Genomic DNA, 42872 nt, shown 5'->3' with positions numbered 1-42872 from the left:
AGGCCGTCGCCACCCAGCGGCGGCTGGTCGCCAACGCCTTCGCGGAGACCCGACCACCGCGGTGGTCGGGTCGATCGGCGGCGGTACTCCTCCACCAGCGGCGCGCGGCCGACTCCTCGCGGCCGGACCCTGCCCGGTGGCACCGTCGCCCGGTCACTTCCGGACGGGTGAATGCGCCGCTCCGGGTGGCCGGCCCCACGGCCGTCACCTAGCGTCCACCAGAGAACCCTGGCGCACGCTGGAGGCCGTTGTGGACCGACACCTGGTGACGCGGATCGGCGCGGGCGTCGTGTGCGCGGCCCTGATCGCGGGCTGCACGCCCGTCGACACCGCGAGCAGCGGCACCGCGCGGACGACCGGCGTCGAGGCGTCCACGGCGGCGAGCTCGCTGGAACAGGGCTACGAGCGGGTCGTGCGGGACACCCTGCCCTCCGTCGTGCAGATCAACACCGAGAGCGGCCTGGGCTCGGGCGTGCTCTACGACGACAAGGGCCACATCGTCACCAACGCGCACGTCGTCGGCACCGAGACCCGGTTCCAGGTGTCCTTCGCCCACGACAGCACGCCGCGCGCGGCGACCCTGGTCGCCACCCACCCGCCGGAGGACCTGGCGGTGATCAAGGTCGACGGGTCGCTGCCGTCCTCGCCGGCGAAGTTCGGCGATTCCGGGGAACTGCGGGTCGGGCAACTGGTGCTCGCGATGGGCAGCCCGCTCGGCCTGTCCAGCAGCGTGTCCAACGGCATCGTCTCGGCCCTGGGCCGCACCGTCGCCGAGCCCGCCGGCACCGCCTCGCCCGGCACGACCATCGCGGACATGATCCAGACCTCGGCCGCCATCAACCCGGGCAACAGCGGCGGCGCGCTGGTGGACATGTCCGGCTCCATCATCGGCATCCCGACCCTCGCCGCCACCGACCAGCGACTGGGCGGCGCGGCACCCGGCATCGGGTTCGCGATCTCGGTCAACACCGTCAAGCGCATCGCCGACCAGATCGTCCGCGACGGCAAGGTCACCGAGTCCGGCCGCGCCGCGCTGGGCATCACCGGCCGCACCGTCATTGACCGCGACCGCGAGAACGTCGGCGTCGGCGTGGTCACGGTGATCGCGGGCGGGGCCGCGCAACAGGCGGGTCTGCGCGCCGGTGACGTGATCACGAAGCTGGGCAGCGCCGACACCCCGACCATGGCCGACCTCAACCGGGCACTGGCGGACCGCAAGCCGGGCGACCGGGCGTCCGTGACGGTGTTGCGCGGCAACGACACCACCAAGGTCGACGTCACCCTGGGCGAGCTGTAGCAACTCCACTCTGTAGCAACTCCACTGCGGACGGACCAGTCGGCCGCGTCGGACACCGGCCGCGCCGAAAACCACATCGCGTCGGACCGGGTGCGTCACCGCCCACCGGGCCGGCACCAGCCGCGCCGGTCATCCGATGACCGGTCGGGAAAGGACTGCCCGATGATCCGGAGCAAGCACCTGTCGGAGGTGATCAGGCTCGCGCTCGCCCTGGCGGTGGGCATGACGGTGGCCGGTGGGGTCGCGGGCCTGGCCGAGCCCGGCGTCACGGTCACCAGGACGGCGGAGCCGCCCAACCTCGGCAGGGCGAAGATCGCGGTGAAGGAGTACTACGGCGGGCACCTGGTCGAGGGGAAGAACCAGCACTCGGACGACAGCCAGTGGGCCCGTGACGTCCAGGAGAAGGCGCACGAGGCGCGGCAGGCGCTCGACGAGGTGGGACCGGCGGCCAAACCGGCGATCGTGCTGGACATCGACGACACCGCCGAGGTCACCTACGGGTGGCAGGCCGACAGCGACTTCGCATTCGACCACCGCGAGCACCACGAGGCGATCAAGGCCAAGGTCTTCAAGCCGGTCCTGCCCGTCCGCGAACTCGCGTGGCAGGCCCGGAGCAAGGGCATCAAGGTCTACTTCGTCACCGGGCGGCGCGAGGACGTGCGCCAGGCGACCGTGGACCACCTGGCCGAGGAGGGCTACCCGGAACCCGCCGGGGTGTTCCTCAAGCCCGCACGGCCCGAGACGGCACCGCCTTACCTGCACTGCAAGGACCGGTGCCCGACGGCGGTCTTCAAGAGCCTCACCCGCAAGCACATCGTCGAGGACATCGGCGACACCATCGTCGTCAACATCGGCGACCAGGACAGCGATTTCGCGGGCGAGCACTCGCCGCGCAACGTGAAGTTGCCCAACCCGATGTACTACCTGCCCTGACCGCGACACCACGCCCCGGCGAACGCCCGGGAAGACGTGCCGTCCGGACCTCACGGGGGTCCACAGGACCGCGTACCGGAAAACTTCGGCGGTCAAGGAAAACGTCGAGGGGGCCAGGAGCGTCGCGGATGCGTCCATCAGCCGTTGACCTCACGTGCCACCGCGAGCTGCTGAACCTTGTGCCGCTGCTCGCGGTCCAGCTCCGCGCCGTGCCGCGAGATGAGGACGTCTTGCACGGCGCGCTCGACCCCGACCCACGTCCTGACCCACTGGGCCTGTTCCTTGCACCGCACGTCCTGGGTGGCGACGGCGATCTCGTGCGCGGACGGCCGGCCCGCGCTGAACGCGGGGTCGGCGATGGGGACGTCCGGGTTGTCGTAGTCGAAACCCGCCCGCGCCATGCAGCGCGACCACACCCCGGCGGCCTCGGTCACCGGCGGGGTGGCGCGGGTGACCTGGTGGCTGCGACGGCTCAGCGCGAAGCTGGTCTGCTCCTGGCCGGGTTGCCCGTCGGCCGCGAGTGCCCGGTCCGCTTCGCCCGCGCACCCGCCGGCCGGCACGGCGCGTCCGCCGACATCGCCCTTGCGGGTACCGGTGATCACGGAGACGACGTCCGGCGACGGCTGGTGCGCGGTCGCCTCCGCGCCGGTGGCGCGCGGGGCGAACACCGCCGGGTCGCGGTAGCCGTACGCGGCGGCTTCGGCCGCGTCGACCAGACCGTGCCGCCTCGATCGGGAGGCGTCCCGCACGGGGTCGACCACGGGGAAGGCGAAGGTGATCCCGTGATCGGCGAGGCACCGCTCGATCAGCCTGTTGCGCGCCGCGATGACCTCCAACTCCTCGACCGGTGTCAGCAGCGTCCGGTTGAGCGGCAGGTCGAGGCCGTGCACCGTCGACAGGTCGGCGGGCACCCTCGCGAGCGCCGCTCCGAGGTCGGCCGCGTCCAAGCCGCCCGCGTCGAGGCCGGACGTGGTGCGGTCGGAGGTGCCCTGGTCGGACGTGGGGACGGGTGCGGTCGAGCAGCCGACCAGCGCGATCACCGCCACGGCTGCGGCGAGGGCACCCGTGGCGAAGTCGACCACGCGGCGCGGTAGGCGGTCGGATGTGACCACGGCCAAACCTCCGATTCACCGTCGGGGCCACGCCGGGCCGGGCGTGACCCCGATCATTCCGACTAGAACTGGTCGCGGTTGGCGCAGTCCTTGTAGACGCCGCTGCTGTTCGGCCAGTTGAAACTCGCGTTCTCGTTCTTCATGGTCGCGTTCAAGTTGGCCTTGCCGTATGCGCCGAACGATTGCTTGGCGACACTGCCGTTGCAACCGCTGTTGTAATACACCGTCGCCAGTTCATTCCAGTTGTTGACGACCGAGGCGGCGTTGTTCTTGACCGGGACGCCGAGGCCGTTGCCGTTGGTGCCTCGTTTGTTGAACTTCTCGTTGTCGAGGTTGCCGTCCGACTCCAGGTAGTCCGCACGGGCACCCTGGAAATTGCTGTTGAAGTAGAAGCACAGGTAGAGTTCCGGACAGCCTTCGATCACTGCCGCCGATGCCGCCGGCGCGGCGAGGACGCTTCCCGTGATCGTGATGAGGGTCGCCGTGAGTCCGATCAGTACTCGTTTCGCGCGCATGAAGTCTCCTCGTTCGTCGCCGGCGTCGGCGCGTGGATCGGGACGGGACCTGCCCCGGACAACCACCATCATGTCGGGCCGTATCCTCTTGGTGTCCTCATGCCGTCATCACGCCGTCCTCCTCGATTTTCGGCACCACCGAGCAAGGGTTGTCGACCCCGATGATTCATTGGGGAAATGCGCCGCAATGGCGCTTGCGCTGCCCTGTGCGCGTCCGTTGTCTGCGCAAGGGTATTCACGGCGAAGTGGTGTCCGGCGTCGTGATGAGCCGGGTGCTGCGGGTGCTTCGGTCTGTCGAGCCGGTACGCAAGGGGCAACACACCGCCGAGCGACCACCCTCTGCCGCTTCACCGGGTCGGACGCCGGAGGAACCCGGCCGACCCGTGTGCCCCGGGGGAGCACCGACCGGCCGCTCCCCGTCAGACCGGGCCGCCGCCGGCCGCCAAAGGCCGCACTGCCCAGGAGCAACACAGGTCGTGCAGGATCTTCCGACTCCGTCCGACCTCGGCGGTCCACTGCCGGGGGATGGCCGCTGCCACCGCGTCGGCCGCGCGGGGTCGTGGGTCGGGCACGGGCACCGGCCGTGCGGCGTCGCGCGGTGCGGTGCGGTCGTCGGACGGGCCGTCGCGCAGGACCGTCAAGTACGCCTGCTGCGTCTCGGGAGACGGGTCGACACCCAGTTCGTCGGCCAACCTCTCGCGCAACACCGCGAACAGCGCCAGCGCATCCGCCTTCCGGCCACGCCGGTCCAACGCCAGCATCAGGTAGGCGTGGACCCATTCCCGCAACGGGTTCTCGACCGCGCACGCCGACAACTCGTCGACGACGTCCCAGAAGTGGCCCAGCGTGAGCTGCCACTGCGCGCACAGCTCGACCGCGTCCAGCCGCTGGTCGTCGAGCAACGCGGCGCGCGCGACGAGTGCCGGGGAACCCATCGCGTCCAGCGCCGGCCCCCGCCACAGGGACAGCGCCGCTTTCACCGCGTCCACGGCGTCGGTGAGCCGGCCACCGGCGGCCAGTGCCCGCGCGGCGTCCACCCCCTGCCGGAAGCGCAGCCAGTCGACCTGCTCGTCCGCGACGGCGAGCCGGTAACCGGGCCCGTCGGTGGTGATGGACCCACTGCCGCCCAACCGTTCGCGCAGGGCCGAGACGCAGTTCTGCACCTGCTTCCCGGCTGTCGCCGGCGGGCGTTCCGCCCACACCGCGTCCACCAGCCGGGAGATCGGCACGACGGTGCGCGGTGCCAGCACCAGTGCCGAGAGCACCCGTCGGTGCCGCGGGCTGTCCACCGCGATCCGTTCCGCTCCGGACCACACCTCGAACGTTCCGAGCACGCGGAAATCCATCCCCACCCCCTGTGCGTACCAGGCGCTCCCCAACGCCGCAGCCAGTCTATCCGGGCCCTGAACTGCTCAAACGGTATTTCACCCGAAGGAGGAGAGCGGTGGGGGAGAGGACGCGGTGATCAGCTCCCGGTCTGGGCCGGTCAGTGCCGCGTCCTCGGGTCGTGGGTGGGGTCGGGGTACATGGCCGGGCAGCCGTGCGCGATGGCTTCGGGGCGCAGTTCGTAGTGCCAGGGTTCGTTGCGGTAGATCTGGCACAGCCCGTACTCGGCACCGCGTTCCGACAGCCACGCCCTGGCCTCGGCGGGCCCGATGTCGACGGCCTTCCCCGCGACGTGGGCGGACCTGTCCGCCGTGGCGACCCACCGCGCGGCTTCCGCCGCCGAGCCGTGGTCGGAGACGGCCTGGCGCAGCAGCCGGTCCTGGTACGCCGGGGAGCGCCACCCGCTGTTGACGAAGAACTCGACGCCGTCGTCGGCCGCCGCCGTCGCCGCGTCGCGCAGGGCCCGCAGCAGGTCGGGGTCGAGGTTGGCGACGCCGGGGTGCTCGTCGTCGAACACGGTCACGCCCCGGGGGAGCGCACCGCCGAGCGCACCCCCGAGGGGGTCGACGAGTGAGGCCGCGAGGACGGGCGAGCGGGTGCGACGGGCTGTGCGTACCGGTTCGCTGGAAGGCATACCCCCAGCCAAGGCGGCGCGGTGTTGCCGTCGCGCATGCGGTTTTCGATATGTCGACGATAGGTGCCGGCCGGTAACATCGAGCGCATGCGCGTGCTGGTCGTCGAGGACGAACCCTATATGGCAGAGGCCATCCGCGATGGGTTGCGCCTGGAAGCCATCGCCGCCGACATCGCCGGCGACGGGAACACCGCTCTGGAACTGCTGGGCGTCAACACCTACGACATCGCCGTGCTCGACCGCGACATCCCCGGGCCCTCCGGTGACGAGGTCGCCGAGAGCATCATCGCCTCCGGCAGCGGTATGCCGATCCTGATGCTCACCGCGGCGGATCGGCTGGACGACAAGGCTTCCGGGTTCGAGCTCGGTGCCGACGACTACCTCACCAAGCCGTTCGAACTGCGCGAGCTCGTGCTCCGGCTCCGCGCGCTCGACCGCCGACGCGCGCACCGCCGGCCGCCCGTGCGGAAGATCGCCGGCCTGCGGCTGGACCCGTTCCGGCGCGAGGTCTACCGGGACGACCGGTACGTCGCGCTCACCCGGAAGCAGTTCGCGGTGCTCGAAGTCCTCGTGGCCGCCGAAGGCGGGGTGATCAGCGCCGAGGAGCTGCTGGAGCGGGCGTGGGACGAGAACGCGGACCCGTTCACCAACGCCGTCCGCATCACGGTCTCGGCCCTGCGCAAGCGGCTCGGCGAACCGTGGTTGATCGCCACGGTGCCCGGCGTCGGCTACCGCATCGACACCCCGCCGGACACCGGCCCGGACCGTGGGTAGAGCGCCCGGGGTGAGCGTCCGCCTCAAGCTCACCCTCAGCTACGCCGGGTTCCTCATGGTCGCGGGGGCCCTGCTGCTCGCGGCGGTGTGGGTGTTCCTGCTGCGCTACGTGCCGGAGGAGATCAACATCCGGGGGGTGTCGATCCCCGACCGCTCCGAACTCCAGCGCACGTTCGCGCCGAAGGCGACCGCGGCGATGGTGTTCCTGCTGGGGTTCGGCCTCGTCGGGGGGTGGGTCCTGGCCGGCAGCATGCTGGCACCCCTGACGCGCATCACCAACGCCACGCGCCTGGCCGCGAACGGGTCGCTCTCCCACCGGATCCAGTTGGAGGGCCTCAACGACGAGTTCCGCGAACTCGCCGACGCGTTCGACACCATGCTGGCCCGGCTCGAAGCGCAGGTGGCCGAGCAGCAGAGGTTCGCGGCCAACGCCTCGCACGAGCTGCGCACCCCGCTGGCGATCACGCAAACGCTCCTCGACGTGGCGCGCAACGACCCGAGGTCGGGCACCAGCGAACTCGTCGAGCGCCTCCACTACGTCAACACCCGGGCGATCGACCTCACCGAGGCGCTGCTCCTGCTCAGCCGAGCCGACCAGCGGTCCTTCACCCGGGAGCACGTCGACCTGTCCCTGGCCGTGGAGGAAGCCGCGGAGACGCTCCTCCCGCTCGCCGAGGAACGCGGCCTCGCCATCGAGACCTCCGGCGACGTCACGCCCGCCCTCGGCTCCCACGCCCTCCTGCGGCAGATGACCACGAACCTCGTGCACAACGCGATCGTCCACAACCTGCCCGAGCGGGGGACCGTGCGGGTCACGACGGACGTGGACGCCGGTTCGGCGGTGCTCACCGTCGAGAACACCGGCGAGAAGCTCTCCCCGCACCTGGTCTCCACGCTCGTCGAGCCGTTCCAGCGCGGCAGCAGGCGCATCCGGACGGGCCACGCGGGGGTCGGGCTCGGCCTGGCGATCGTCAAGAGCATCGTCCAGGCGCACGACGGGACCCTCACCCTCGCCCCCGGCACCGCCGGCGGTCTCCGCGTCACCGTGCGGCTGCCCGTCGCGCCACCGGACGCCCCGGCCGAGGACCAGCCCGACTACCCGACGGGGAAGTCGAAGTAGGTGTCCGGGAAGGGTTCGTCGATCAGGGTGTAGTGCCACCACTCGCACTCGTACGGGCGGAAACCGCAGTCCTCCATGATGGTCCGGAGGTGGTGCCGGTTCCGCGCCTCGGCCCGGCTGACCCCCGTCGCCCCGTGGTGCGAGACCGGGTCCATCAAGTCGTGGTCACCGCCCATGGCGGCGAGTTCGCCGGTGGCCAGGTGGTAGAGCGTCAGGTCGACGGTGCTGCCCCGGCTGTGGCCCGACCTGGCGGCCACGTACCCCTTCTCGAACATCTCGGCGCGGTCGATGTTCGGGTAGTGCCGGAGCTTCGTCCGGCCGTCCTCCGGCTGGACCGACCAGCGCAGGAAGCGGTCGACGGCGCGCTGCGGGCGGTAGCCGTCCCACACCAGCAGGCCGAAGCCCCGGGACGCGGCCTTCTCGCGCGCTTCGCCCAGGGCGGCGCACAGGGCCCTGGTGCCGACGATCCGGTTCGCCGGGTACCCGTCCACCGGTGTGCCGGTGAAGTTGTCCCAGGTGGCGTACTTGGCGTCCCAGCGGATGCCGGGCGCGAACTCGTCCAGGAAGGCGAAGTCGTCTCTCACCGGCGACCGGTCCCGGTTGACGTCGACGCCACCAGCCGGTCGATCACGTCGGTGAGCGGCAACCCGGCGGCGGCCATCATCCTGGGGTAGCGGCTGTAGGAGGTCAGGCCCGGCAGGGTGTTGACCTCGTTGAGCACGACGTTCCCGTCTTCGGTGAGGAACATGTCCACCCGCGACAGGCCTCGGCACCCCAGCGCGCGGTAGACGGCCTTGGCCGTGTCCTGGACGAGCGCGCGCGTCCGCGCCGGGAGGTCCGCCGGAACGATCGCCGTCGAGTTCTCGGACCCGCTCTCGGGCGCGTCCTCCTGGTGGATCTTGAAGAAGCCGTGGGACAGCGCGATGCGGTCCACCTCGCCGGTGGTCGACTCCTCGCCGTCGCCCAGGACGGCGCACCCGACCTCGCTGCCGACCACCGCCCGCTCGACGACCACCTTCGAGTCGTACTGCCGGGCGAGGTCCACCGCACTCGGCAGTTCCTCCCGGCGGGACACCTTGCTGACGCCGAAGGACGACCCGGAACGGGCCGGCTTCACGAAGACGGGGTAGGTCAGCCGGTCGGCCTCGACGGACTCGCCCGCCCCGATCACCCGGAAGTCCGGCGTGGCGATCCCGGCGCTGCGCGCGACGAGGTAGGTCAGCGATTTGTCCATGCACAGGACCGAGGTCTGGACGTCGCAGCCCACGTAGGGGATGCCGGAGAGCTCCAGCAACCCCTGCACCGCGCCGTCCTCGCCGAGCTCGCCGTGCAGCACGGGCAGCACGAGGTCCAGGCCGATCGTCTCGTAGCGCCCCTGGTCCAGGACGAGCAGCCCGCGCGCCCGCCGGTCCGGCGACAGGACCACCGGACGGCGGTCGTCGTCCTCCCAGCCCTCGCCGGGGCCGTCGCAGAGCTGCCAGGCACCGCTCCGGGTGATCCCGACGTAGAACGGTTCGTACTTCGCGGTGTCGAGGCTCTTCGCGACCTCGCGCGCGGATTTGACGGAGACGGGGTGCTCCTCGGAGCAGCCGCCGAACAGGACCGCGATCTTCAGCCTAGCCACGGTGGTTCCCGCTTTCGAATGTCAGGCAGTTGATGAGGGAGTTCTCGACGGTGTCGCTCAAGGCGTGGTCGGTGTAGTAGGCCGTGTGCGGGCTGATGAGCACGTTCGGCAACTCCTGGAGTCGCACCAGAGACGTGCTCCCGACCGGCTCGTCCCGGCGGTCGGTGTAGAAGATCCCGTCCTCTCCTTCGAGGACGTCCAGCGCCGCACCGCCCAACCGGCCGTCGGACAGCGCCGAGACGAGGGCCTCGGTGTCGAGCAGTGCGCCGCGTCCGGTGTTGATCACGTACGCGCCGTGCTTCATCCGCCCGATGCGTCGTCGGTCCAGGAGGTGGAACGTGGCCGCGTCGAGCGGCGTGTGCAGCGTGACGACGTCGCTCTTCCGGAGCAGGTCGTCGAGGGGGACATAGTCGGCGGCGGTGGTCGGCCGGCTGTCGCAGGCCAGGACCCGGCAGCCGAAGCCCCGGAGCCGCTCCACGACCGCCGTGCCGATGCGCCCGGTCCCGACGACGCCGACGGTCAGGTCGCGCAGTTCCCTGCCGCGTGCCTCGGGCAGCCGGTAGTCGTGGACGTCGGCCCGGCGGAGGGTGGACTTCGCACCCCGCACCGCCATCAGCATCAACATCAGCGTGTAGTCCGCGACGCTGTCGGGGGAGTACGCGACGTTCTCCACCGAGAGGCCGAGGCTCTCCGCGTAGGGCACGTCGATGTGGTTGTAGCCGATGCTCCTCGTGGAGACGTAGTCCACGCCGGCCCGGCGGAGCGCGCGCAGTGCCGCATTCGTGACCGGGGTCTTGTGGCCCACGCTGACACAGCGGTTCCCGGAGGCCAGCCCGACCGTGGCTTCGGCGGCTGCCGCCCCGGTGATCGTGGGCGTCACGCCGAAGCGCGGGGCCATCTCCCGGAACAGGGCGGCCTCGTCCGGCGCGCACCCGTAGATCGTGATTCCGATGTCGCGGGCCGGTCGTGGGGGTCGGTCGGAGGACATGCGCCCAGTCAAGGCGGCGCGGTGTTGCCGGTGCGTATGAGGTTTTCGATATGCCGACGATATGGCCGGCCGACCCGGGGTCCGACCGTCCTGCCGGGCGGCACTCGCCTAAGGGCCGGTCTCACGTGGTGGTGATGCTGTCATGCTGTTGTGTTGTGGTTGATCGGTTCGCGGTGCGTCCGCAGGGTGGTGGGACGGCTCCGGTGGATGATCGTGCGGTGTTCACGGCGATCGTGTCCGTGCTGACCAGCGGGTGTCGGTGGCGGGACCTGCCGCCGTCGTTCGGGGTGTCCGCGCCCACCGCGCACCGCCGGTTCACGCAGTGGACCGAGGCCGCCCTGTGGCGAAGGCCGCACCAGGCGGTGCTCGACCGGCTCGGGCCCAGGGCGTGGTGGACTGGTCGCGGGCGATTCTGGACAGTGCGTCGGTGCGGGCGAAAAAGGGGGCTCCCTGACCGGGCCGAGCCCGGTCGGCCGGGGTGAACCCGGCTCGCCACCCTCGCCGCAATACTGATCTGCTTCACACAACTCGCCAAAACAACCACGTGAGACCGGCTCCGGAACGTCAGGGGATCGTCCGGGGCCGGACATGCCCGTGGGGCGGGTCGTCGCCGACCCGCCCCACGGAATCAGGTCCCGCTCAGCGCCGGGGGTGCAACCCGGCGTGCAGGCCCTTGATCAGCTCACCTCGTGAGGTGTCGCCGTCGAGCGACCAGATCATCGCGCCGCCGAGCTTGCGGTCACGGATGAACTGGCCCTTCCGCTTGAGCTCGGTCGGGTCGTCGTAGGTCCAGAACGTGGTGCCGTCGAACAGCCAGGCGTGGCCGGCCTTGTCGTCGCGGTAGAGCTTGTACTTCCCGCCGGCCAGCAGGGACTTGAGCGTGCGGTAGTCGTCGAAGCCCGCTTCGTAGGTGGCCGGGGCGGGGCCGGTGGACTGCTGGAACAGCCCGTTGTTCTGGTTGGTGACGCCGGTCCAGCCGCGACCGAAGAAGGGCACGCCGAGGGTGATCTTGTCGCGTGGCGCACCGCGCTGGATGTGCGCGTCGACGACGATCTCACCGCTGTCCTTGGGCGTGGTCGGGTCGCCTTCGGGCACGCGGAGGGCCGACTGCTGGTTGCTGGTCTTCTCCCACGCGCCGTGGTAGTCGTAGCCCTGCACGGTGGCGAAGGTCAGCAGCTTGTAGACCTCGGCGAGCTCGTAGCCCCGGTCCATCGCCTCGCGGTTGGCGGGCAGGAACGCGGTGAGGTCGTAGGTCCGGCGGTCCCGGGAACCCTGCTTGGAAAGCTGCTTGCGGTACTCGCGCAGGAGCTCGGTGAAGTTCTGCTTGTCCTCGGGGCGCACGATGTTGCCGACGTTGCCCTCGGTGGACGGCCACTCCCAGTCCAGGTCGATGCCGTCGAAGACGCCCTTGCCCGCGCCGGCGGGCGCTCCCGGCAGGTTGCCCTTGAGCCACAGGTCGATGCAGGACTTCACGTGCGCCGCGCGCGACTGCGGGGTGAGCGCGGCGTTGGAGAAGTACGTCGAGCCGATCCAGCCGCCAAGGGAGATGTAGACGCGCAGCTTGGGGAACTTCTGCTTGAGCTGCTTGATCTGGTTGAGGTTGCCCGCCAGCGCCTGGCCGGGCTTGTCGGCCTTGCCGTTGACGGCCTGGTCGGCCGGGAACCGCTTCTGGTAGTCGGCCACCGGGTCGGAGCTGATGCAGCTCCCCTGCTCGTCGAGCAGTCCGAAGGCGTAGTTGAGGTGGGTGAGCTTGGCCGCGGTGCCGTTCTCGACCACGTAGCGGAGCGGGATGTTGCGGTCGGCGGCGCTCCACTGGGTGTAGTACCCGACGGTGCGCACGGAGCTGCGCTGGTGGTGGTCGTGGTCGTGGGCCTGGGCCGGGGACGCGACGGCCGTCAACCCGATCGACAGGGCACCGGCCACGAAGGCGGCACTCCACCTCTTCATCGACATGCTTCTCCTCGTACTGACAGCTGCGACGACTGGTATAGACCACGCTAGATCGAGGTCTAGACCACAGCTACGTCCGGATGGCCCAACGTGACCGGGCGGGCACGCCGCTCGTCACCCTCGGGACGCCCGGTGCCTGGCCAGCCAGCGCGTGGAGTGCGCGGCCGTGGGCAGGCGTCCGCCGTGGTAGCGCACCCCGCCGAGCAGGAGACGCCGGACGAGGGCGATCCACGCGCACACCCCGCGCTCTGCGATCCACAACGGGGCGAACGCGGCGGTGGTGGCGGGGTAGACGCTGGTCCCGCGCTGCCGACGTCGGCCCCACTCGGCCAGCGCGATCCCGGCCACGGCGAGCACCCCCGTCACCCGGGCGGTCCGGTGCCGCAGGACCGCCCAGCCCACGGTGGGCAGCACGAGGAGCTCGACGCAGTACCGCGCCGGCTGGGCCAGGCTGTCGTAGGCCTGGCGCACGCGCTGCGACCGGAAGTGGCGGGCCGTCGGGGGATTGCGGCGGACGAACAGGTCCGGGACGTTCGCCACCCGACCGCCCGCGACCCGCACGGTGCGCATCAACTCCAGGTTTTCGAACAGCACGTCGTCGCGGTAGCCGCCCATCCCCAGGAACACCGCGCGCCGGATTCCGTACGTGCCCGGGTAGTCGCCGGAGAACGCCCGGTTCAGCAAGGTCCGCGCGGTGTCCCACCGGGCGTGCCACGGCCAAGCGCTGAAGTAGTTCTGCGGCACCACGAGATCCGCACCGTCGAGCACCTCGCCGACGCGCCGCAGCGCGGTGTCGTCGTAGCGCACGTCGTCGTCGGCGATGATCACCTTCTCGTGCGCGGCGGCGTGGATTCCCGCGCACACCCCGGCCACCTTCCCGTTGTGGGGACCGGGTGTCGGCGTCACCCGGAGGTGGGTGAGCCACCCCGACCACTCCTGTGCGTGACGTTCGAACAGGGCTGCCGGCGAACCGTCCGCGACGACCACCTCGCATCGGCTCGCGAGCCACCGCAGGTAGCCGGTGAACTCGTCGAGATCACGATCGTCACTCCAGCGCAGCGGAACCACGCAGGACACCTCTGTCCCGACGCTCATCTCTGGTGTCACAGCGCAGGGATGCCCACCGCGCCGTGATTCATCCCTCGGAGTCGACGTCGCCGGCGCGCCTGAGGTGGTCGGACCGGTGATCGCCGGAGCGGGCGAGGAGTGCGCCGCCGACCAGCAACGCGACACCCAGGAGCAGGAAGGCCAGGTCGTAGTGGAGCTCGTGCGGTCCGTGCCGGACGTGGTGCACGCCCAGCACCAGGTGGTTGACCAGGCCCTCCACCAGGTTGAACGTCCCCCATCCCGCCGCCATGCCGCCCCACAGCCGCCGCCCGGTCAACCGGGGAGCGCGGTTGAGCAGCACGATGCCCGCGATCACCAGCAGCAGGCACAGCAGGTGGAACAGGCCATCGCCCACCATGTTGACGTGCAAGTTGTGCTCGTCGGTCGGCGGGTACCAGCCGGAGAGCATGTGGTGCCAGCCGAGGATCTGGTGGATGACGATGCCGTCGATGAACCCGCCGACACCGAGTCCGAGCACCAACGCCGCCGTGGGCAGTCTCATGAGGCAGTGGTAACCCTGGTCGAGGTGCCCAAACCGATGACGCCGATCGAGGGGTGACTACCTCCCGTGCGCGGCGGAACCCGGATGTCACCCGGCTGGTTCCTGTCGGCGGGCCCTTGTTTGGGGTCCTCCGTCCGGGGCAACACCTGCCGTGGCGGTCGGGGGCTCGGTGCCCCCGGACGGCCCTGCTGAGGAGGAACCTTGACGAGCGACTTCGAGACCCCGGACCCGCCGCACGACACCGGGTCACCGGACCCCGTCGAGACCGATCCGGCCGCGTTGAGCAGCGCGGAGGACCTGGACGAGGACCGCCTCAAGCTCGACCCGCTGGAAGCCGGGATGGACCCGCCCGAGCGGTGGACGGCGGCCGACAAGTACGGCATGACGGCGTACGAGCAGGCCCACCCGCGTCCGCTGGACGACCGGTTGGCGGAAGAGCAACCCGATGTCCGGCCCGTCGCCGCCGGGGAACCCGGTGCGGGGGACCTGTCCCGCGACGACGTGGTCAGCCTCGATGCTCCGGACGCCTACGACGAGGAGGTCCACCGCGAGGCCGCTGAACGCGGGCAGCTCGCGGACGAGCCGGGCGGTTCGGTGGCGGAGGCGATGCGCACACCGGACGCCGTGGACGAGAACTGAGCGCGGGGCCCGGACCCACCGTCCGGGCCCCGCTCTCGGCGGTGTGCGCAGTCGTCCGCTGTCAGTCGTGACCGCGCTTCAGGTTTTCGGCTCGCCCGCGACCGGCGGGGTGTCCTCCGCCAGTTCGAGGTACTGATCGACCTCTTGAGGAGTGGGGTCGATGCCCACCTCTTCGGCGAACTCCTCGGGATCGTCGACGCCTTCCGGATCGGGTCCGTCGTCTCGGCCGCTCATGTGCTCGCCTCCGTTCGTCGTGCGGTGAAGGGGTCGGTCACGGGGAGTTTCCCGGCCGCGCGGGGATCACCCGCCGGAATCCCGCCCGGCGTTCTTCGCGGCGTCGTACGCCAGGTGCAGGAAATCCGATCCCGCGACGACCGCCAGGGTGGTAGCGACCAGGCGGGTTGCCCGGGGTGCCAGCACGAGTCCGGCGGTGAAGGCCGTGGCCAACCAGACACCGGAGCAGAAGGGGCAGGTCAGCAGCTCGCCGACGGCGTGTTGGTGGTTTCCCGAGGACGGCACGGATTCGGCCACCTCGCCCTCGCCGGCGGACCCCTCGAACCGGGTGAACGGTGCCCGCAACGGGCTGGCCACCGCGCTCTTGTTCAGCAGCCTGCCCGCTTTGTGCGCGGCCACCGACACCAGGAACGTGTCGTTCCACGAGAACCGCTCCGGCACCCGGGCACCCCGCGTCGTGCCCACCGCCACCGCCGCCCCGACGAGTCCGGCGTACGCGCTCATCGCGCGGAGGTAGCCGCCCAGCGGTCGAGGCTCGCCCTGCGAGTAGTCCGATTTGATGCGGGCGAGAACTCCTGCCATCGACATGCGCTGTGAGTAACCTGCTGGCCCGGCTCCAAACACGAGTCCGCCGGCGATCTGGTTCGCGGACGGGGGACACGACGCCCGCCCGCCGGACGTGGGGACTATTCGCGTCGGTGAGGGGTTGTCGGCCTGACCGCCCGGGGTGCCCGCTCACGCCTGACTCAACCAATTGTGGCGTTATGGGCCGAGCGAGGTGTTCTTCGGTCCTGTCCGGGTACATCGCCCACCGAGAGCGAGAACAACTACGGAGGGAGCAGCGGTGACTGACTTCCGAAGCCAGTCCGCTGGGTCGGACAGCACGGTGGGAACGGTCGCTTCCACAGCGTCACAGGAGGGCAGCGCCGTCGCCCACCACGCGAAGGACGCGGCGGCGGACGTCGCTTCCACCGCGAAGGAGCAGACCAGGCACGTCGCCCGGGAGACGAAGCACCAGGTCGGCCAGGTCGTCGGGGACGTGCGCGAGCGCGTGGCCCGCGAGGCCGACGAGCAGGCACGACGCGTGTCCCAGGGGATCGGCAAGATCGCCGACGAGCTGTCCTCGATGGCCGAGCACTCCTCCGACGACTCGCCGGCGGGCAACGCGCTGCGCCAGGTCGCGGACACCGGCCGGCAGGCCGCGCGGTTCCTCGACGAGCGCGGCGCGAGCGGCCTCCTGGAGACCACCCAGGACTTCGCCCGGCGCAAGCCCGGTGCCTTCCTGATCGGTGCCGTCGTCGCGGGGTTCCTGGTCGGACGCGTGGTGAAGAGCGCGAACAGCTCTTCGGACGCGCGGCAGGACCAGGGCGGACGGCCGGACGCGCCACGGCACGCCGAACCGGGCACCCAGAGCGCGCGGCCGGCCGTCGTGCCCGAGCCGCCGGCGTACGACGCGCCACCGCCGCCGGTCGGTGCGGTGCCCGGAGCGCCCGGTGCCGTGGTGCCGCCCGTCGGTTACCCGACCGACGGCCCCCACGCGCCCCAGGCCCCGCGACACGGGACGCCGGGTGGGGGTGCCGCGCATGTCCAGCCCTGACCCGGGCTTCCCGCGCGCGGCGGTGCCGCCGGCCGAGCAGGACGCGTCGTCGCTCGGTGACCTGGTCGGCGAGCTCGCCACCGACCTGTCGCGGTTGATGCGGCAGGAGCTGGAACTGGCCAAGGCCGAGATCCGCGAGGAGGCGACCAAGGCCGGCAAGGCCGCCGGGATGCTCGGAGCGGCGGGGTTCGCCGGGTACATGACGGCGGTCCTGCTCAGCTTCGCCCTGGCGTTCGGCTTGGCCCACCTGGTGGGCCTGGGGTGGGCGACGCTGATCGTCGCCGTCCTCTGGGGCATCGCGGGCGCGGCGCTGTTCAGCGCGGGCCGCTCCCGGCTCAAGTCCGTTTCCCCCAAGCCGGAACGCACCATCGACACCCTGAAGGAGGACGTGGAATGGGCACGTCACCCGACGAAATAAGGCGGGAGATCGACCAGACCCGCGCGGAACTCGTGGCCGACACGAACCGGATCGTGGACCGCACGAGCCCGAAGCGCATCGCCCAGCGGCGCACCGAGAACGTGCGCCGAGGACTGACCGCCATCAGGGAGAAGGTGATGGGCACCGTGCAGCAGCCGACGTACCGCGCCCCCGCCGGCGGGCAGCAGCCCGCGAACGGCGCGTTGCAGGCCGTGCAGGACAAGGCGCACAGCGCGGCCGAGGCCGTGTCGGACACGGCCGACCAGGCGACGCGGGCGGTGCGCGAGGCCCCCGAACAGGCGATGCGCCAGGCCCAGGGCAACCCGCTCGCCGCCGGCCTGGTCGCCTTCGGGGCGGGGCTGCTCGCCGCGTCGCTGCTGCCCGCGACCCGCGTCGAGCAGGACGCGGTGCGCGAGGTCGGCGATCGGGCCGCGGAGTACCTGGAGCCGGTCAAGGAAGCCGTCGCCGAGTCCGGTCAACGGCTCAAGGACGAGGTCGGGGAGTCCGTGCAGGGGGCCGTCCAGGAGGTCAAGCAGACGGCGGGCGAGGCTGCCCAGGCCACCGCCGAGCACGCCAAGGGCGCGTCCTCCGACGTGGCCGACCACGCTCGCGGGTCGGGCCAGACGATCGCTCGCGACGCACGCGGCTGATGTCACCGGTGCGGGGACGGGCCACGGCTCGTCCCCGCACCGGTGCCGTGGCTCGCGAAGACCGTTGTGGACGGTGCGGCGGCTGCGGTCGGTCCGCCTACGGTGCCGCCGTCGACCACGTGCGGTGCCGGTCGTCGTCCGACGACCGGGGCGGAAACCAGGGCACGGCGCGAGGTTCCACCCGGACCGTCGTGGCCAGGCCGTCCAGCGCCTGTTCGGCCCACCGCTCCACGCGGTGGCGGGGCATCCCGGCCGGGCCGGTGAGGTCGACGGTGACGGCGCTGCGGTCCACGGCGACGCGCAGCACCCGCAGCCGCCCGGAGTAGGCGGGCGTCAGCTCGCCGCCCCACTCGACCCGCAGGTCTTCCCAGTCGATCAGGACCACCCGCTCGACCCCCTCGTCCAGGTCGGTCCACAGCCGGACCAGGTTCGGCCCGTACCGCTCCACCTCCACCCCGGGGGGCAGCCACGACGACAGGTGCTCCAGGTCGGTCACCACGTCGAAGACGGCGTCCGCGCCGGCGGGCACGGTCCGGGTCACGGTCGCCACCTCCGCACCGGTCACGTGACCCTCGCCGATGCGCGCAGGCAGCCGAGCCGGTGGTGCGCCAGGCGGTGCAGCATCTCGCCGAGGGCCTCGGGCACGACTTGGCCGTGGAGGTCGAGGCGGGCGTGCAGCACGGTCGTGGTCACGACCTTGCGCGACAACGTGCCGCCGAACTCGGCGGCGAGGCGGACGGCGACCTCTGTGCAGAGCAGGTCCCCGGTGAAGTCCTCAGGGCGCATGTTCCCCCCAGCTTTTTCTGCGGAATCCGTCCATCATCGGTGAAACGCCAGGTAGCGGACCTGACGAGTGGCTGACGATCGTTCAGCCCCCGTCGGTCGGGACGACGGTGGGCGGCGTCGTGGCCGTGCCGGTCGTGGCAGTCGTGGTCGTGGAACCGGACGACGACGGGTCGGGGCGCTGGGTCAACGTGGGCGTGGCGGCCGTGCTCACCGACGAGGTGACCAGCGGGACGGGTTCGTCCTGCGCCGTGACCCCGCACCCGGTGAGCACGGCCGCCAGCACCGCGACCACGATCGCCCTCACCCGTCCGCCTCCGGGATCTCCACGACGAACCGCGCCCCGCCACCGGGCCGGGGTTCGGTCCACACCGAACCGTGGTGGCGCTGGACGTGCTGGACGACCAGGGACAGACCGAGGCCGCTGCCGGTGTCCCCACCCCGGCTGCCGGCGCGCATCCCCCGGTCGAACCGGTCGAAGATCCGTTCCCGCAACTCCTCGGGCACGCCCGGCCCGGCGTCGTCGACCTCCAGCCGGACCACGCCGGCACGGTGCAGCACCGCGACCCGCACCGCGCCGCCCGCGTGGCGTTCGGCGTTGTCGAGGAGGTTGACCACCACCCGGTCCAGCCGACGCCGCTCGCCCAGCACGTGCACCTCGGACAGGTCCGCGTCCAGTTCGAACGGGCGGTGGGGCCGCGCGGCGACGACGTTGCGCACCAGGGCCGCGACGTCGATCGGTTCCAGCGCCAGGTCTTCGGGCCGCTGGTCGGAGCGGGAGATCTCCAGCAGGTCGACCACCATCCGGGCGAACCGGTCCACCTCGGAGGTCAGCAGCTCCAGCGCCTTGCCCGCCGTCCCCGGCACCTCCGCGCGCCGCCGCCGCAGCACCGCCGCCGCGTTGACCATGGTGGTCAGCGGCGACCGCAGCTCGTGGCTGACGTCGCCCGCGAAGCGCGCGTCCTTGATCGCCCGCTGCTCCAGCGCCTCGGCGGTGGAGTTGAACGTCACGGCCAGCGGCGTCAGGTCCGGGTCGGTCTGCGCCGGGAGCCGGGCGCGCAGGTCGCCGCCCGCGATCCGGGACGCGGCGCGCGTCAACTCGATCAGCGGTCGCAGCGCCCGCCGGCTCGCCCACGACCCGAGCGCGACGCCGAGCAGGCTGGCGATGATCGTGCCCGCCACGAGCAGCGCGCTCAGGAACCGGAACGTGCGGTCGAGCTGCGCGAGCGGGGCGAGCTCCACGTACGCGCCGTTGGCCGACGGGATCGGCAGGGTGACGGCGAGCACGGGGACGCCGTCCACCACGAGCCGCTGCGCCGCCGGGGTGTGCTGCCTGCCCAGCTCGATCAGCCGGCGCGGCACGACGTCGGTGTTGATCTGCCGGCCGCTGGTCAGGACCTCGCCGGGCCGGTACAGCAGGATGGTGGAGTCCGGGCCGGTGGTCAGACCGGTCAGCAGCTCGGTGAGCCCCTCGGAGCCGTTGCGCAGCGACCGGTCGACCAGGCGGGCGTTGACCTCCGCCTGGCGGATGGCGCTCTGCTCGCGCTGCCGCAGCATGTAGCCCGACGCGAGGTTCCACACCCCGACCGCGAGCGTGCTGGTGACCAGCAGCGAGACCATGCCCAGGGCGGCGGCGACCCGCCAGCGCATGGACAGGCGGGGCACCCGCGCGCGGGTCATCGGTCCGGGTCGATCCGGTACCCCGCGCCCCGGACGGTGAGCACCAGCGTCGGGTCGTCCGGGTCGGGTTCGACCTTGCGGCGCAACCGGCGGATGTGCACGTCCAACAACCGCGTGTCCCCGAAGTAGTCGTAGCCCCACACCCGTTGCAGGAGCTGTTCGCGCGTGACGATCCGACCCGCCGCCGTCACCAGTTCCACCAGCAGCCGGAATTCGGTGCGGGTCAGGTGCACCTCGACCCCCGCGCGCTGCACGGTGCCCACGTCCGGGCGGACCTCCACGTCGCCGAACCGCAGCACCTCGTCCTGCCGCCCGCCGCCGCGCCGCCGCAGCAGCGCCCGGATGCGCGCCGCCAGCTCACCCGCCACCAGCGGTTTGGTCACGTAGTCGTCCGCGCCCGCCTCCAGCCCGGCGATCACGTCGGCGGTGTCGGTGCGGGCGGTCACGATGATGATCGGCAGGTCTCCGCGCGCCCGCAGGGTCCGGCACACCTCCAGCCCGTCCACGCCGGGCAGCATGAGGTCCAGCAGCACCACGTCGAAGGACCCGTGGTCGAGCACGCGCAACGCGTCCTCCCCGGAGACCGCGTCCGAAACGGCGAACCCCTCGTCGCCCAGCGCCAGCCCGAGCGCCTGCCTGATGTGCTCGTCGTCCTCGACGAGAAGTACCGAGTAGTCCATCTCGTGACGATCCTCACCCGCGGCCGGAGACGTTTTCCACCACCTTGCCCTGCCCCGACGCGATCGCAAGCCGATCGCAAGGTCGATCCGCGTGGTTTTCCGCCACAGTGGACCCGCGCGCCCCAGGCTCCCCGGGCGTACGACCCGTGCGCCGACCCAGGCGCTGCCGACGCACGTCGGCCACCCCGCTCCGTCACGAAAGTCGATGCGCCCCGCTGTGACCGCCATTCCCGGTGACCACGACCCGAACACGCTCCTGCTGATCTGTGACAACTGCGGCCGGGCGTTCCGCTGCGAGCACCAACCGAGAGCCTGGGAGGCCCTGTGGGTGCGCGCGCTCGGCGTGGGGTGGCGGGGACGCGACCGCCGAGTGGGCCCGCACAGTTGCTCCCTCTGCGTCGCGTGAGCCGCCGGCCGGACGCGGTCGGCGGGTGTGGTCGGCGGGTGTGGTCGCCGAAAACCGCAAGGTGTTCTTCAGGTTCACCGGCGAGCGGGGTGGGATGCTGCGGTGGCTGTCCCGATGATCCGCTCGAACCCGGCGGAACGCCGTGCTGCCCCGGTTCCCCCGGTTCGGACGAAAGGGAGGTCCGCGGTGGCCACCGGCGACAACACCGTCGTGCTGGTGATGCGCGAGCCCGACTCGCCGGCGGCGGACGAGGTGGTGGCGTGGCTGGCCGAGCAGCTCGACGGGTGGTCGGACCACGAGGTCGTGCGGGTCGGTGTGGTGGTGGACGAACTCGTCGACAACGCGCGCCGGTACGGCGAACCGCCCTACGTCCTGCAACTCGTGTGGGACGACGCCTGGTCGACCCTCGTGGTCATCGTCTGCGACCGCCCGACCGCGCCGCCCGGCCCGTGGCTGCCGCGCGCGGGCCTGGTCCTGGTCGAGGCGCTGACCCTGGGGTGGGGTGTGGAATCCGATGCCGACCACACGGTGGTGTGGGCGCACTTGCGGTTCGACGACTGGTGACCGCCGTGCGGACGTCTGACGACCCGCCGCGACCGGACCGGGTCCCCGCGCGTGGCGCGGGCCGGCTCGGCACCGGCCTCCTGACGGCGGGACTCTGCGTGATGATCGTCGCAACCTCCTACGGCGTCGCGGTCCGCCCGGCGGGTGCCGGGACCTCGGGGGCGAGCGCCCGCGCCGGGCTGATGCTGCTGCGCGGTGTGGCGGTCGAGCTGTCGGCGGGCGCGGTGCGCCGGCTCGGTGGCGACGCGGTGCGCCGGCTCGGTGGAGACGCGGTGCGCCGGCTCGGTGGCGACGCCGTGGGCAGGCTGGCGGTGTTCGGCGAGTTCGGCGCGGAGGACGACCTGGTCGCGGTCCGCAGCGACCACGCGCGCGCGGTCGAACTGCGCTGGGACCGCGAGTGCGACGGCGTGGTCGAGGCGGTGGACCGGCTGCCCGTGGTCGCCGGTGCGGTTCCCGGCCAGAGCGGGGAACGCCTCGCCTACCACCTCGCGCTCACGGGCTTCACCGCGCGGAGCGGCCGGGAGTGGACGGTCCCGCTGGTGTTCGAGTTCCGGGACGCGGGCACGGTGCGGGTCGACGCCCCGGTCCGCATCCGGACGGCCCCCGACGTCCCGGCGTGCCCGTACGCGGGATGACCGGTCGCCGGTCGGCGCGGGAATCCCTCGGTGGTCCACAGTGGACACCTCGTGGTTCCCCGGGCCGGTCCGCCGGGCGCGATCGTGGGCGGTTTTCGCCGGAAATGCTCTCCGGGTTTTGCGGGCGCGCTCTGGCGGCAATTGTCGAAGTGGCCTCGAAATAATCTCCCATTGTCTACACGACCAGGTGGCGCACGGTATTCCGCAGGATTTCGGGCGCATACTCGGCGGGTGAGCCGGTCCGGTCTGATCGACTTTGCCCCTGATCCTTCCGCTTTTCGGGATTGTCGGCGATCGTTTTCTTCGTGACAGGAGTCCTCTCATGGTCATCCGCCATTTCGCCGCAGCGCTGTTCGCGGTCGGTGCCGTCGCCGCGCTGGTCGTGGTGCCGGCCGGGGCCGCCGCGCCGGGGCCGGGCCACGTGGTCGCGAGCCCGGCGGTCGCCCGTCCGGCACCGGCGGTCGTGCCCCCGGCCGGGTGCACGACGGCCATCGCTGCCGCCGTCGACAGCGCCAACTCGGCCACCGCCGCCGCTGCCAAGGTCACCGATTCCGCCGCTGCGGCTGCCGCCGCCAAGGCGTTCGAGGAAGGCGTGACGTCCGGTACGGCCGCCTCGATCAACGCCGCCGCGGCGAACCTGGCCGCGTTCGGTGCTGCTGCCGCCACCGCCGCAGCGGCCAGTGCCGCCGCCTACGCCACGTCCGCCGGCGCGACCATCGCCGTGCTCGCCGCCTGCGCCCAGGCGTAACACCCGAGCGGGAACGCTCGGCCGCGAGCGTTCCCGCCGAGGTGCGTCGGGCACGCACCACACGCGCAACGCTGTGAGCGGCGTCACAGCGGGCGCTATTGTCGACAATCGACAGTCGACATACGGTCGGTGCTTCCCCAGCGGGAGGAGCACGACGTGGAAGACGTGCGAGTAGCCGTGGTCGGAGCCGGCCGGTGGGCTCAGCGGGCGCACCTGCCCGGGTGGGCGCGCGATCCGCGGGTCGAGGTGGTCGCGCTGGTCGACAGCGACCCCCGGGTGCTGGGCGAGGCCGCGCGGCAGTTCGGCATCCGGCGGACCTGCGCGGACTACCGCGAGGTGCTCGACGACCCGACGATCGACGTGATCGACGTCGTCACGGCCAACACCGCGCACTTCGAGGTGTCCGCCGCGGCCGTCGAGGCCGGGAAGCACGTGCTGTGCGAGAAGCCGGTGCACCGGGACTACCGGGAGACCCGGGCACTCGCCGAGGTGGCCAGGTCCCGGGGCCTCAAGACCAAGCTCGGGTTCACGTTCCGGTACGCGCCGGGCGTCCGCTACGCGAAGAGCCTGATCGACGCCGGGTTCATCGGCACGCCCTACGTGTTCAACGGCTTCGAGCAGAACAGCCAGTGGATCGACCCCGCCACCCCGATGCGCCAGGTGGACCCCGACGCGGACCCGACCGTCCTCGCGACCTCGTCGATCGAGGGCTACGGCGCGCCGATCATCGACATCATGCACTGGTGGTCCGGCGCGCGGCTGACCTCCGTGGTCGGCACGATGCGCAACTTCGTGCCCGAGCGCGTGGTCCGCGCCACGGGCCGCAGCCAGCGGCTCAACATCGACGACGGCGACATGTGGATCTGCGAGTTCGACAGCGACCTGATCGCCTCCATCCAGTCCTCCTACGTCACGGTCGGCACCCTGCCGGGGATCGAGGCCCGGCTCTACGGCTCGGCGGGCGCGCTGGTCGTGCGGCTGGCGCAGGAGTCCGGCCGCTGCCAGAGCATCCGCACGGCCACCAAGGACGAGCCCGAGTTCGTGGAACGGGAGATACCCGCGGAGTTCTTCCCGCCGGGCGGGTCGTCCGCCGAGGACTGGGACTCGTTGTTCTACGCCAACCTCTGCGCCGACTTCACCACCGAGGTCCTCGGCGGCGACGACACCAACCAGGGCGACTTCGCCCAGGGCGCGCTGGTGCAGGAGACGATCAACGCGTTCGAGGCGTCGTTCCGCCGCCGCGCGTGGGTGGACCTCCCGCTCGGGGCCCCGGCGTGAGCCCGCACGGGTGGGGTGCCCTGGCCGACGACGCCACCGCCCGCGCGCTGGTGGAGGTGGCGCTGGACGCGGTCGACGGGCGCGCCGAGCACGCCGACGTGCGGCTGGTGGAGGCCGAGGAGCTGCGCGTCTACCGGCAGTCGGGCGCGGACGTGGACGAGCGCGTCGAGCACACCCTCGGCATCGGGGTCCGGGTGCTGGTCGACGGCGTGTGGGGGTTCGCCGCCCGGCCGCTCGCCGCGAGCGCCGACGCCGTCACCGCCGCACGGCGGGCGCACGCGCTCGCCGTGGCGGCGCGGGGCGCGTCGGAGCCGGTCCGCCTCCCGCACCTCGAAGCCCGCAGCGGGCGCTACGAGACCGCCGTGGAACTCGACCCCTTCGCCACGGCGGAGAGCGTCCGGCAGGCGTTGCTGGCCGAGGCGCTGGACGCGGCGTCCGCACCGCGCGAGGTGGTCTCCGCCCAGGTGGGCGTCAACGCCAAGCGGCAGCACCGGCACTTCGGCAACTCGGCGGGATCGCGCCAGCACCAGCACTTCCTGGAGTCCGGCGTGCTGGTGCTGGTGACGGCCGCCGGCCACGGCGACGTGCAGCGGCGCAGCTACCCGAACTCGTTCCACGGCGACACCGGCGCGGCCGGGTGGGAGTTCGTCGTCGGCCGCGACCTGGTGGCCAACGCGGCCCGGGTGGGGGAGGAGGCGGTGGCCCTGCTCACCGCCCCCGTCGCCCCGTCGGGCACCGCCGACGTGGTGCTGGGCGGCCAGCAGATGTCGTTGCAGATCCACGAGTCCGCCGGGCACGCCCTGGAGCTCGACCGGATTATCGGCGACGAGGCCAACTTCGCCGGCACCTCGTTCATCGGCGTGCACGACCTCGGCTCGCTGCGCTACGGCTCGCCCGCCGTCACCATCACCAGCGACCCGACCGTGCCCGGCACCCGGGGCAGCTTCGCGTTCGACGACGAGGGGACGCCGGCCCGCCGCCACACCCTCGTCGACCGCGGGATCGTGCGCCACGCCCTGTCCACCCTGGACTCCTCGGCCCGCACCGGCGCGGCCCTCACCGGGGCGGCGCGCTCGGACGGCTGGGCCTGCACGCCGGTCTGCTTCGCCACCCACGTCTACCTCGAACCCGGCCGGGGCACGCTCGACGAGCTGTGCGACCGCCTCGGCGAGGGCTACTACGCCGAGGACAACCGGTCGTGGTCGATCGACGAGCAGCGGCTCAACTTCCAGTTCGGCACCGAGGTGGCCTACGAGGTGCGCGGCGGGAAGAGGGGGCGGCTGCTGAAGAACTTCTCCTACGGCGGGATCACGCCGAGGTTCTGGGGTTCGGTCGAAGCGGTGGCCGACGACCTGCGCGTCTTCGGCTACCCGTGCGGCAAGGGCGAACCCAAGCAGTGGAGCTTCCTCAGCCACGGCGCGCCGTCCACGCTCGTGCGCGACGTCCGCATCGGGGTGGCGTGATGGACTTCGCCGCCCCCGTGGACCCCGCCCGCGCGACCGGGCTGCTCGCCGATGCCGTCCGCACCGCCGAGGCCGACCACGTCGACGTCGCGCTGCTGGCCCGTGCCGGGGAGTACACCCGGTTCGCGGGAGACCGCGTCCACCAGCCGCAGGACATCACCGAGCAGCAGGTGGTCGTGCGGGCCGTCGTGGACGGGCACGCCGCGCGGGCCGCGACCAGCGCGCTCGACCGGGTGCCCGACGCGGTCCGCCGGGCCACCGCGCTCGCGCGCGGCCTCGCCCGCACGGCCGCCGCGCCCGGCTCGGCCTGGACGCCCCGGCACCACGACACCGACGACCACCTCCTGTGGCACGACGACACCGCCGCGTTCGACGCCCCGGCGCGGATCGCGATCGCCGCCGAGGCGATGACCCGGGCGCGCCGGGCGGGCAGCACGGCGGCGGGCATGGTCGGCCGGGCCGTGACCCAGCTCGCGGTCGCGTCCAGCACCGGCGCGCTGCGCCACGCGGTGGCGACCGAGGCCACCGGCAGCCTCACGGTCGGCGACCGGGACGGTTCGGCGCACTGGGCCAACCTGCACCGGTCGCGCGACGCGCTGGGCCTGGACGCGGAGACCGTGGCGGACACCGTCGCCCGCGCTGTGCGGACCCGTGGCCGGGAACCGCTGCCCCACGGCACCTACACCGTCGTGCTCGGCCCCGAGGCCACCGGTGAGCTGCTCGGCTTCCTGGGGGTGCTCGGCTTCGACGGCGGGTTGGCGGGTGCGGGCGTCGGCGCGGCCACCACGCCGGGCCGGCGGGTGGCCTCCGACCTGGTCACCGTCGCCGACGACGCGTCGCACCCGTTCGGGCTGCCCATCCCGTTCGACGTGCTCGGCACGTCCAAGGCGGTGGTGCCGCTGATCACCGCCGGGCTCGTCGGCGGGCCGGTCACCGACCGCACCGGACACGCCCACGTGGCGCGCGAGGCCGTGCCCTCGCCCGTCGCGGCGAACGTCGTGATGGGGCCCGGCGCGGAGCGGGACCTCGTCGCGGGCGTGGCGAACGGCCTGTTCGTCGAGCGGTTCTGGTACACGCGGCTGGTCGACCGGCGGACGGGCACGATCACCGGCGTCAGCCGGGACGCCTGCTTCCGGATCATGGACGGCGAGTTGGCCGATCCCGTGCGGGGAGCCCGGTTCACCCAGTCCGTGCTCGACCTGCTGGCCACCGTGGACGGCGTCGGGGACGTGGTCCGCGCCCAGCCGGTCATGAACGTGTGGAACGGGTCGGTCACCGCGCCGGCGATCCGCGCGCACGGCTTCCGGTTCGGTCCCCGGTGACCCCGCGCACCAACGCCCACCGGCTGGTGACCCAGGTGCTGGCCGGCGAGGTCTGCGCGCCGCGGGGCGACCGGTTCGGCTACCGGGTCGACGGCGGGGGCCGGGCGTTCCTGCTGCCCGGCATGGGCGGGGTCACCCTCGGCGTGCGGGTCGGCGACCCGGCCACCGGCCACGCCGCCGACCACCTCGAACCGGGCCTGTCGGTGTGGCACCCCGACCCGGCGGCCGACCACGCCCTGCAATTCCTGGCGTGCGTGGGCAACGAGGTCACCGTGCTCGGCGGGCGGCGGCCGACCGGGCGGGTCCTCGGCCAGCACGCCTACGTGCTGGTCGACCTCGCCGACGCGGACGACGTCGCACCGGGCGACCGGGTGGCGCTCCGGGCGCGCGGCCAGGGGTTGCGGCTGCTCGACCACCCCGACGTCGTGGTGAAGAACCTCGACCCCGACCTGCTGCCGCACCTGCCCGTCGACACCGCCCCGGACGGCCGGCTGCGGGTGTCCGTCACCGCCCGCGTCGCGCCGTCGGCCGTCGGCGCGGGCACGGGCATGGCCTCGGAGTTCGCGAACACCGACCTCATGGGTGCGCCGGACGTGCGCATCGGCGACCTGGTGGCGTTGCTCGACCAGGACCACCGCTTCGGGCGCGGTCACCGCGCCGGGCACGTCGCGATCGGCGCGATCAGCACCGGCGACTGCCGGCTGTTCGGCCACGGACCCGGCCCCACCACCCTGTTCACCGGCCCCGCCGAGGCGTTCGAGCTCGTCGACGACCCGACCGCGAACATCGGGGTCGGCTGGTGAGCGCCCTGGTCCGGACCACCCTGCTCGGCGAGGTGGAGACCCCTCGGCTGGGCCCCGAGCCGTACCTGGTCGACCGCGACGGCGCGCCCTACGTGCCGACCGCGACCGGCGGCGTCGTGCTGGGCCTGCGGCTGGGCGATGGCGTGTTCGACGTCGACGGCGACCACGCGGCCCCCGGCGTCACCCTCGTGCACCCCGATCCGGCGGCCTGCCACGCGCTGACCGCGTTCGCGTGCCTGGGCAACGAGGCCGTCGTGCGCACCGGCGACGCGCGCGGCGCGACCGGCCGGGTGCTGGGCAAGCGCGAGGGGCGGGTGATCGCGGTGTTCCCGCAGGAGGTGCTGGCCCGGATGCTGCCCGCCGACCAGGTGGTGATCCGCGCGCACGGCCAGGGAGCCGCCGCCCGGGGCGGCGTCACCGCGCTGAACATCGACCCCGGCGTGCTCGCGGCCCTGGACGTGGGGTCCGTGCGCGCCCGCGTGCCCTCGCACCTGGTGGGCAACGGGTTCGGCCGTCCCGCGCACCAGTGGGACCTCGACGTGCAGGTCGACCGGGCGGACGCGGCACACTGGAGGCTGGGTGACCTGCTGTGCCTCGACGACGTCGACGTGCGGCACAACGCCGGGCACCGGGAGGGGTGGCTGACCATGGCCGTGCTGGTCCACGCGTCCAGCCCGCTGCCCGGCCACGGGCCCGGCGCGATGCCGGTCCTGTGCGGACCGGCGAGCGCCTTCACCGTGCGCGTGGACCCGACCGGCCACGCGGGACTGACACCGGAACTGCTGGGATGCCCCGATGCCTGACCTGGAACACCGCTCACTGCCCGACAGCGTGCACCGCCTGCTGCGCACCCGGATCCTGAACAACGAACTGCCGGCGGGAACCCGGCTGGTGGAGATGGCGATCGCCGCCGAGCTGGACGTCAGCCGCTCCACCGTCCGGACCGCGCTGACCAGGCTGGAGAGCGAGGGCCTGGTCGAGATCAGCCCGCGCCGCCACAGCGTCGTGACGAGGCTGTCCCACGACGACATCCAGGACGCCTGCTACGCCCGCTACGTGCTGGAGGAGGGCGCGGTGCGCGCGGTGCTGGCGCACGGCGCGGCCGACCTCGTCGACCCCCTGACCGAGCTGGTCGAGCGGATGGAGCACGCGGCCCGCGCCGGTGACCTCGCCGCGGTGGTCGACCTCGACACGGCGTTCCACGGCCACCTGGTCGCCGCCGCGCGCAAACCCCGCCTCGCGAAGCTGTTCGCCGGCATGGACGCCCAGATGGGCGCGGTCATGCGGTCGTCGCTGGAGGAGCAGCACCTCGACCTGGCCGACATGCCCGGCCTGCACCGCGACCTGGTGGCCGCGCTGGCCGGCGGTGACCCGACCACCGTCGCGACCACCCTGTACCGGCACTACCTGCGCGAGGACTACGTGCTGTAGCCCCGGCCCGACGTGCCGGCGCGGTCTCGAAGGTCGGGGGTGTCGTCGGTGAGCAGACCGCGCGGCAGTCGGAGGTTCACGGCCCAGGTGGGTTGACCAGGGTGCGGCCTTTCGTTGTCGAACGGGAAAGAAACACATCCGACCGGCAATTCCCGACTCGACCGGCAGTTCCCGACCCGGTGCAGGCACGCACATCGCCACGGACCCGTCGACGCTCGCGTCGCGGCGTCGGGCAACCGCCGCATCCCGTCGGTCACCAAGTGCGGCTGGAGTAATTCGCCGATTTCGTGTGGAACCCGCCCCTGGCCAATTTCGGCATAGGTGATCGAGTTCGGAGCTCTTGCTCACTCTGCGTTGCGGAGCCACTCTGAAGATTGGTTGTCGCTTCCCGTCAGGAGGAACGGTCCCCCGGGATGTCGGCAGCGGGATGGCGGCGGGTAAATCATGTTCTGCTTCGCAACGCACGTGGTCGATGTCTCCAGACTTGTCGTCGGTGGGGATCTGGCTGGTCTCGGTCGGGTGACTCGACGGCACTGCGGAGTGATCGGCACGGCGATCACCGGGAGTCGCTGTGACGATTCTGGTCATGAGAATTCGCGTAGCACTGACCGTCTTGATCTTGTTCTTCGCGGGGGTGCCGACGGCTCTCGCCGAGCCGCTCCCGGGCCCGCCTTCCCGGGAAGCGCAACTCAACGACGTCAAGGACAAGCTGAAGACCGACAAGGACCAGGCTTGGTTCTACTCCGGATACTTCAACGACGGGGTAAGGGCCGGGGCTGTCGCGAACACGTGGGCAAATTACTACAAGGGCTACACGCTCAACTCGAAGTTGGATCACGAGCACATCCCTCCGCCGCAGACCGACCCAGGTTGGAGGGAGTACTCCGGGTACTTCGCCGAAGGAGCGCGAGGAAAGGCGCGTGTCGTGCTCGGCGATAAGTACGACCCGAAAGGTGTGTGGATGACGGTGGAACTCGTGGAGTTGAAGAAAAATCACGACATCGGCTCTGTGTGGAAAGTCTACCGGAGTACGGGTAAGGACGACTGCCTGATCTGGCCTCAGGTCGAACTGCCCGTCGAGAAGTGTTACATGTGATCTACGTTCAGCCGCACCGTTCGGCCGACCTGGATGTGACCGGCTCGCGCACCGCCGTGCCCGTGCGCGAGCCGGTCGCCACTGGAGCGAATAACGGTCGCAAGAGCCTCGGTTTTGTGATCAGCGGAAGATCGGGTGCTCGTCGGGGCGGCGCGACGAATCACGTACTGATACGTCGTTCTCGGCCGGGGGTCAAAGGCCAGTCCTCGGGGATGGCCGCGTACCGACGACGGTCGAGCCTGAGGTGAGCCAGGTGTCGGTCGACCGTGCACCGATACGGCCGTGCCTCGGCCGTCAGCTCCAGGGTGATGCGGCGGGCCGACCGCTTGCGGTCCCGACGCAGCCGCTCGATCCGCACAACCCGGCAGCGCCGGACCAGGCGGCGGCGACCTTCAACGGACAGCGGGGCGTCACGGCAGAGCACGGACGGGTCTTTCTGCTCGGCGGATGTGTTGGTCGCACTTCTCATCCTGCCGCCGAAAGACCCGTCCTCCGTCTCAGGCCCTACCAGTCGTCACCAACGTCATGACCCGCAACGATCAGTAGCCCAGTTCGGGCCGGTAGCGGTTGCGCAGGGGTGTGCCGTCGAGCCACCGCCGCAGGTTGTCGCAGAAGATGTCGGTGATCAGGGCGTTCTCGTTGGCCACCGTGGACGCCGAGTGCGGTGACACGACCACGTTCGGCAGGTCCCACAGCGGCGAGTCGTCGGGCAGCGGTTCGACCGAGGCGACGTCGAGCACCGCACCGCGCAGCGCGCCGGTGGACAGCGCCTCGGCCAGTGCGACCTCGTCCACCACCTGGCCGCGCGCGATGTTCACCACCACGGCGTGCGGCTTGAGCGCGGCCAGTTCCGCCGCGCCCAGCAAGCCCTCGGTCTGCGGCGTCAGCGGGCACGCCAGCACGACCGCGTCCACGCTCGGCAGCAACGACCCGATCGCGTCGAACTCCACCACGTCGGACACCCCGGGCGCGCCGGACGTGCCGCCCGGCCGGACCGCGCCGACGACCTCGACGCCGAGCCCGGCCAGCACGGTGGCGGTGTGCCGGCCGACGGCACCCAGCCCGACGACCAGCACGCGCTGCCCGGACAGCGTGCGGCTGGTGTAGCGGGTCCAGCGGTGCTCGGCCTGCCACGCCTTGAGCTGCGGCACGTCCTTGACGAAGTGCAGCAGCCCGGTGAGCACGAACTCGGCCAGCGGCACCGCGTGCACCCCGGCGGCGGTGGTCACCGCGACCTTCGACAGGTCCAGCGGGAACCGGTCGGTGAGCCTGCCCAGGCCCGCGCTGGTGCCCTGCACCCACCGCAGCAGCGGGAAGTTCTCGTTGACGTCGGCGGGCGCGCGCCGGTCGAAGTCGAACGCCACCTCGGCCGAGGAGGTGAGGTCGAACCACCGCCGCCGCTGGGCCTCGGTCAACTCCGGCAGCACGCCCACGTGGTCGCCCGCGTAACGCGGCACGGGCAGCAGTTCGGGTTCGTGGAGCACCTCGACGCGCGGGTCCACCGCCGCGATGCGCGCCACCAGCTCGGGCTCCAGCGGCGAGCAGATCACCACCCGGGTCACGGGGCCACCGCCCCGGCCTGGTCGAGCGCGGCCACGACGCGGTCCAACGCGGCGGACCACCCGGTCTCCTCCCGGGCGTAGCACACCCGGAACCGACCTCGGCCCGACGGCCCGAACTGGTAGCCGGGGCTGACGACCACCCCGGCCCGGCGCTGCAACACCTTCGCCACCTCCACGTCGTCCAATCCCAGTGCCGACACGTCCGGCCAAAGGTAGGCGGTGCCCGCCCCCGGCCGCACGACCAGCCCGTCGACCCGGCGCAACCGCTCGACGGTCAGCTCCCGCAACGCCCGCAGCTCCGCTACGCGGGTGCGCACGAACTCCACGTCGTCGACCAGCCACCGGGTCAGCACGTGTTGCGAGTAGGCGGGCGCGCGCAGGCACGTCATCGCCATGACCTGCTCGATCGCGTCCACCACCTCGGCCGGGCCCACCGCGACGCCGACGCGGTAGCCGCTGAGCGACTCGGTCTTCGACCCGCCGAGCAGGGTCACCGTCCGCCGCGCCATCCCCGGCTGCGCCGCGAGGTGCGTGAACGGGGTCTCGTCGTAGACCAGCCGGCAGTACAGCTCGTCGACGACCACCAGGAGGTCGTGCCGCACGGCGAGCTCGGCCAGCCCGCGCACGGTCCCGGGTGTGTAGACGGTCCCGGTGGGGTTGTTCGGGTTCGAGGTGAGCACGAGCGTGACGCCCTCGCGCACCACCGCCTCCTCCAGCGCGGTCAGGTCCAGTTGCGGCCCGGCGGGGTCCTCGACCATGCCCACGCGCACCACCCGCGCGCCCAGGAACCGCAACATCCGCTCCACGAACAGGTATTCGGGGTCGGCCAGCGCCACCACGTCCCCGGAGTCGACCAGGGCGCTCAGCGTGGCGAACAGGCCGCCCTGGGTGCCGGTGGTGATCACGATCTCGCGGTCCGGGTCGATGTCGACGCCCAGCAGGCCCGACACCGACCGCGCGCACGCCGCCCGCACGTCGGCGTTGCCCCGGTACCCGGTGTAGGCCAGTTCGCCGTTGTCGGCGGCGGCGGCGAACGCGGCCAGCGCCCACGGCGGCGGCGGGAAGCGGACCGTGTCGAAGTGCGTGGTGTCCAGCAGGCCGTGCCCGGCACCGTCCAACCGCAGTTCCAGGTCCGCCTCCCGCACGGACGTGCCCAGCGTGTCCGCACGCTCCGGGAGGTGCGTGCGCAGCACCCGCCGCGATTCGACGGGGTGACGGCTTGCCGCCATGTCGGTGTCTCCCTCTGCTGTCTGCTTCACGTCGAGCCTGTCAGGACGGACGACCCGGTGGTCCGGCGCGACCCGGCCGCTCACCGCCGGGTCCAGTGGCACGCCACGCCGCCCAGCAGCGCGGGGGTCTCGCCGGCGCAGCGGGCGCGTTGCTCGTCGGTCAACCCGCCGAGGTAGAGCGGGCACCGGGTGCGGAACCGGCACCCCGACGGCGGGTCGACCGGGCTGGGCACGTCGCCGGTCAGCACGATCCGCTCGCGGGCCCGCTCCTTGCGCGGGTCGGGCAGCGGCACGGCCGAGACCAGCGCCCGCGTGTAGGGGTGGCGGGGGTGGTCGAACACCGCGTCGCGGTCCCCGGTCTCCACCACCCGGCCGAGGTAGAGCACGGCCACCCGGTCGGCGATGTGCCGCACCACCGACAGGTCGTGCGCGATGAACAGGTACGCCAGGCCCAACGAGTCCTGGAGGTCCTCCAGGAGGTTGATCACGTCGGCCTGCACCGACACGTCCAGCGCGGACACCGGTTCGTCGAGCACCAGCACGCGGGGCCGCAGCGCCAGGGCGCGGGCGATGCCGATGCGCTGGCGCTGACCGCCGGAGAACTCGTGCGGGTAGCGCTCGGACCGCGCACCGGACAACCCGACCGAGCGCAGCAGCTCCAGCGCCCGGGTCCGGGCCTCGCGGCGGCCGACGCCGTTGATGCGCAGCGGTTCCGCGACGAGGTCGGCCGCCGTCATCCGGGGGTCGAGCGAGTTCATCGGGTCCTGGAACACGATCTGGAGGTCCCGGGCGTGCCGGCGCGGCGCGAGCGGTCGGCCGTCGAGCAGCACCTCGCCGCCGGTCGGCCGCTCCAGCGACATCAGCAGCTTCGCGATGGTCGACTTGCCCGAGCCGGACTCGCCGACCAGCCCGAGCGTCTCGCCCGCCGACAGCTCGAACGACACGTCGCACACCGCGTGCAGCTCGCCCCGGTCGCGGCGCAGCAGCCCCGTGCCGCGCACCCGGTAGTGCTTGACCAGACCGCTCGCGGTGACGATCGGCGTCACCGCCTCAGCGCCCACTTCAGCGTCCACCCCGACGGCCGCTCCAGCGCCCACCAGGGCGTCCACGGCGGGCGCGGCACGCGGCGGGAACACGTCCTGGGGCCGCTTGCCGACCAGCTCCGCGCTGAAGTGGCACGCGGCCAGGTGCTCGCCGTCCACCGACGCCAGCGGCGGCTCCTCGGTGCGGCAGAGCTCGCGGGCCAGCGGGCACCTCGGCGCGAACGCGCACCCGGTGATCGGCCGGTCCAGCGGGGGAGGGGTGCCGGCGATGGGGGTCAGCCGCGCGTCCTCCCGGCCGTCGAGCCGGGGCAGGCTGCCCAGCAGCCCGAGCGTGTAGGGCATCCGCGGCGAGTAGAAGACCTCCTCCACCGTGCCGGACTCCACCACCTTGCCCGCGTACATCACGACCACCCGGTCCGCCTGCCCGGCCACCACCCCGAGGTCGTGGGTGATCAGCACGGTCGCGGCACCGGTCTGCTCGCGGGCGGTGCGCAGCGCGTCGAGCACCTGGGCCTGGATCGTCACGTCGAGCGCGGTGGTCGGCTCGTCGGCGATGATCACGTCCGGGTCGTCGGCCATCGCGATCGCGATGACCACGCGCTGCCGCATCCCGCCGGAGAACTCGTGGGGGTAGTCCGCGACCCGGTCCCGCGCGTTGGGGATGCCGACCAGCTCCAGCAGGGCGATCGCGCGCTCGGTGGCCTCCTCGCGGCCCAGTCGCGGGTGGTGCGCCCGCACCGCCTCGGCGACCTGGAAGCCCACCGAGTACACCGGGTTCAGCGCGGACAGCGGGTCCTGGAACACCATCGCGACCGACCGGCCGCGCACCGAGGTCATCTCGTCGTCGTCCAGCCCCACCAGCTCCCGCTCGCGGAACCGGACCGACCCGCCGACCCGCGCGCCGGGCGGCAGCAGGCCCATCACGGCGAGCGCGGTCGCGGACTTGCCGCACCCGGACTCGCCGACCACGCCCAGCACCTCGCCGGCCCGCAGCGACCAGGACACGCCCCGCACGGCGGTCACCTGCCCCTGCTCGTCGGGGAAGGCCACGGTGAGGTCGCGGATGCCGAGCACCGGCGCGGTGGTCGCTGTCGTCATCGCCTGCTCCGTGACCTGGTGTTGTCGAAGGCGTCGCGCAGCCCGTCGCCGATGAAGTTCACGCACAGGGCGATGACCACGATGAACAGCCCGGGGAAGTAGAACAGCCACGGCCGGGTGGACACCGCGGTCTGGTTCTGGCTGACCAGCAGGCCCAGCGAGGTGTCCGGCGGGCGCACGCCGAAGCCGATGAACGACAGCGCCGTCTCGGCCAGGATCGCGACCGCGACGATGATCGTCACCGCGACGATGATGGTGCCCATCGCGTTGGGCAGCACGTGCCGGAAGATGATCCGCCACGAGCCCGCGCCGAAGGTGCGCGCGGCGGCGATGAACTCCCGCTCGCGCAGCGACAGCACCAGCCCGCGCACCAGGCGTGCCACGTACGGCCAGGTGAGGGCGGCGAGCACCAGCCCGATCAGCAGCCAGCCCTGGCTGGTCGCGCCGACGTTGTTGGCCAGCACGGCGGCCACCGCGATGGCGGGGAAGATCAGCACCAGGTCGGCGACGCGCATCATCAGCGTGTCGACCTTGCCGCCGTGCAGCCCGGCGACCGCACCCCACACGCTGCCGAACACGCCGGAGACCGCCGCCACGAACAGCGCGATCTCGATCGACCGCTGCGTGCCGCGCAGCACCTGGGCCAGCAGGTCGTAGCCGGTGGCGTCGGTGCCGAACGGGTGCTCGGCCGACGGCGGCTGCGAGTTGTCGGGGGTGAACACGTCGTAGCGGTAGTGCCACAGCTCGCCGCCCACGAAGGCCAGGAGCACCAGCAGCACGAACACGACCAGGCTGATCGTCGCGAGCCGGTGGCGCAGGAACCGGCGCACCACCAGCCGCCACCGGGGTGTCGCGACCGGGGCGTCGCCGTCCGGTCCGACGGGCGTCTGCACGATCTCAACCAAGGCGGACCCTCCTGTCCAGCACGGCGTAGAGCAGGTCGGCGACGAGGTTGAACACCACGACGATCACCGAAACCAGCAGCAGCCAGGCCATCACGGCGTAGATGTCCTTGTCCCGCACCGAGGACAGCAGGAACGAGCCCATGCCGCGCCACTGGAACACGGTCTCGGTGATCACCGCGCCGGAGAACAGCACGGCCAGGTCCAGCGCCACGACCGTGGTCAGCGGCACCAGCGCGGTGCGCAGCGCGTGGCGCAGCAGGACCGTGCGCCGCTTGATCCCCTTGGCGCGGGCCAGCCGCACGTAGTCGCTCTGCTGCACCTCGATCATCGACGACCGCACGAACCGGCTCCACGGCGCGAACGAGGTCATGGCGAGCACGATCGTCGGGAGCACGATGTGGCCCAGCACGTCGAGCACGGTCGGCCAGAACCCCGCCGGCGGCGGGATCGACGCGTCGCCCACGGTGTAGACCAGCGTGGTCCCGGTGGCCTGGTTGACCTCGATCGCCTGCTGCTTCAACAGGACCGCGAACCAGAACGCCGGCATCGACAGCAGCAGGAACCCGACGGCGGAGAAGACGTAGTCCACCGCGGAGTACCGCTTGACCGCGCTGACCACGCCGACCACCAGCGCGAGCAGCAGGGCCACCAGCACGGCCAGCGCGACCAGCCGCGCCGACACCAACAACCTCGGCCAGATCTCCGCGCCGATGTCGATCCGCTTGACCGACGGACCCCAGTCGCCCGCCGGTATCCCCGACAGCCAGTGCCAGTAGCGCTCCAGCAGCGGCTGGTCGAGCCGCATCCGGTGCGCCTCGGCGTCCAGCACCGCCTGCGACACCGGCGGCTGCTTGGCCTTCAGGTCGCCCAGCGGGTCACCCGACGCGCTGACCATAACGAACGTGACGAACGAACCGACCAGCACGATCGGGACCATGTGCAGCAACCGCCGCAGCACGTAAACCAACATCGCTGCCTGCCTTCCCCTGGCGCGGCGCGGGACCGGGGCCCCGCGCCGCGCGGCCCGTCACTCGGCGATGCCCCACTCGCCGGCGTTGTAGGGCGGCCCGTAGTAGGTGCCGTTGGCCCGGACGTTGACCAGGTTCGCCTTGTAGGCCAGCAGGTCCGGCACCTGGTAGAGCGGCAGGATGTAGGCGTCCTCGGTGAGCTGCGCGTCCACCCCGTTGAGGTACTCGGCCACCTTCGACTCGTCGGTGGCACCGAGCGCCTTGGCGAGCAGGTCGTCCACGACGGGGTTGGAGTAGCCGCCGAAGTTGAGCCCCGCCTTGGTCTTGAACGCCTGGGAGTACTGGGAGGCCACGAACGTCTGCCCGATCCAGCCCATCGCGAACAGGTCGAAGTCCTTGCCCGCCTGGTGGGTCACGGTCGCGCCGATCGAGTCGGTGGTCTGCACGTCCACCGTCACGCCGAGCTTCTTGGCCGTGTCGGCGAACAACTGGCACACCGTCTGGAGCACCTGGTTGTTCTGGATGTAGCGCATGGTCAGCGTCGGCACCGGCGTGCCCCGCGGGTCGATGAGCTTGCCGTCCTCGATCCGGTAGCCGGCGTCGGTGAGGATGGACGTCGCCTTGGCGAGGTCGCCGGTGCCCAGCGTGCCGAGGTTGTCCTGGTAGCCGGGCTGCTGCGGGACGTAGATCCGGTTGCGCAGCGGGGTGGCGTCGGAGGAGAACTGGCCGACGGTCTTCCCGATGGTCTGCTCCACGTCCACGGCGGTGAACAACGCCCTGCGCAGCACCGGGTCCTGCATGGACGGGTTGTTGAGGTTGGGCAGCACCATCTGCTTGCGCAGCCCCTGCACGAGCTGGTACTTCACGTCGCCCAGCGCCTGCACGTTGCGCAGCAGGTCGACCTGGGGGTCCGGGTTGATGATCTGGACCTCGTCGTTCTGCAACGCCGGCACCTCCTGCGAGGTGTCGGTGACGACCCGGAACACCAGCCGCTCCAGCGTGACCGGCTTGCCCCACCACTTCGGGTTGGGCACCAGCGTCGCGGCCTGGTTGGTCTCCCAGGAGGCGAACATGAACGGGCCGCCGGACCAGTCGGGGAACGAGTCCTGGTAGCGGAACCCCTCGTTGAACGACTTGGCCAGGCCCTCCGGGGTGCCGTCGTCGCCGAGCTTGCGAGCGACGTGCGCGGGCAGGATCGGCCCGAAGAGCGACTTCCAGTCGCCGTAGGGCTTGTCGAACACCACCGTGACGGTGCGCCCGTCGTCGGTGCCGGTCAGCGAGGCCATGTTCTCGTAACCCATCGTGGAGGCGACCTCGCACGTCGGGCACGTGCGCGGGTCCGACGCCCGCCGCACGTAGTCGAAGTCGGCCGCCGTGATCGGCGTCCCGTCGTTCCACACGGCGGCGGGGTTGATCCGGTAGACCAGGGTCTGCGGCGACTCGCTGGTCTGCTCGGCGCTGACCAGCAGGTCGTCGTTGAGCTCGATGGTCTTGAGGTCGGGCAGGCTGACGAACGCGCCGGGGTCGTAGACGTCGGCGACCAACTGGGTGGCGACACCGATGTCCGCGCCCAGCGGGTTCCAGTTCAGGATGTTGCGCTCCAGGACGTAGGTGATCGTCCCGCCCTGCTTCGCGGTGCCGGCGTTGACCGAGTTGGCCTCGCCGCGCACCAGGTTGGACGTGTCGCCGCCGCTCGGCGGACCGGCGGAACAGGCGGTCACCGCCAAGGCGACGGCGAGCACGCCGGACATCGTTCGACGATTCATGCGTTGCTCCACAACTTCTCGACGGTGGGCCCCGACGCGGTTACCAGAGTGAACAGGTGGGCCGCCGGAAGTAGCAAGCAACAATCGGTGAAACCCCCCTTTAATCCTTGCTAAAGACCCCTTGAGCTGCGTGGACGGCATTAAGTAAAGGTAATCGTCGCCGTACGGCAACTCTGTCTTGTGTTCCGTGCGCGGGTCTGCGCAGAATTCGCGCACCGAATGCTGGAGTGCGCCGGACGACAGGGAGCGAATATGCCGACACTCGCCGAAACGATCCAGTGGACCGATCACCCGGTCGCCTCGTCACTGGCCTACGGCTCCGTCGACGTGCGGATCGGGACCGTGGGCGAGGGCGGTCCGGTGGGGCTGCTCGTGGCGAGCGTGCACGGGGACGAGGGGCCCTGGGGCACGCTCGCGGTCAACCGGCTGCTGGCCGGCGTGCGACGGGAGGAACTGGTCGGCACGCTGCGGGTGGTGCCCGTCGCGCACCCGCTCGCCACCGAGGCCGACGCCCGCCAGACCCACCTGGACCTGCTCGACCTCAACAACTGCTTCCCCGGCGACGCGCGGGGCTCCCACACCCAGCGGGTGGCCGCCGTGCTGGCGGAGCACGCGGTCGACGGCACGGACGTGGTGCTGGACGTGCACGGCGGCGGTAGCTGGAACATCAACTGCTTCACCTACCGGTTCCCTGGCAGCGAGCACGTCGCCGAGTGGATGGGCACCCCGCTGATCCTCGACGGCCCCGACCGCGCCTCCAGCCTCACCGGGCACGCCCGCGCGCAGGGCGCGGTCGCCGTGTGGATCGAGATGGGCGGGCGCGGCGAGTTCGAGGAGGACCGCGCCGCCGCCGTCACCCGCGGGCTGCGCCGGGCGCTGGGCAAGGCCGGCGTGCTGACCGAAGCCGACCTGCCCGACGAACCGGGCACCGTGGCCACCGGCAAGGTGCCGCTGTCGACCTCCCGGCCAGGCATCTACCAGCCCGTCCTGCGGGAGGCCGCGCTCGGCACGGTGGTCGCGCGGGACACCGTCGTCGGCCACCTGCTCGACCCCGTGACCAGCGAAGTGCTGGAGACCTACCGCGCCCCGTTCCCGCGCACCGCGCTCGCGCTGCTGCGCCCCACCCTGGCCCGGATCGAGTCACCCGGCCAGGTCGTCGCCCTCGTCGCCGAGATCGTTGAGGAGTCCGCACGATGATCGACCCCACCGGCCGCTTCGCCCTCGTCGCCGGCAACGCCGAAGACCTCGGCCACGCCGTCGCCCGCGAACTCGCCGCCGCCGGCATGACCGTCGCGGTGCTGTGCGACCAGGCCGACGCCGTGCGCGCGCTGGCCGACGAACTGCCCTCCGTGCACGCGTTCGTCACCGACTTCACCGACGCGCACGCGCTGCGCGCCACGGCCGAACAGGCCCTGGAGCGCTTCGGCACGCCCCGGCTGTTCGTGCACAACTCGGCCGTCTTCCGCGAGACGTCCGTGCTGGAGCTCGACGTGCCGGCCTTCCGCGCCGAAGCGGACAGCATCCTGCAAAGCGCGTTCGTGCTGTCGAAGGCCGTGTGGCCGGGCATGGTCGCGGCGCGCGACGGCAGCATCGTGTTCGTCTCGTCGGGCTCGGCGCTGTCCGGGTTCGCGAACGAGGCCGCCTACGTGGCGGGCAAGCACGGCCAGGAAGGGCTGATGAAGGTGCTCGCCCTGGAGGGCCGCGACCACGGCGTCGCGGTCAACAGCATCACCACCGGCGCGCCGATCGACGGCCCGCTGGCCTACACCTACTCCGACGCCATGCGCGCGGTGATGGTGCCGCCGGCGCGGCTCGCGCCCGCGTTCGCGTTCCTGGCGGGGATCGACGCCGACTTCGCCACCGGCCACCGGTTCAACGCCTTCCAGGTGTCCGAGGCCATCCGGGTGACCCGGGAAGGGGTGTCCGCGTGATCGACGTCGACGGCAAGGTGGCTTTCCTGACCGGGGCCGCCGAAGGGCTCGGCCGGGAGATCGCCCGCGAACTCGTCGCCGCCGGGATGCGCGTGGCGCTGCTGGACGTGCAGGGCGGCAAGCTGGCCGCGCTGACCGGGGAGCTGCGCGACGCGGGCGCGGACGTGCTGCCCCTGGAGGTCGACCTGGCCGACCCGGCGGCGACCCGGTCGGCGACGGAGGCGGCGCTGGCGCACTACGGCCCGCCCCGGGCGCTGATCCACAACGCCGCCGTGCTCAAGGAGGTGTCCATGCTGGACGTCACCTTCGAGGACTGGCGGCGCGAGGTGGACATCATCCTCGGCGCGGCCTACGTGCTCACCAAGACCGTGTGGCCGCACATGGTCGCCGCGCGGGACGGGAGCATCGTGTTCCTGTCCTCCGGCTCCGCGCTGTCCGGGTTCGTCAAGGAGACCGCGTACACGCCCGGCAAGCACGCGCAGGAGGGCCTGATGAAGGTGCTCGCGCTGGAGGGCCGCGAGCACAACGTGGCGGTGAACACGATGTCGACCGGGCGACCGATCGACACGCCCATGTCCGACTCCCACTACACCGAGGAGATGCGGATCGGGATCGTGCCGCCGGCGCGGCTCGCGCCCGCGTTCGCGTTCCTCGCCGGGATCGACGCCGACTTCGCCACCGGCCACCGGTTCAACGCCTTCCAGGTGTCCGAGGCGATCCGGGTGACCCGCCGGTGATCCCGCCGGCGGGCCACTACCGGCCGTTCGTCCGCGCGGGGGACACCGTGTACGTGTCCGGGCAGGTGCCGCGCCTGCCCGACGGCTCCTACGAGCCCGCCGACGTGGCCACCGAGACCGCGCTGGCGCTGCGCAACCTCGCGGCGGTCGTCGAGGCGGCCGGCGGCGGGCCCACCAGCGTGGTCAAGGTGACCGCGTACCTGGCCGACCTCGCCGACTTCGCCGAGTTCGACCGGGCGTGCGCCGCCCACTTCGGCGCGTGGAAACCGGCCCGCACGACGGTCGCGGCCGGGCTCCGCTCGGTCAAGGTCGAGGTGGACGCCGTCCTGCACCTCCCCGTCGCGCCCCGGTGACGGCGGGTGACGGGGGTTGCCCGTGGGCTGTGCCGTGCCAGGATGGCGGGGGTGATCGGACACCGGGAGTGAGGTGACGCCGGCGTGCTGACGGTGAGCCTGGCGGGGCTGCGCGCGATCGAGGCCCTCGCCGTCCACGGGTCGATGACGGCCGCCGCCAGCGCGCTCGGCTACACCCCCTCGGCGATCTCGCAGCAGATCGCCAGGCTGAGCCGCGACGCGCACCAGCAGCTCGTGGAGCACCAGGCGGGCCGGACCACGCTGACCCCGGCGGGCCGCGTCATGGCCGAGTCCGCCAGCCGGATCATCGTCGAGCTGGAGAGCATGAGCGCCGAGCTCCAGGCGCAGAGCGAGACGGTCACCGGGACCCTCACCGTCGCCGTGTTCCCCACCGCCGCGCGCGGCGTGCTGCCCCGCGCCACCGAGCACCTGGCGCGGACCTGGGCGGACCTGGAGCTGCGGCTGATCGAGGCCGACTCGCACCGGGCGGTGGAACTGGTCGCGCGCGGCACGGCGGACCTGGCCGTGGCGCACGACTGGATGGCCATCCCGCTGACCCTGCCGGAGGGGCTCAAGGCCAGGCACCTGGGCGACGACCTGTCCGACGTGCTCGCCCACCACGAGCACCCGCTGGTCGGCAGGTCGTCGGTGGACCTGGACGCGCTGCGCGGGGACCGGTGGCTCTACGAACCCGGCTCGGTGGCGCACGACTTCCTGCTCAACGCCTTCCAGCACACGCCGAACCCGAACAGGTTCACCCACATCGTCACCGAGTACGCCAGCCAAATCGAACTGGTCGGCGCGGGCCTCGGCCTGGCCCTGGTGCCCCGCATGGGCCGGGGACCACTCCCGCCCTCGGTCCGCGTGCTGCCCGTGGCGGCCCCGCCCCTGCGCCGGATCTACGGGGTGTG

At 72.0% G+C, this 42872-nt stretch carries 46 protein-coding genes and 2 pseudogenes (1 of these 48 cut by a window edge); 24 read left to right on the top strand and 24 right to left on the bottom strand.

The features are described 5' to 3' along the window. Nucleotides 1-250 precede the first annotated feature (250 nt). Both AB0G01_RS28760 and AB0G01_RS28755 read left to right on the top strand, forming a co-directional pair. The gene (locus AB0G01_RS28760) at nucleotides 251-1297 is read left to right on the top strand and encodes a trypsin-like peptidase domain-containing protein (protein WP_360951613.1); all 1047 of its coding nucleotides are present in this window, start codon (nucleotides 251-253) and stop codon (nucleotides 1295-1297) included. 162 nt (nucleotides 1298-1459) lie between these two features. Next, nucleotides 1460-2230 (top strand): HAD family acid phosphatase, encoded by a 771-nt coding sequence (locus tag AB0G01_RS28755; protein WP_360951611.1) that lies wholly within the window; start codon nucleotides 1460-1462, stop codon nucleotides 2228-2230. Between the two features lie 137 nt (nucleotides 2231-2367). Here AB0G01_RS28755 and AB0G01_RS28750 read toward each other — a convergent pair whose 3' ends face one another. The 4 genes from AB0G01_RS28750 to AB0G01_RS28735 form a co-directional block, all read right to left on the bottom strand. Beyond that, a complete protein-coding gene (locus AB0G01_RS28750; RefSeq protein ID WP_360951608.1) occupies nucleotides 2368-3342 on the bottom strand; it encodes a hypothetical protein in 975 nt (324 codons plus the stop codon). Nucleotides 3343-3404: 62 nt separating this feature from the next. Next, nucleotides 3405-3929, bottom strand: a complete 525-nt coding sequence (locus AB0G01_RS28745) for a peptidase inhibitor family I36 protein (RefSeq protein WP_360951605.1) — start codon at nucleotides 3927-3929, stop codon at nucleotides 3405-3407. A gap of 347 nt (nucleotides 3930-4276) precedes the next feature. After that, nucleotides 4277-5191, bottom strand: a complete 915-nt coding sequence (locus tag AB0G01_RS28740; RefSeq protein WP_360951602.1) for an AfsR/SARP family transcriptional regulator — start codon at nucleotides 5189-5191, stop codon at nucleotides 4277-4279. Between the two features lie 152 nt (nucleotides 5192-5343). Next, nucleotides 5344-5766: a M15 family metallopeptidase gene (locus AB0G01_RS28735; protein ID WP_360951599.1), complete on the bottom strand. Its 423-nt coding sequence runs from the start codon at nucleotides 5764-5766 to the stop codon at nucleotides 5344-5346. A gap of 198 nt (nucleotides 5767-5964) precedes the next feature. On the opposite strand from AB0G01_RS28735, the gene AB0G01_RS28730 reads away from it, so the two are divergent. Both AB0G01_RS28730 and AB0G01_RS28725 read left to right on the top strand, forming a co-directional pair. Then, nucleotides 5965-6651 (top strand): response regulator transcription factor, encoded by a 687-nt coding sequence (locus AB0G01_RS28730; RefSeq protein ID WP_360951596.1) that lies wholly within the window; start codon nucleotides 5965-5967, stop codon nucleotides 6649-6651. After that, nucleotides 6644-7771 carry a HAMP domain-containing sensor histidine kinase gene (locus tag AB0G01_RS28725; RefSeq protein ID WP_360951593.1) on the top strand — a complete coding sequence of 376 codons (1128 nt, stop codon included), beginning with the start codon at nucleotides 6644-6646 and terminating at the stop codon, nucleotides 7769-7771. The genes AB0G01_RS28730 and AB0G01_RS28725 overlap by 8 nt, the downstream gene beginning before the upstream one ends. Here AB0G01_RS28725 and vanX read toward each other — a convergent pair. From vanX to AB0G01_RS28710, 3 genes are read right to left on the bottom strand one after another with little or no spacing between them, the layout of a single operon-like run. Beyond that, on the bottom strand, nucleotides 7747-8355 hold the full coding sequence (gene vanX, locus AB0G01_RS28720; RefSeq protein WP_360951590.1) for a D-Ala-D-Ala dipeptidase VanX: 609 nt from the start codon (nucleotides 8353-8355) through the stop codon (nucleotides 7747-7749). The two genes, AB0G01_RS28725 and vanX, sit on opposite strands and share 25 nt — an antisense overlap. Further along, nucleotides 8352-9395 (bottom strand): D-alanine--(R)-lactate ligase, encoded by a 1044-nt coding sequence (vanA, locus tag AB0G01_RS28715; RefSeq protein WP_360951587.1) that lies wholly within the window; start codon nucleotides 9393-9395, stop codon nucleotides 8352-8354. Before vanA ends, vanX begins: the two co-directional genes overlap by 4 nt. Next, nucleotides 9388-10383, bottom strand: coding sequence for a D-isomer specific 2-hydroxyacid dehydrogenase family protein (locus AB0G01_RS28710; RefSeq protein ID WP_360951584.1), 996 nt, complete (start codon nucleotides 10381-10383; stop codon nucleotides 9388-9390). Before AB0G01_RS28710 ends, vanA begins: the two co-directional genes overlap by 8 nt. A 173-nt stretch (nucleotides 10384-10556) precedes the next feature. Here AB0G01_RS28710 and AB0G01_RS28705 point away from each other — a divergent pair. After that, nucleotides 10557-10875: pseudogene (locus AB0G01_RS28705) on the top strand (transposase); the annotation flags it as partial. A 147-nt stretch (nucleotides 10876-11022) separates the two neighbouring features. Here AB0G01_RS28705 and AB0G01_RS28700 read toward each other — a convergent pair. From AB0G01_RS28700 to AB0G01_RS28690, 3 genes are all read right to left on the bottom strand, one after another. Then, nucleotides 11023-12330: a glycoside hydrolase family 18 protein gene (locus tag AB0G01_RS28700; RefSeq protein WP_360951581.1), complete on the bottom strand. Its 1308-nt coding sequence runs from the start codon at nucleotides 12328-12330 to the stop codon at nucleotides 11023-11025. 117 nt (nucleotides 12331-12447) lie between these two features. After that, entirely contained in the window at nucleotides 12448-13401 is a 954-nt protein-coding gene (locus AB0G01_RS28695) for a glycosyltransferase (protein ID WP_360951578.1), read from the bottom strand. 67 nt (nucleotides 13402-13468) lie between these two features. Further along, nucleotides 13469-13942: a DUF2243 domain-containing protein gene (locus tag AB0G01_RS28690; RefSeq protein ID WP_360951575.1), complete on the bottom strand. Its 474-nt coding sequence runs from the start codon at nucleotides 13940-13942 to the stop codon at nucleotides 13469-13471. A 201-nt stretch (nucleotides 13943-14143) separates the two neighbouring features. Here AB0G01_RS28690 and AB0G01_RS28685 point away from each other — a divergent pair, with 201 nt between their 5' ends. Next, nucleotides 14144-14581 carry a hypothetical protein gene (locus tag AB0G01_RS28685; RefSeq protein WP_360951572.1) on the top strand — a complete coding sequence of 146 codons (438 nt, stop codon included), beginning with the start codon at nucleotides 14144-14146 and terminating at the stop codon, nucleotides 14579-14581. Between the two features lie 78 nt (nucleotides 14582-14659). On the opposite strand, the gene AB0G01_RS28680 is transcribed toward AB0G01_RS28685, so the two are convergent. Beyond that, a complete protein-coding gene (locus AB0G01_RS28680; RefSeq protein ID WP_360951569.1) occupies nucleotides 14660-14815 on the bottom strand; it encodes a hypothetical protein in 156 nt (51 codons plus the stop codon). Between the two features lie 66 nt (nucleotides 14816-14881). Then, a complete protein-coding gene (locus AB0G01_RS28675) occupies nucleotides 14882-15397 on the bottom strand; it encodes a DUF1360 domain-containing protein (protein ID WP_360951566.1) in 516 nt (171 codons plus the stop codon). A 262-nt stretch (nucleotides 15398-15659) separates the two neighbouring features. On the opposite strand from AB0G01_RS28675, the gene AB0G01_RS28670 reads away from it, so the two are divergent. Genes AB0G01_RS28670 through AB0G01_RS28660 form a run of 3 tightly spaced genes read left to right on the top strand, consistent with a single transcriptional unit; the run spans nucleotide 15660 to nucleotide 17480 of the window. Next, the gene (locus tag AB0G01_RS28670) at nucleotides 15660-16412 is read left to right on the top strand and encodes a hypothetical protein (RefSeq protein WP_360951563.1); all 753 of its coding nucleotides are present in this window, start codon (nucleotides 15660-15662) and stop codon (nucleotides 16410-16412) included. Further along, nucleotides 16399-16830: a phage holin family protein gene (locus tag AB0G01_RS28665; protein ID WP_360951560.1), complete on the top strand. Its 432-nt coding sequence runs from the start codon at nucleotides 16399-16401 to the stop codon at nucleotides 16828-16830. The genes AB0G01_RS28670 and AB0G01_RS28665 overlap by 14 nt, the downstream gene beginning before the upstream one ends. Continuing rightward, nucleotides 16806-17480: a DUF3618 domain-containing protein gene (locus AB0G01_RS28660; RefSeq protein ID WP_360951557.1), complete on the top strand. Its 675-nt coding sequence runs from the start codon at nucleotides 16806-16808 to the stop codon at nucleotides 17478-17480. Before AB0G01_RS28665 ends, AB0G01_RS28660 begins: the two co-directional genes overlap by 25 nt. Before the next feature lie 97 nt (nucleotides 17481-17577). Here AB0G01_RS28660 and AB0G01_RS28655 read toward each other — a convergent pair whose 3' ends face one another. From AB0G01_RS28655 to AB0G01_RS28635, 5 genes are all read right to left on the bottom strand, one after another. Beyond that, nucleotides 17578-18021: an SRPBCC family protein gene (locus AB0G01_RS28655; protein ID WP_360951554.1), complete on the bottom strand. Its 444-nt coding sequence runs from the start codon at nucleotides 18019-18021 to the stop codon at nucleotides 17578-17580. Between the two features lie 20 nt (nucleotides 18022-18041). After that, nucleotides 18042-18266 carry a hypothetical protein gene (locus tag AB0G01_RS28650; RefSeq protein WP_360951551.1) on the bottom strand — a complete coding sequence of 75 codons (225 nt, stop codon included), beginning with the start codon at nucleotides 18264-18266 and terminating at the stop codon, nucleotides 18042-18044. Nucleotides 18267-18348: 82 nt separating this feature from the next. Then, the gene (locus tag AB0G01_RS28645) at nucleotides 18349-18570 is read right to left on the bottom strand and encodes a hypothetical protein (protein ID WP_360951548.1); all 222 of its coding nucleotides are present in this window, start codon (nucleotides 18568-18570) and stop codon (nucleotides 18349-18351) included. Continuing rightward, nucleotides 18567-19943, bottom strand: coding sequence for a HAMP domain-containing sensor histidine kinase (locus AB0G01_RS28640; RefSeq protein ID WP_360951545.1), 1377 nt, complete (start codon nucleotides 19941-19943; stop codon nucleotides 18567-18569). The genes AB0G01_RS28645 and AB0G01_RS28640 overlap by 4 nt, the downstream gene beginning before the upstream one ends. After that, the gene (locus AB0G01_RS28635; RefSeq protein ID WP_360951542.1) at nucleotides 19940-20623 is read right to left on the bottom strand and encodes a response regulator transcription factor; all 684 of its coding nucleotides are present in this window, start codon (nucleotides 20621-20623) and stop codon (nucleotides 19940-19942) included. Before AB0G01_RS28635 ends, AB0G01_RS28640 begins: the two co-directional genes overlap by 4 nt. A gap of 592 nt (nucleotides 20624-21215) precedes the next feature. Between AB0G01_RS28635 and AB0G01_RS28630 the strand changes: the two genes are divergently transcribed. From AB0G01_RS28630 to AB0G01_RS28585, 10 genes are all read left to right on the top strand, one after another. Next, on the top strand, nucleotides 21216-21593 hold the full coding sequence (locus AB0G01_RS28630) for an ATP-binding protein (protein WP_360951539.1): 378 nt from the start codon (nucleotides 21216-21218) through the stop codon (nucleotides 21591-21593). A gap of 5 nt (nucleotides 21594-21598) precedes the next feature. Next, nucleotides 21599-22228: a hypothetical protein gene (locus AB0G01_RS28625; RefSeq protein ID WP_360951536.1), complete on the top strand. Its 630-nt coding sequence runs from the start codon at nucleotides 21599-21601 to the stop codon at nucleotides 22226-22228. Nucleotides 22229-22550: 322 nt separating this feature from the next. Beyond that, complete coding sequence (locus AB0G01_RS28620) at nucleotides 22551-22976, top strand: hypothetical protein (protein ID WP_360951533.1); 426 nt, start codon at nucleotides 22551-22553, stop codon at nucleotides 22974-22976. Nucleotides 22977-23132: 156 nt separating this feature from the next. Then, a complete protein-coding gene (locus AB0G01_RS28615) occupies nucleotides 23133-24254 on the top strand; it encodes a Gfo/Idh/MocA family oxidoreductase (RefSeq protein ID WP_360951530.1) in 1122 nt (373 codons plus the stop codon). Next, nucleotides 24251-25717, top strand: coding sequence for a TldD/PmbA family protein (locus tag AB0G01_RS28610; protein ID WP_360951527.1), 1467 nt, complete (start codon nucleotides 24251-24253; stop codon nucleotides 25715-25717). Before AB0G01_RS28615 ends, AB0G01_RS28610 begins: the two co-directional genes overlap by 4 nt. After that, a complete protein-coding gene (locus AB0G01_RS28605; RefSeq protein WP_360951524.1) occupies nucleotides 25717-27039 on the top strand; it encodes a TldD/PmbA family protein in 1323 nt (440 codons plus the stop codon). The genes AB0G01_RS28610 and AB0G01_RS28605 overlap by 1 nt, the downstream gene beginning before the upstream one ends. Then, nucleotides 27036-27842 (top strand): DUF4438 domain-containing protein, encoded by an 807-nt coding sequence (locus tag AB0G01_RS28600; RefSeq protein WP_360951521.1) that lies wholly within the window; start codon nucleotides 27036-27038, stop codon nucleotides 27840-27842. The genes AB0G01_RS28605 and AB0G01_RS28600 overlap by 4 nt, the downstream gene beginning before the upstream one ends. Further along, the gene (locus AB0G01_RS28595; protein ID WP_360951518.1) at nucleotides 27839-28645 is read left to right on the top strand and encodes a DUF4438 domain-containing protein; all 807 of its coding nucleotides are present in this window, start codon (nucleotides 27839-27841) and stop codon (nucleotides 28643-28645) included. Before AB0G01_RS28600 ends, AB0G01_RS28595 begins: the two co-directional genes overlap by 4 nt. Next, nucleotides 28638-29273 carry a GntR family transcriptional regulator gene (locus tag AB0G01_RS28590; RefSeq protein WP_360951515.1) on the top strand — a complete coding sequence of 212 codons (636 nt, stop codon included), beginning with the start codon at nucleotides 28638-28640 and terminating at the stop codon, nucleotides 29271-29273. The genes AB0G01_RS28595 and AB0G01_RS28590 overlap by 8 nt, the downstream gene beginning before the upstream one ends. Nucleotides 29274-29844: 571 nt before the next feature. Continuing rightward, nucleotides 29845-30369, top strand: coding sequence for a hypothetical protein (locus tag AB0G01_RS28585; RefSeq protein ID WP_360951512.1), 525 nt, complete (start codon nucleotides 29845-29847; stop codon nucleotides 30367-30369). 220 nt (nucleotides 30370-30589) lie between these two features. On the opposite strand, the pseudogene AB0G01_RS28580 reads toward AB0G01_RS28585, so the two are convergent. The 7 genes and pseudogenes from AB0G01_RS28580 to AB0G01_RS28550 form a co-directional block, all read right to left on the bottom strand. Further along, nucleotides 30590-30793: pseudogene (locus AB0G01_RS28580) on the bottom strand (hypothetical protein); the annotation flags it as partial. A 115-nt stretch (nucleotides 30794-30908) separates the two neighbouring features. Then, the gene (locus tag AB0G01_RS28575; RefSeq protein WP_360951509.1) at nucleotides 30909-31931 is read right to left on the bottom strand and encodes a D-2-hydroxyacid dehydrogenase; all 1023 of its coding nucleotides are present in this window, start codon (nucleotides 31929-31931) and stop codon (nucleotides 30909-30911) included. Then, complete coding sequence (locus tag AB0G01_RS28570; RefSeq protein ID WP_360951506.1) at nucleotides 31928-33160, bottom strand: aminotransferase class I/II-fold pyridoxal phosphate-dependent enzyme; 1233 nt, start codon at nucleotides 33158-33160, stop codon at nucleotides 31928-31930. Before AB0G01_RS28570 ends, AB0G01_RS28575 begins: the two co-directional genes overlap by 4 nt. 80 nt (nucleotides 33161-33240) lie before the next feature. Further along, complete coding sequence (locus AB0G01_RS28565; protein WP_360951503.1) at nucleotides 33241-35301, bottom strand: ABC transporter ATP-binding protein; 2061 nt, start codon at nucleotides 35299-35301, stop codon at nucleotides 33241-33243. Next, nucleotides 35298-36197, bottom strand: coding sequence for an ABC transporter permease (locus tag AB0G01_RS28560; protein WP_360951628.1), 900 nt, complete (start codon nucleotides 36195-36197; stop codon nucleotides 35298-35300). Before AB0G01_RS28560 ends, AB0G01_RS28565 begins: the two co-directional genes overlap by 4 nt. 1 nt (nucleotide 36198) lies before the next feature. Next, entirely contained in the window at nucleotides 36199-37176 is a 978-nt protein-coding gene (locus tag AB0G01_RS28555; protein ID WP_360951500.1) for an ABC transporter permease, read from the bottom strand. Between the two features lie 57 nt (nucleotides 37177-37233). Beyond that, nucleotides 37234-38940 (bottom strand): ABC transporter family substrate-binding protein, encoded by a 1707-nt coding sequence (locus AB0G01_RS28550; RefSeq protein ID WP_360951497.1) that lies wholly within the window; start codon nucleotides 38938-38940, stop codon nucleotides 37234-37236. Between the two features lie 252 nt (nucleotides 38941-39192). Here AB0G01_RS28550 and AB0G01_RS28545 point away from each other — a divergent pair, with 252 nt between their 5' ends. The 5 genes from AB0G01_RS28545 to AB0G01_RS28525 form a co-directional block, all read left to right on the top strand. After that, nucleotides 39193-40137, top strand: a complete 945-nt coding sequence (locus AB0G01_RS28545; protein ID WP_360951494.1) for a M14 family metallopeptidase — start codon at nucleotides 39193-39195, stop codon at nucleotides 40135-40137. Continuing rightward, nucleotides 40134-40871: an SDR family oxidoreductase gene (locus AB0G01_RS28540; protein ID WP_360951491.1), complete on the top strand. Its 738-nt coding sequence runs from the start codon at nucleotides 40134-40136 to the stop codon at nucleotides 40869-40871. Before AB0G01_RS28545 ends, AB0G01_RS28540 begins: the two co-directional genes overlap by 4 nt. Further along, nucleotides 40868-41608 (top strand): SDR family oxidoreductase, encoded by a 741-nt coding sequence (locus tag AB0G01_RS28535; protein ID WP_360951488.1) that lies wholly within the window; start codon nucleotides 40868-40870, stop codon nucleotides 41606-41608. Before AB0G01_RS28540 ends, AB0G01_RS28535 begins: the two co-directional genes overlap by 4 nt. Then, nucleotides 41605-41961 carry a RidA family protein gene (locus tag AB0G01_RS28530; protein ID WP_360951485.1) on the top strand — a complete coding sequence of 119 codons (357 nt, stop codon included), beginning with the start codon at nucleotides 41605-41607 and terminating at the stop codon, nucleotides 41959-41961. Before AB0G01_RS28535 ends, AB0G01_RS28530 begins: the two co-directional genes overlap by 4 nt. A gap of 84 nt (nucleotides 41962-42045) precedes the next feature. Then, on the top strand, nucleotides 42046-42872 hold the 5' portion of the coding sequence (locus AB0G01_RS28525; RefSeq protein ID WP_360951482.1) for a LysR family transcriptional regulator. 88 nt of this gene lie beyond the right edge of the window; the window shows 827 of its 915 coding nt (coding positions 1-827); the start codon lies at nucleotides 42046-42048; its stop codon lies off the right edge, out of view.

The sequence above is a fragment of the Actinosynnema sp. NPDC023587 genome, from assembly GCF_040640215.1.
In the GTDB taxonomy this organism is placed as follows: domain Bacteria; phylum Actinomycetota; class Actinomycetes; order Mycobacteriales; family Pseudonocardiaceae; genus Actinosynnema.
The sequence above is the reverse complement of the archived record's forward strand: the minus strand, read 5'-3'. Positions and strand labels throughout refer to the sequence as shown.

What these genes read in the sequence shown, in the direction of transcription:
- AB0G01_RS28755 (WP_360951611.1), top strand. Translation starts at nt 1,460, where the DNA reads ATGATCCGGAGCAAGCACCTGTCGGAGGTGATCAGGCTCGCGCTCGCC.
- AB0G01_RS28745 (WP_360951605.1), bottom strand. Translation starts at nt 3,929, where the DNA reads ATGATGGTGGTTGTCCGGGGCAGGTCCCGTCCCGATCCACGCGCCGAC.
- AB0G01_RS28730 (WP_360951596.1), top strand. Translation starts at nt 5,965, where the DNA reads ATGCGCGTGCTGGTCGTCGAGGACGAACCCTATATGGCAGAGGCCATC.
- AB0G01_RS28710 (WP_360951584.1), bottom strand. Translation starts at nt 10,383, where the DNA reads ATGTCCTCCGACCGACCCCCACGACCGGCCCGCGACATCGGAATCACG.
- AB0G01_RS28700 (WP_360951581.1), bottom strand. Translation starts at nt 12,330, where the DNA reads ATGAAGAGGTGGAGTGCCGCCTTCGTGGCCGGTGCCCTGTCGATCGGG.
- AB0G01_RS28690 (WP_360951575.1), bottom strand. Translation starts at nt 13,942, where the DNA reads ATGAGACTGCCCACGGCGGCGTTGGTGCTCGGACTCGGTGTCGGCGGG.
- AB0G01_RS28680 (WP_360951569.1), bottom strand. Translation starts at nt 14,815, where the DNA reads ATGAGCGGCCGAGACGACGGACCCGATCCGGAAGGCGTCGACGATCCC.
- AB0G01_RS28675 (WP_360951566.1), bottom strand. Translation starts at nt 15,397, where the DNA reads ATGGCAGGAGTTCTCGCCCGCATCAAATCGGACTACTCGCAGGGCGAG.
- AB0G01_RS28665 (WP_360951560.1), top strand. Translation starts at nt 16,399, where the DNA reads ATGTCCAGCCCTGACCCGGGCTTCCCGCGCGCGGCGGTGCCGCCGGCC.
- AB0G01_RS28660 (WP_360951557.1), top strand. Translation starts at nt 16,806, where the DNA reads ATGGGCACGTCACCCGACGAAATAAGGCGGGAGATCGACCAGACCCGC.
- AB0G01_RS28650 (WP_360951551.1), bottom strand. Translation starts at nt 18,266, where the DNA reads ATGCGCCCTGAGGACTTCACCGGGGACCTGCTCTGCACAGAGGTCGCC.
- AB0G01_RS28640 (WP_360951545.1), bottom strand. Translation starts at nt 19,943, where the DNA reads ATGACCCGCGCGCGGGTGCCCCGCCTGTCCATGCGCTGGCGGGTCGCC.
- AB0G01_RS28635 (WP_360951542.1), bottom strand. Translation starts at nt 20,623, where the DNA reads ATGGACTACTCGGTACTTCTCGTCGAGGACGACGAGCACATCAGGCAG.
- AB0G01_RS28620 (WP_360951533.1), top strand. Translation starts at nt 22,551, where the DNA reads ATGGTCATCCGCCATTTCGCCGCAGCGCTGTTCGCGGTCGGTGCCGTC.
- AB0G01_RS28605 (WP_360951524.1), top strand. Translation starts at nt 25,717, where the DNA reads ATGGACTTCGCCGCCCCCGTGGACCCCGCCCGCGCGACCGGGCTGCTC.
- AB0G01_RS28590 (WP_360951515.1), top strand. Translation starts at nt 28,638, where the DNA reads ATGCCTGACCTGGAACACCGCTCACTGCCCGACAGCGTGCACCGCCTG.
- AB0G01_RS28570 (WP_360951506.1), bottom strand. Translation starts at nt 33,160, where the DNA reads ATGGCGGCAAGCCGTCACCCCGTCGAATCGCGGCGGGTGCTGCGCACG.
- AB0G01_RS28565 (WP_360951503.1), bottom strand. Translation starts at nt 35,301, where the DNA reads ATGACGACAGCGACCACCGCGCCGGTGCTCGGCATCCGCGACCTCACC.
- AB0G01_RS28555 (WP_360951500.1), bottom strand. Translation starts at nt 37,176, where the DNA reads ATGTTGGTTTACGTGCTGCGGCGGTTGCTGCACATGGTCCCGATCGTG.
- AB0G01_RS28550 (WP_360951497.1), bottom strand. Translation starts at nt 38,940, where the DNA reads ATGAATCGTCGAACGATGTCCGGCGTGCTCGCCGTCGCCTTGGCGGTG.
- AB0G01_RS28545 (WP_360951494.1), top strand. Translation starts at nt 39,193, where the DNA reads ATGCCGACACTCGCCGAAACGATCCAGTGGACCGATCACCCGGTCGCC.
- AB0G01_RS28540 (WP_360951491.1), top strand. Translation starts at nt 40,134, where the DNA reads ATGATCGACCCCACCGGCCGCTTCGCCCTCGTCGCCGGCAACGCCGAA.